This is a genomic window from Brenneria salicis ATCC 15712 = DSM 30166, assembly GCF_003315515.1.
GTDB lineage: Bacteria > Pseudomonadota > Gammaproteobacteria > Enterobacterales > Enterobacteriaceae > Brenneria > Brenneria salicis.
The window spans coordinates 1-57,671 of record NZ_QNRY01000006.1 but is presented as its reverse complement, the minus strand read 5'-3'; the positions used below and the strand labels follow the sequence as shown (position 1 = coordinate 57,671).

Here is a 57,671-nt window from a genome sequence, read left to right as displayed (position 1 = left end):
GGCGAACGTATTGACCGTTTTACGGTGATCGAATTGGATCGGGATCTGGCGGCCCGGCTGGAAACGCATCCGACGCTGCAAAATAAGCTGACCATTATTCAGCAGGACGCGATGACGATCGATTTTTCAGATCTGGCAGAGCAAGCCGGACAACCGCTGCGCGTATTCGGCAATTTACCGTATAATATTTCGACGCCATTGATGTTCCATCTGTTCCGCTATACTCAGTCTATCCGCGACATGCATTTTATGTTGCAGAAAGAAGTGGTTAACCGTCTGGTTGCCGGACCGAACAACAAGGCTTATGGTCGTCTGAGCGTGATGGCGCAGTATTACTGTCAGATCATCCCGGTGCTGGAAGTCCCGCCTACCGCGTTCAAGCCAGCCCCCAAAGTGGATTCCGCCGTGGTGCGTCTGGTGCCTCATGACGAGGTTCCTTATCCGGTAAAAGATATTCGTGTATTAAGCCGGCTCACGACAGAAGCTTTTATCCAGCGCAGAAAAACACTGCGTAACAGTCTGGGTAATCTTTTTACCCCGGAACAGTTGACTGAACTGGGTGTTGATCCGGGCTGTCGGGCAGAAAATGTCACTGTCGAGCAATATTGTCGGTTGGCTAACTGGTTGACCGGGCATCCTGCCACACAGGAATAACTGGAGTCGTTGTGATGATTAATGAGCCCCGTGTTTGTGTACAGGTTCAAAGTTTCTACGTCGAGTCACAGTCACAGCCGGATGAAGAGCGTTTTGTCTTTGCCTATACGATCACTGTCCGCAATCTGGGGCGGCATCCGGTGCGTTTGCTTGGCCGCTACTGGCTCATTACCAATGCCAATGGGCGTCAAACGGAAGTTCAGGGCGAGGGCGTGGTCGGTGAACAACCGCTGATCCCCCCCGGCGAGGAATTTCAATATACCAGCGGCACCGTGCTGGAAACCCCGCTGGGGACAATGGAAGGCCACTACCAGATGATTGATCATCAAGGCGACACATTCCAGGTCGGCATCCCTGTCTTTCGTCTGGCAATCTCTTCACTGATACATTAATTATGTCTACCTATTTAGTTGGCGATGTTCACGGTTGTTTAGCTGAACTTCAGGCGCTATTGGCGCAAGTTTCCTTTCATCCTGAGCAAGATACCTTGTGGCTAACGGGCGATCTGGTGGCGCGCGGTCCCGATTCGCTTGGCGTGCTGCGTTTTGTTCGTTCACTTGGCCCAGCCGTTCGTCTTGTTCTGGGTAATCACGATCTGCATTTACTGGCTGTATATGCCGGGATCAGCCGCAGCAAGCCTAAAGATCGCCTGGCGCCGTTGCTGGCGGCAGCGGATGCGGACGAATTGATTAACTGGCTGCGTAAACAACCGCTGTTGCAGATCGATGACGATTCAAAGTTGGTGATGGCCCATGCAGGCATCACTCCACAGTGGGATCTGGAAACGGCGAAAATGTGCGCTCGCGAAGTGGAATCCATCCTCAGCAGCGATAGCTATCCTCTGTTTCTGGATACCATGTACGGCGATATGCCGAACCACTGGCTGCCTGAACTCAGCGGTCTGCCTCGTCTACGCTTCAGCACCAATGTTTTTACCCGCATGCGCTACTGCTTCTCAGGCGGTCAGTTGGACATGCTGTGCAAAGAACCGCCCAATAAAGCGCCGTCCCTACTGAAACCCTGGTTCGAACTACCCGGTAAAATCGCCGCGGAATATGCCATCGCTTTCGGTCACTGGGCTTCGCTGGAGGGAAAAGGCACGCCGGAGAACATCTACGCGCTGGATACCGGCTGCTGCTGGGGCGGTAAACTGACCATGCTGCGTTGGGAAGACAAGCGCTATTTCACGCAAAAATTCCTGTCATCCCCGCAAGTGGACACCACCGATTAAATTGACCGCTTTGCTGCCCTCTTCCGGTATCCGCACTGGTGTTATTAGCGCTCAATCCAACAAAAACCCGCCATAATAGCGGGTTCACGTAGCGGAGCAGAAAAATCAAAGACTCTATCGGCGCGCTAAAATCTCAAAACAATAGCTGTGTGAATTGCTTTCATCCGCATCATAAAACTCGCTGAAAGTAGAAAGCCACTCATCAGGTTCGTAATCCGGGAAATGCGTATCGCCTTCCACTTCGGCATCAATGTGGGTCAGATACAGACGATGCGCCTTGGGCAACATCTGCTGATAGATACTGCCGCCGCCAATGATCATCACTTCTTCCACCTCACCCGCGGCGGCCAGCGCCTCATCCAGCGAAGCGACCCAGGTCACGCGATCATCATCGCCGGGCCGCCGGCTGACGACAATATTATGTCTGCCCGGCAATGGCTGACCAATAGAGCGAAAAGTATTGCGCCCCATGACGATAGGCTTACCTTGTGTATGGCGCTTAAACCACGCCAAATCAGCCGGTAAATGCCACGGCATGGCATTTTCCATGCCGATCACGCGATCCACCGCCAATGCAGCAATCAAACTAATAACCATGGTGAAACCCTGTAGGTCAGAAAATTGCTGACACTATACGTAAAGCCCTCTCACTCGTCGATACGGATGCTCAACGCAAACGCAATATAAGAACGCTCCGACGCAAACTACACGCCCGGACGTTTGCGATACAGCCATATTCCCGGCAGAGACAATCCGATCGACAGCGCGCCGACAATAAAACTGGCCTTGAGAAAATTGGTCACCATGACGCTCATCAATTCTTCGCTGTAACCAAGATGCGAAATTTCCACCAGGGAAATCATAGCGGTATAGGCCGAGATCCCCGGAAACATGGGAATGACCGCCGCGACAGTAAACACTTTGGGATGCGCCAGTAACCAGCGAGACCAGCGAATGCCGATGACGCCTATGGTGATCGCCGCCAGAAACGAGGCCCATTCAATATTCAAACCGAAGTGCATGGCGATAAACCGCACGCCATGCCCCAACGCCCCCAATGCCGCGCAATAGCGTAGCGCTTTGACCGGGACATTGAAGACCATGGCGAACCCCAACGCCGGCACAGCCGATAAAGCCATATCCTGCAACAGCGCCCACAGCAACGTTAAGCCCATCCGCGTAACCCCCACAGCGCTAGCGCCATCACCACGCCGATACAGGTAGCCAGTGTTAGCAGGCTGGCTACCGTCCAGCGCGCCAGCCCGGTGTTGACATGACCTTTAAACATGTCGGCCACCGCGTTGATCAGTGGAAAACCGGGAACCAACAGCAGGATGCTGGCGGCCATCGCCACGGTTGACGTCTGTTGAAAAACGGAAAGCTTCATCAACAATCCCGACGCTGAGGTCGCCACGAACGCCGTAATACAAAAGTTAATCATCGGGTTCATGTGCCGGGCGGTAAAAACCTGTCTGACATACATCGCCAGACCGCTGGCAATCATCGTAACGACAAAAGCATCCCATCCGCCGCCATTTAAGCGGCTGAAACAACCACAGGAAAGCGCCACAATAGACACCATCAACCAACGTGGATAGCGCAGCGGCTTGATGTGGGAAAAGCGTTTTTCCACCCCCGCCGCATCCAGCAATCTGTGCTCAGCCATAATCACCGCATGTTGCACTTCCGTCACCACATGCATGTTGATGCCGCGATCAACATTCTTTCGCGTGGATGTCAGGCAATGTCCCTGAATGATGGTGCTCAGTACGATGGCATTTGCCGAGATCGACGTCTCAACGCTATCAACGCCCAATGCCATGCCAAGCCGGGAAGACAACTTTTCTACCACCATACTTTCCGCGCCGTGTTGTAACAGCAAAAGCGCGCACTGAATGCACAGCCGGGTAATCTCCCGTTGCTGTGATGTTTCACTGACCATGTTTTTATCCCGATCCTGAACCACGGAAAAAATCCCTAAATAAAGAAAGGAGACTTGTTAACATATTGTCTGGCAATAGCCAATAATGAAGATGCCAATTCGTGATTCTGCCGCTATCATTCTACGCGTTCACGCTCTCTATTTTATCCATCTGGAACAGATCATGTTAGAAACGTCATTATTTGTCGCCACAATTGCCACTTTAGGTATGCTTTCTCCCGGTCCTGATTTTTTTCTGGTGATCAAAAATGCCGCGCGTTATCCACGCATTGCCGCGTTGATGACCGCATTTGGCGTGGTCTGCGGCGTGGCGACGCACATGGCATACTGCGTTGCTGGATTGGCGGTGATGATCACCACCACGCCGTGGCTGTTCAACCTACTGAAATATGCGGGCGCCGCTTATCTGATCTGGGTGGGGATCCTGGCGCTGCTTTCCCGTGGCGAAAGTAAAATGGCGGTATCAAATGTCACGAAACAACACGTCAGCCTGAAAAAAGCCTTTTTACAAGGTTATTTATGCAATCTGCTCAACCCCAAAGCGACACTGTTCTTCCTGGCGGTATTTACTCAGGTGTTGAGCACGGATTCCGGCGTTGGCGAAAAGCTCTGGTACGCCATGATTATTTGGGGATTATCGGTAATCTGGTGGCCGTTGCTGGTGATTATTTTTCAAAGCGGTCCGGTGCGCCGTGGTCTGGAAAAGGCGCAAAAGCTGGTGGATAAATTGCTGGGTACGGTTTTGATTGCACTCGGTATCAAAGTGGCGCTGGGTTAAGCAATTGCAGGACCCGCTGAATGAGCGGGCCTACTGCTAACCGTCAGAGCGTGCCTGTACCGCCATCGGAGCACCATACCTGCCCTGACGCGAAGCTGCATTCCGCCGATGCCAGCGTCACATATAATGGCGCGATCTCAACCGGCTGCCCAGGACGTCCCAATGGCGCGCTAGCAGCAAACTCCATCACTTTATCCATCGGTTGTCCGCCACTCGGTTGCAACGGCGTCCAATAAGGCCCCGGCGCCACCGCATTAACGCGAATGCCTTTTGCCGCCGCCTGCTTTGCCAACGCTTTGGTAAAAGCGACGTTACAGGCTTTGGTTTGGGCATAATCCAGCAGGATCGCGCTGGGATCGAATGCCTGCACGGATGCGGTATTGATGATCACGGAACCTGGTTGCAAATGGGTCATCGCGGCTTTCGTGATCCAGAATGGCGCATACACATTGGTTTTAAACGTGGCATCAAAGGCTTCTGTCGTAAGATCGTCAATCGATTCCACATACTGCTGCCGACCAGCATTGTTCACCAGAATGTCCAGTCCCCCCAGTTTTTCAACCGCCTCATCGACCAGACGCAGACAAAAATCCTCAGTGCGAATATCACCGGGTATCGCCACCGCGATACGCCCTTCAGCCTGAATCAGCGCAATCACTTCCCGCGCATCCGACTCATCCTCCGGCAAATAATTAATCGCAACGTCCGCGCCTTCTCTGGCGTAGGCAATGGCGACGGCACGTCCGATCCCGGAATCGCCCCCGGTGACCAGTGCTTTACGACCATTAAGACGCCCGCTGCCGCGGTAACTTTTTTCGCCATGATCAGGAACCGGTTTCATTTTGCTGGCAAGGCCTGGCGGCTCCTGCGGCTGACTTTCAAAAGGAGGCTTGGGATAAGCCACTGACGGATGTTTGCCCGTCAGTGGCGATAATGTCTGCTGAGTTGCCATGTGGTTCTTTTCGTTAATACTCATACTTACCTCTTATTGTTGAAAATGTTCTTTACAACATAAAAATTCAAACAATGGTAATAAGTATAGTTGATTATTCTGATCATTCAGCGGCAAAGAGAAATAACGCATCGAGCAAAAAAACAGGAGAGAAAAGGGGAAAGGAATATATGTCAGAAAATGAAGCGTTATGGCTGAAAAAAAGCCAGCGTTTATCACCAACGCTGGCTTTTCCTGTCGCGGATTAACGATTAATTAACCCCTAATCAATGCATGCATCTCCTGTACCGAGGTCACTTTCTCGGTCGGATCCGCCGTCAAGGACATTGCCGTCGCAAAGCCGCCGTTCATGGTGGTATCGTAGTGAACCTTATACTGCAACGCGCTGCGGCGAATCAATTTGGAATCCTCTATCGCCTGACGACCAGCCGTGGTGTTGACGATATAGGTATATTCGCCATTTTTGATACGATCCTGAATGTGCGGACGACCTTCATGCACCTTATTCACCAAACGAGGATTGATACCGGCTTCGCCCAGTTCAATCGCCGTACCGTGCGTCGCATCCAGTTCAAAACCATGCTTAAGCAGCTTGACCGCCAAATCCACCACCCGCGCTTTGTCGCCCTCACGCACCGACAGCAACGCACGCCCGGATTTTTTCATGTGCGAATTGCTGCCCAACATGGCTTTGGCGAAAGCTTCCGCAAAGGTGCGGCCTACGCCCATCACCTCACCGGTAGAGCGCATCTCCGGCCCTAGAATCGGGTCAACGCCGGGGAACTTGTTGAACGGCAGCACGACTTCTTTCACTGAATAGTACGGCGGGATAACTTCTTTCGTCACGCCCTGCTGGGCCAGCGTCTGCCCCACCATTACGCGAGCAGCCACTTTCGCCAGCGGTATCCCCGTCGCTTTGGAAACGAAGGGCACGGTACGCGCCGCACGCGGGTTAACCTCAATCAGGTAGACTTCATTGGCCTTCACCGCGAACTGCACGTTCATCAGACCACGCACGCAAAGTTCGAACGCCAGTTTTTCAACCTGCTGACGCATCACGTCCTGAATTTCCTTGCTCAGCGTATAGGCAGGCAGAGAGCAGGCTGAGTCGCCGGAGTGAACGCCCGCCTGCTCGATGTGCTCCATAATGCCGCCAATCAGTACGCGCTCGCCGTCACAGATGGCATCCACATCGACTTCGATCGCATCATCAAGGAAGCGATCCAGCAATACCGGCGCATCATTGGAGACGCTGACGGCGGTCTGGAAGTAACGGCGCAAGTCGATTTCATCGTAGACAATTTCCATTGCGCGGCCGCCCAGCACGTAAGAAGGACGCACCACCAGCGGATAACCGATATCGCGCGCCTTTTCCACCGCCTCTTCAATCGCGGCTACCGTGGCGTTCGCCGGTTGTTTCAGCCCCAGACGGTTTACCGCCTGTTGGAAACGTTCACGATCTTCCGCGCGATCAATGGCGTCCGGGCTGGTGCCAATCACCGGCACGCCGGCGGCTTCCAGCGCGCGCGCCAGTTTCAGCGGCGTCTGCCCGCCATACTGGACGATCACCCCTTTCGGTTTTTCGATACGGACGATTTCCAGTACGTCTTCCAGGGTCACCGGCTCGAAATAGAGGCGATCGGACGTATCGTAGTCGGTAGAAACGGTTTCAGGGTTACAGTTGACAATGATGGTTTCATAACCGTCTTCCCGCAGCGCCAGCGAAGCGTGTACGCAGCAGTAATCGAACTCGATGCCCTGGCCGATACGATTCGGCCCGCCGCCCAGCACGATGATTTTTTCACGATCCTGCGTTGGGTTGGCTTCACACTCATCTTCATAAGTGGAATACATGTAGGCGGTATCGGTCGAGAATTCCGCCGCGCAGGTATCCACGCGCTTGTAAACCGGGTGCAGATTAAACTTGTCGCGTAGTTTGTAGATCTCGCTTTCGGCAACGCCAGTCAGTTGCGCCAGTCGCGCATCGGCAAAGCCTTTACGCTTCAGCAGCCGCAGAAAGTCAGCATCCAGCACAGACATGCCTTTTTCCACCACCTGCTCTTCCAGACGCACCAGTTCTTCTATCTGCACCAGGAACCAGCGATCAATATTGGTGAGGTTAAATACGCCATCGACGGACATGCCGGCCCGAAACGCATCGGCGATATACCAGATACGCTGGGCGCCGGCATCTTTCAACTCACGGCGAATTTTGGTCAATGCTTCAGGATCGTCCAGAGAAACTTGCGGATCGAAGCCGCTGGCCCCCACTTCCAGACCGCGCAACGCTTTCTGCAATGATTCCTGCTGCGTGCGGCCAATCGCCATCACTTCCCCCACCGATTTCATCTGCGTGGTCAGACGATCGTTGGCGCCGGCGAATTTTTCGAAGTTAAAACGCGGGATCTTGGTCACAACATAGTCGATGGACGGTTCAAACGACGCCGGCGTGCGACCGCCGGTGATGTCATTCATCAATTCATCCAGCGTATAACCCACCGCAAGCTTGGCGGCGATTTTTGCAATCGGGAAGCCCGTCGCTTTCGACGCCAGTGCGGAGGAGCGGGAAACACGCGGGTTCATTTCGATGACGATCAGGCGGCCATTCTTCGGGTTAACCGAGAACTGGACATTGGAACCGCCGGTTTCCACGCCAATCTCACGCAGTACCGCCATCGAAGCGTTACGCATGATCTGGTACTCTTTGTCGGTCAGGGTTTGCGCGGGCGCGACCGTGATGGAGTCGCCAGTGTGGATCCCCATAGCGTCAAAGTTCTCAATCGAGCAGACGATGATACAGTTGTCGTTCTTGTCGCGAACCACTTCCATCTCATACTCTTTCCAACCGATCAGCGATTCGTCGATCAGCAGTTCGTTGGTTGGCGATAAATCCAGACCACGCTCGCAAATTTCTTCAAATTCTTCGCGGTTGTAAGCGATGCCGCCGCCGGTGCCGCCCATCGTAAAGGACGGACGGATAATACAAGGGAAGCCCACCTCCGCCGCCACCGCCAGCGCTTCTTCCATATTATGCGCAATGCCGGAACGCGCGGTATCCAGGCCAATTTTCTTCATCGCTTTATCGAAGCGCTGACGATCTTCCGCTTTATCAATCGCATCGGCGGTGGCGCCAATCATGGTGACGCCAAACTCAGCCAGCACCCCCTGACGCTCCAACTCCAGCGCGCAATTCAGCGCCGTCTGGCCGCCCATAGTCGGCAGTACCGCGTCCGGGCGCTCTTTCTCAATGATTTTGCGCACCACTTCCCAATGAATCGGCTCAATGTAGGTCGCATCGGCCATTTCCGGGTCGGTCATAATGGTCGCCGGATTGGAGTTCACCAGAATAACGCGGTATCCCTCTTCGCGCAGCGCTTTACACGCCTGTGCGCCGGAGTAGTCAAATTCACACGCCTGACCGATCACGATCGGACCGGCGCCCAGAATCAGGATGCTTTTAATATCTGTACGTTTTGGCATTTTCTCGCTCCTGATTATTTCGCTGAAGAACAGTAAGTCTGAATCAATTCAATAAAGTGGTCGAAAAAAGGCGCCGCATCGTGTGGGCCGGGGCTGGCTTCCGGGTGTCCCTGAAAGCTGAAAGCCGCTTTATCGGTGCGATGAATTCCCTGAACCGTGTGGTCAAACAACGATTTGTGCGTCACCCGCAGCGTGTCGGGCAGGTTATTTTCATCAACGGCGAAACCGTGGTTCTGGGCGGTAATCATCACGCGGTTATTATCCAGATCTTTTACCGGATGGTTGCCGCCATGATGACCCAACTTCATTTTGATCGTCTTCGCGCCGCTGGCCAGTGCCAGCAACTGATGGCCGAGGCAGATACCAAAGACCGGAATATCCGTTTCCAGGAACGTTTTAATCGCGCGGATAGCATAGTCGCAAGGCTCCGGGTCGCCAGGGCCGTTGGAAAGGAAAATCCCATCCGGGTTAAGTTCCAGCACCTCTTGCGCAGAAGTTTGCGCCGGTACCACGGTCAGGCGGCAACCTCTATCCACCAGCAGACGCAGGATATTGCGTTTCACGCCGTAGTCATACGCCACCACATGGAAAGGCAGTTCGCTTTCCTGTTTAGCGGCGGGTAATTCGCCTTCCAGCGTCCAACTGCCTTGCAACCAACGGTAACTTTCCGCCGTGGTCACTTCTTTCGCCAAATCCATCCCTTTCAGCCCAGGAAACGCTTTGGCTTTTTCCAGCGCCAGCGCCGCATCCGGTGCATCGCCCGCGATAATGCAGCCGTTCTGAGCGCCCTTTTCACGCAGTAAACGCGTCAGCTTGCGGGTATCGATATCAGCGATGGCGACAATGTTGTTGCGCTTGAGGTAATCGGACAGGGTTTCTTCACTGCGGTAGTTACTGGCAATCAGCGGCAGGTCACGAATAACCAGACCCTGAGCATGTATAGCGGGAGATTCTTCATCGGCTTCGTTGGCGCCGACATTACCAATATGAGGATAAGTGAGAGTGACAATCTGGCGAGAATAGGAAGGATCAGTAAGGATTTCTTGATAACCGGTCATCGACGTATTGAAGACCACTTCCCCCACAGCCGATCCTTCTGCCCCAATCGCCCGACCATGGAATTGGGTTCCGTCTTCCAGAACCAATAGCGCTGACTTAATCAAAACACCCTCCAAGGAATAAACAATCATGTTATTTGCATATTAATTCAGATTCGTCGCTCTAAATCAATGCAAAAACCACCTGTAAGGTAAATTTTTGGCAAATTGGGCGCATTTTAATGATGGCCTGCCTACTTGTCTACTCCAACCGTGTTTTTTCTCCCCTTTTTATGCTTTCCGCCGTAAATATCTGCTCACAACCTTAAAAAAGCACATCAACTGAGGCAAGTAAACGGTTGCTAACCAACATTGTTAAAACAAGAGCAATAATCAACCACTATCGTTCATTTGTCGCTTTAGACAGGGTAATCCAAGGATGAATAGCCATAAATAATAGTTAAAAACTTCAACACGACACCATAAATAATCAAAACACAAATTAATAAAAGTAACGATAAAAATCGCTACTTTTATCATTGAGTTATGAATTATAAAAATACAATACTTTATTATAAATCCTTAAGCGATAGCACATCTCTCATATCGAAAAGACCGTTTTTCACCGATTTAACCCAAACTGCCGCCCTTACCGCACCGTTGGCAAAAGTCATCCGGCTGGAAGCCTTATGGGTAATCTCGATGCGCTCGCCGATATCTGCAAACATCGCCGTATGCTCGCCAACGATATCGCCGGCACGGACGGTGGCAAAACCAATACTTTTCGGATCACGTTCGCCGGTATAGCCTTCGCGTGTATAAACCGCATATGTCTTCAGATCGCGTCCCAATGCGCCGGCAATCGCCTCGCCCATCGCCAGCGCCGTGCCTGACGGCGCATCCACTTTATGCCGATGATGTGCTTCAATAATCTCAATATCGGTATAGTCCCCCATCACCTTGGCCGCTTTCTCCAGCAACTTCAGCATAACATTGACCCCTACGCTGAAGTTGGCCGCGAACACGATGCCGATATCCTCAGATGCCTGAACAATGGCCGCTTTACCTTCATCATCAAAGCCGGTTGTTCCAATAATCATGGCCTTACGGTGCTGACGGCAAAACGCCAGATGCGCCAGCGTCCCTTCCGGGCGGGTAAAATCGATCAAAATATCAAAATCATCACGCACAACATCCAGACTATCGTTAACCAATACCCCTGTTTTCCCCATACCGGCCAGTTCCCCGGCGTCAATTCCCACCAGGGATGAACCCGCACGCTCCAGCGCTGCGCCTAAGACGGCCCCTTCAGTTTGCTCAACAGCCTGAATCAGTTGACGCCCCATACGGCCACCAGAGCCCGCAATCGCGATACGGATGGATGAACCCTTCATAATGTCTCTCTCTGTAATACGCCCAACGAATGATGTCAGGTTAACGGGCGGGACGCGCTATCGCCAGCGGATTTATGGTCGGATTAGAAAATTATGTCGGAAGGGTAATAAAATCAGTAAAACTGTCAGTGAAAACAGGAACAACGGCAGAGATATTCAGGGCCGTCGGTATCCAGCTTAAAAAGCCGCCGAGATGAAAACGCATAAACATGCATTTTTATCACATCGTTATTGGCGGCGAATTGGCGGATATAGAGGTATAAAAGGAGACGTAAAGGAAAAGAGCGGCGATGCCAACCGCACCACCGCCTGAATAACTCAATCGATTTGCTTCACTTCCACACGCAACTCTTTCGGCACTTCAAAAACGATGTTCTCTTCGCGCCCTTGCATTTCGACGGCAACTTCGCCGCCTAACGCCCGCAAACGTTTGATGACCTGCTGAACCAGAATATCCGGTGCCGATGCCCCAGCAGTGACGCCGACATGGGACACGCCGGTCAACCAGATTTCCTGGATGTCTTCAGCCGAATCAATAAGATACGCGGATTTTCCCGCACGCTGAGCCAATTCAGCCAGACGATTGGAGTTGGACGAGTTCCTGGAACCCACCACCAACACCACATCCGCTTCCGCCGCCAGATTACGTACCGCTTCCTGACGGTTCGTGGTGGCGTAACAGATATCATCCTTGCGCGGCCCGACAATTTTCGGGAAGCGTGCGCGCAGCGCGTCAATCACCGCCGACGTATCATCAACCGACAACGTCGTCTGCGTCATAAAGCAAAGATTGGTTTCATCCTTCACCTGCAACTGCCAGACATCCTCCGGCGACTCCACCAGATACATTCCGCCTGCGACGTTATTGTACTGGCCCATGGTGCCTTCAACTTCTGGATGGCCCGCATGTCCAATCAGAATCGCCTCTGTGCCTTTACGACTGGCCCGCGCCACTTCCATATGCACTTTGGTCACCAGAGGACAGGTTGCGTCGAAGACCGTCAGATCGCGACTCTTCGCTTCGGCACGCACCGCCTGTGAAACGCCATGCGCGGAGAAAATCAGAATCGAGCCATCCGGCACTTCATTAATCTGCTCAATGAAGATCGCCCCACGTTCACGTAATCCGTTAACCACATAGCGATTATGAACCACTTCGTGACGGACGTAGATCGGCGTACCGTATATCTCCAGCGCGCGTTCAACGATGCTGATGGCCCGATCGACGCCAGCACAAAAACCGCGTGGGTTAGCCAGCAAGATTTGCATGGGGAACCTCCTGCCGAGAGGGATCGATCGCCAATACTTCCAGATCGAACGTCATTGCCTGACCCGCCAGCGGATGATTGAAATCCACCGTAATGGACTCTTCCGCCACTTCGCGAATTACGCCGGGCATATCATTACCGCCCATGCCGCTGAACAACATGATCGTACCCACATCCGGCACGCCGGTCTGGGCAAAATCACGACGCAGAAAGAACTGAATCAGATCGGGATTGACCGGCCCAAACGCAGACTCTGGCGGCAACGTAAACTTACGTCTGTCGCCGCGTTTGAGCCCCAGCAGATTCTGTTCCAATTCATTGGACAAACTGCCGTCACCCAGACGAAACAACGCGGGCTTCCCGCTTTCACGAGTCGACTCCGCCGCAGAGCCGTCCGCCAACGTCAGAATAAAGTGCACCAGCACTTCGCTGTTGCTCTGTACAGTTTCAGACATCAGAGACCCTTTTGTTCGACGGTATCATCATGCTTATTAAAAAAGCCTTCCAGTATGATGAGCGCCGCGCCAATGCAGATTGCCGTATCCGCCAGATTGAAGGTGGCGAAGTGCCAGTCCCCCACATAGAAGTCGATCATATCCACGACAAATCCATGCCAGGTGCGGTCAAACAGATTGCCTGACGCCCCGCCGATAATCAGCGCGTAGGCAGTGTTATTCAACTTTTGCTGCGCACTGCCGCGATACATCATCACCAGCAAGGCGACCACAATCGCCACCGCGACCCCGGCAAAAAACCAACGTTGCCAGCCGCCTTTATCCGCCAGAAAACTGAATGCCGCGCCATAATTGCGCGCATAGTGCAGATTCAGGGAAGGAAACAGCGGCAGCGTCTCTCCCAGAGCAAATTGAGAGAGCACCCACTGTTTGCTGCCCAGATCGATAATAAAAACCAGCAGCGCCAGCCAAAGCCAGCGCAATCCGCTCGAACAGATAGATTTATTCATCAGACAAATTTACGCTCTTCGCCATTGCCGCCGATATTCGTTGCGCAGCGACCACAAATGTCAGGATGATCGGTATTTGTCCCGATATCCGACTCATAGTGCCAGCAGCGCGGACACTTATGTCCTTCCGCCTTGCTTAAGGCAATTTTCAGCCCGGAGAGTTCCGTATCTTGCGCATCGGCAGGCGCGTCTTCATAACGCTCAACCAAGGCTTTCGAGGTCAACAGCGCAAAATGCAGTTCCTGATGTAATCGGTGCAATTTACCCGCAAGACTGGCATCGGCATAGAGCGTGACCGATGCTTCCAGCGACCCGCCGATACGTTTGTCATTGCGCGCCTGCTCAATCACTTTGTTCACTTCGCTACGCACTTTCAGCATATCCGTCCAGAAGACGTCATTCATGGTTTCAGCCGCGTCCAGACCGAACAATCCGTCATACCACTCTTCGGTGAAGACATACTGCGCACGTTCGCCCGGCAGAAAGTTCCAGACTTCGTCTGCGGTGAACGACAGAATCGGCGCCATCCAGCGCACCAACGCTTCGGAAATATGATACAGCGCCGTCTGGCAACTACGGCGGGCAATGCTGTCGCCTTTCGCGGTATACTGACGGTCCTTGATGATATCAAGGTAGAACGACCCCATTTCAATGGAGCAGAACTGCATCAGACGTTGCACCACGCGGTGGAAGTCGTAGCTCTCATAGGCTTCGAAAATCTCTTCCTGCGCCGCTTTCGCGCATCCGACCGCCCAGCGATCCAGCACCACCATCTCTTCGGGCTTCACACTATCCCGCTGTGGCTCAAATCCGTTCAGGTTAGCCAACAGAAAACGCGCGGTGTTGCGAATGCGACGATAAGCGTCGGCGGAACGTTTCAGGATCTCTTCGGAAACGGCGATCTCCCCCGAATAATCGGTTGAACCGATCCACAGGCGCAGAATATCGGCGCCCAATTTATCCATTACATCCTGCGGGCTGACGGTATTACCGATAGACTTCGACATCTTGCGGCCCTGACCATCCACGGTGAAACCGTGCGTCAGAACCTGACGATAAGGGGCTTTGCCTTTAATCGCCGTCGAAATCATCAGCGAAGACATAAACCAGCCGCGATGCTGATCGGAACCTTCCAGATACATATCCGCCGAATGACCGCCAAATTCAGGACGGACGTCAACCACGGAAGCATGCGTTGACCCGGAGTCGAACCAGACGTCCAGCGTATCGGGAACTTTGACGTAATCCGCCGCTTCCGCACCCAGCACATCGGCCGGATCAAGATCCCACCATGCCTGAATGCCATCCTGTTCAACGCGTTTGGCAACGGCTTCAATCAGTTCATTGGTACGCGGATGTAGTTCTTCCGTGTCTTTGTGCACGAACAGCGACATCGGCACGCCCCAGGTACGCTGACGGGAAATACACCAGTCAGGACGATTAGCGACCATAGCTTCAATACGCGCCTGACCCCAGTCAGGGATCCACTGCACGCCTTTGATTTCAGCCAGCGACTGTTTGCGCAACCCTTTCTGATCCATGCTGATAAACCACTGCGGGGTGGCGCGGAAGATGATCGGCGTTTTATGGCGCCAACAGCACGGATAACTGTGCAGCAGCTTTTCTATATGCAGCAACGCGCCTTTTTCACGCAGAATGTCGACCACGGTATCATTGGCCTTAAAGACAAACTTACCATCCAGTTCAGGATAGGTCCCGGTCAGGTAACAACCATTCGGCCCTACCGGATTGGCGACTTCCAACCCATATTGCTGGCCGATGACATAGTCATCCGGGCCATGCCCCGGCGCGGTATGCACGGCGCCAGTACCCGCATCCAGCGTGACGTGATCGCCCAGGATCGCCGGCACTTCAAAGCCCATGAACGGATGCCGGAAACGCAGCAACTCCAGATCGCTGCCTTGGCATTCGCCCAGCACCTGCCAATGGTCGATACCGATACGCTTCATCACGCTTTCAACCAGATCGGCAGCCAGAATCAGCGCCTGTCCTTCGATCTGCACCAGTTGATAGGTAAATGTCGCATTCAGAGCGATCGCACGGTTAGCCGGCAGTGTCCACGGCGTGGTAGTCCAAATCACCAGTGAAAGCGGACCTGCAACCTGGCTGACGCCAAATTTCGCACAAACCGCAGCGCCGTCGACCGCATTGAACGCAACATCAATAGCCGGGGAAGTCTTGTCGTAGTATTCCACTTCCGCTTCGGCCAGCGCAGAACCACAGTCGGCGCACCAGTGAACCGGCTTGGCCCCTTTATGCAGATGACCATTTTCAATAATGTGGCCTAATGCGCGAATGATGTTGGCTTCGGTCATGAAATCCATCGTCAGGTACGGATGATCCCAATCGCCCAGCACGCCAAGACGAATAAAGTCCTTCTTCTGACCGGCTACCTGTTCGGCGGCGTATTTACGGCACTCGGCACGGAACTCCGCCGCACGCACCTTCTCGCCTGGCTTGCCGATCAGTTGTTCGACCTTGAGCTCGATAGGCAGACCATGACAGTCCCAGCCCGGCACATAAGGGGAGTCGTAGCCAGAAAGACCTTTGGACTTAACGATAATATCTTTAAGAATCTTGTTAACCGAGTGACCAATATGGATATTGCCATTCGCGTACGGAGGGCCATCATGCAGAATGAAGGTTTTTTTACCTTTTTTGGCATTACGAATAATCCCGTACAGATCCTGCTCATACCAACGTTTCAGCATGTCAGGTTCGCGCCTGGCCAGATCGCCACGCATCGGGAACCCTGTTTCCGGCAAATTCAGGGTAGTCTTATAGTCACTCATTAGATTCTCGATTTCGTTTTCGGCTAGAAAAATTAAACCGGTGTCTTTAACCCAAAAAATATCCGGGCCGTCACCACATCATTAGCGATTTGCTGCTTTAGCGCATCAAGCGAGGCAAAACGCTGTTCATTACGTATCTTTTTACGCAGCACCACTTCAATGTGACGACCATACAGATCCATTGTCACATCCAGCAAGTGCACTTCAAGCTGCTGGCGTTTGTCTCCCGTTACCGTGGGACGCGTGCCAATATTGGCAACCCCCGGCAACGGCGCATCGCCCAGACCATATACACTGACGGCATAAACGCCGCTGACCGGCGACACCTGTCGTTTTAACGGTAAATTGGCGGTGGGAAAACCGATTGTCCGCCCCAACGCATTGCCATGCACCACCCGCCCGGAGATACTGTAGGGATGACCCAACAAGCTTTCCGCCCGCGTTAAATCATCCTGGCTGAGCGCTTCGCGAACAGCCGTACTGCTCACCCGTTTTCCGCCATTACAGAATGAGTCGGTACTGATGACCTCAAATCCTGCTTCAACCCCGGCATGTTGTAATAACAGGAAATCACCTTGCCGACCAGCGCCGAAACGAAAGTCATCGCCGACCACCAGAAACCGAACGCCCAGTTTTTCCACCAACAGTTCGGATATAAACGTTTGAGCATGGTTGGCGGCGAAGTGCGCATCAAACTTCACGCATAACAGGTAATCCACTCCCGCCTTTGCCAGATAATTCACTTTATCACGTAGGCTAGTCAAACGAGCGGGCGCGCCAGAAGCGGAAAACAACTCCTGCGGCTGTGGTTCGAAAATCATCACCATAACGGGCAAACCGCGCGCCAGGCCTTCCTGCTTCAGGCGATCCAGCAACATTTGATGTCCGCGGTGCACGCCGTCAAAATTACCAATAGTGAGCACACAACCAAAATGGCGTGCCCGAAGATTGTGTATACCGCGAATTAGCTGCATGGCTGGCTCAGAACATATTGGTTAATATAATGGAAATCGGCGGATTATACCTTGTACAGCGAGTAAGGTTAACCCGCGATTCAGCCTTTTGCTGCCGCGATTTCAGCTACTAGTGAATTTATGAAGTGAAAAGCTGTATTCCATCGCGTGAAGCTGTTAAAATCCTGCGCCATCACAACGTAACAAGCGTCGACGTACAAACGGCGCTTATTTGCACAAATCCATTGACAAACGAAGGCGAAAAGGGCATATTCCTCGGCCTTTGAATTGTCCTCGATAGAATATATTTGGGAGTTGGACCTTGGCTAATATCAAATCAGCTAAGAAACGCGCCGTACAGTCTGAAAAGCGCCGTAAGCATAACGCAAGCCGTCGCTCCATGATGCGTACTTTTATCAAGAAAGTTTACGCGGCGATCGCTACTGGCGATAAAGAAGCGGCACAGAAAGCATTTAAGGATATGCAACCGATCGTGGATCGTCAGGCTGGTAAAGGCCTGATCCACAAAAACAAAGCTGCACGTCATAAATCCAATCTGGTTGCGCGCATCAACGCCATGCAATAATCGCGTTTCGCGGATTGTATTGTTGTTAAAAAAACCGGCTCAGGCCGGTTTTTTTACGTCTTAAGACCGCTTAACGCTGGAGCTCGGAATCCAGTGCGCGGTGTAATTTAGGTAACGTGCGGTGCAACACGATATACCCCAAAAACGCCGCCAACCCTGATGCCAGCAAAATCCCCAATTTCGCATAAGTAATAAATGCCGCATCGCTATTGGTAAACGCCAGTAACGTGATAAAAATCGACATGGTAAAGCCAATACCGCACAGCACCGACACCGCCATAAGTTGACCGAAGCTCACCCCGGCAGGCAATCGGGCATAGCCTGATTTGATGATCAACCAACTGCACAACGTGATGCCCAATGGTTTACCAATCAGCAACCCTGCCGCGATACCAAAAATCAGCGGTGAGAAAAGCTTCCCTGACTCAATACCTTGCAGCACGATCCCGGCGTTGGCAAAAGCAAAAAGTGGAATAATCAGGAAAGAAACCCAAACGTGCAGGCCATGCTCCAACGTTGTGGCTGGCGAATGCTGACCACCAGGCGCTCGCAAAGGAATAAAAAATCCGACAATCACGCCCGCCAACGTCGCATGTACGCCACATTTCAGAATGCAAACCCACAAAACGATCCCGACCAGCAGGTAAGCGGACGTTTTCATCACATTCTGCTTATTCATGTACCCCAATACGGCAACCGCCAATAATGCGCCCGCCAACGCAGGCCAGTATATCTGCTGGGTATAGAATAGCGCGATAATCAGGATGGCACCCAGATCATCGATAATGGCCAGCGCAAGTAAAAATACCTTTAATCCTGGGGGAACGCGCTTGCCTAATAAAATCAGGATACCCACGGCAAACGCGATATCGGTTGCCGTAGGGATCGCCCAGCCGGAACGGGTAACCGCATCGCTAAAATTAAACAGTAAGAAGATCAACGCAGGAAACAGCATACCGCCAATAGCCGCCGCCAGCGGCAACAAAGCCTGACTCCGGCTTGCCAGCGTGCCTTCCATCAACTCACGCTTCACCTCCAGGCCAATCATCAAAAAGAAAACCGCCATCAGCGCGTCATTAATCCACAGCAGCAGATTCTTTTTGATTTCCAACGCGCCGAATCGGATTTCCACCGGCATCGTCAAAAATTGCTGATAGGCATCGGCACTGAAAGAAAAGTTAGCCAGTGTCATCGCCAGCGCTGTCGCGCCAATCAGCATCAAGCCTGCTGCGGCATCAAAGCCGGTAAAACGGCGCAGAATATTTATCATGTCATTCATTCTCAATTTAAAGGAACAGAGCAATACCGCGCCTTTCTCTCATCGTAAGCAGTAGGTTACCCGACTTCATCATTGGCTAAAAGTCGTTAAAGTTTCCAACAATCCTGATAAAAACGAGCAATTAAAAATTATTAATATCGGCTGAAAAGCGTAAAAAAACCGGCTGGCAGCAACCAACCGGTTTTCTTGTTTTGTTCACAGCCAGACAGCCGTTCGCAACTTAAATCAGATCGTCAAAAAACTTCTTCACGCCGTCGAAAAAGCTTTTGGATCGCGGGCTGTTTCTTTCCCCTGACGGGCCGCCAAAACTTTCCTCAAGCTCTTGCAGCAACTGTTTTTGACGCTCGTTCAGGTTAACCGGCGTTTCCACCACCACCCGACACAGCAAATCGCCCTGGGCGCCGCCGCGAACAGACTTCACGCCTTTACCACGCATACGGAACAGTTTTCCGGTCTGTGTTTCCGCCGGGACTTTCAGCTTCACGCGGCCATCTAACGTCGGCACTTCAATTTCCCCGCCCAACGCAGCCATGGCAAAATTGATCGGCACTTCACAATACAGATTGTTCTCTTCACGCTGGAAGATCGGGTGCGCCTTAACCTGTACCTGAACGTATAAGTCGCCTGCCGGCGCGCCGTGTTCCCCGGCCTCCCCTTCACCAGACAAACGGATGCGGTCACCCGTATCCACCCCGGCAGGGATTTTCACCGATAGCGTTTTGCTCTTCTCTACGCGACCATGACCACGGCATTTAATACACGGATCTTTAATGATCTTGCCGCGACCATGACAGTGAGGACAAGCCTGCTGCACTGTAAAGAAGCCCTGACGCATCTGCACCTGGCCATTACCGTGACAAGTCGGACAGGTAACCGGCGAGCTACCCGGCTTCGAGCCGTTGCCGTGGCACACATCACACTCTTCCAGTGTGGGAATGCGGATCTCTTTGCTGACGCCACGGACGGCCTCTTCCAGCGACAGTTCCATGTTATAACGTAAATCGGAACCACGGCTTGTGCGCTGGCGACGTCCGCCACCAAAGATATCGCCGAAAACGTCGCCGAAAATATCGCCAAAATCGGCACCGCCGCCGCCAAAGCCGCCCCCGCCGCCCATACCCCCTTGCTCGAACGCCGCATGACCATATTGGTCATAGGCCGCACGTTTCTGAGGGTCGGTAAGGATTTCGTAGGCTTCTTTAATCTCTTTGAATTTAGCTTCCGCTTCTTTATCACCCGGATTTCTATCCGGGTGATGCTTCATTGCCAGGCGCTTGTACGCCTTCTTTATTTCGCGCTCATCGGCATCTTTAGAGACGCCTAAACTCTCGTAATAGTCTTGCTTCGCCATGCTTTTGTCCTGCCCTCAACATGCGTGCACGGGCGCAGAGTTTCCTCAACGCCCGTGCTGGTTGCCAGCGACAGTTTTTATCCCTTTATTTATCGGGTAGGTCACTGTCACTACGCCCGCTCAAAGGGCGATTACTTTTTATCTTTTACTTCTTCAAACTCAGCATCAACGACATCGTCATCTTTACGAGCGGAAGTATCGCCAGCCGCACCTTCGGCGCCAGCCTGAGCCTCCGGCTGAGACGCTTCCAGCAATTTACCGGAAACCTGAACCAGTGCCTGGATCTTGGCTTCGATATCCGCTTTGTCTTCACCTTTCAGCGAACTTTCTAGTGCTTTCAAGGCGTCATCAATGGCAGTCTTGTCATCAGAAGCCAGTTTATCACCCACTTCTTCCAGTTGTTTACGCGTGCTGTGCAACAGGTGGTCACCCTGGTTACGCGTCTGCACCAGTTCTTCAAACTTACGATCTGATTCCGCGTTCGCTTCAGCATCGCGAACCATTTTCTGAATTTCGTCCTCATTCAGACCGGAAGACGCTTTGATGGTGATTTTCTGCTCACGACCACTGTTTTTGTCTTTCGCGGACACATGCAGGATACCATCGGCATCGATATCAAAAGTCACTTCGACCTGCGGCATACCACGCGGCGCAGGCTGAATGCCATCCAGGTTGAACTGGCCGAGAGACTTGTTGTCCTGCGCGCGTTTACGTTCACCCTGCAACACATGAATAGTCACCGCCGACTGGTTATCTTCCGCCGTCGAGAACACCTGACTGTGTTTGGTCGGGATGGTGGTGTTTTTGGCGATCAGCGCCGTCATGACGCCACCCATGGTTTCGATACCCAGAGACAGCGGGGTAACGTCCAGCAGCAGCACGTCTTTCACATCACCAGACAGCACGCCGCCCTGAACCGCGGCGCCGATGGCGACCGCTTCATCCGGGTTCACGTCTTTACGTGGTTCTTTACCGAAGAAGTCAGCAACTTTCTTCTGCACCAGCGGCATACGCGTCTGTCCGCCCACCAGGATCACGTCCTGAATTTCAGACACAGACAGTCCGGCATCCTGTAGCGCAACTTTCAGCGGCTCCAGAGAACGGTTCACCAGATCTTCGACCAGTGATTCCAGTTTGGCGCGCGTTACTTTAATGTTCAGGTGTTTCGGGCCGGTTGCATCCGCGGTAATGTACGGTAGATTGACGTCCGTCTGCTGTGCGGAAGAGAGTTCAATCTTGGCTTTTTCCGCAGCTTCTTTCAGGCGCTGCATAGCCAACGGATCATTGCGCAGATCAAAGCCCTGTTCTTTCTTGAATTCATCAACCAGATAGTTGATCAGACGGCTATCGAAGTCTTCACCGCCCAAATGGGTATCGCCATTGGTTGCCAACACTTCAAAGGTTTTTTCGCCATCGACTTCATCGATTTCGATGATGGAAATATCGAAAGTACCACCGCCCAGGTCATATACGGCGATGGTGCGGTTACCCACTTCTTTATCCAAACCATACGCCAGCGCAGCAGCCGTCGGTTCGTTAATGATACGTTTTACTTCCAGGCCAGCGATACGGCCCGCATCTTTGGTCGCCTGACGCTGAGCATCATTGAAGTAGGCCGGGACGGTGATCACCGCTTCGGTAACCGTTTCACCCAGATAGTCTTCCGCCGTTTTCTTCATTTTTTTCAGCACTTCGGCCGAAATCTGCGGCGGCGCCATTTTCTGATCTTTCACTTCCAGCCAGGCGTCGCCATTGTCAGCCGCAATGATTTTGTACGGCATAATATTGGTGTCGCGCTGAACTTCTTCGTCCTTAAAACGACGGCCAATCAGACGCTTAATCGCAAACAGGGTATTTTTCGGGTTAGTCACCGCCTGACGTTTAGCCGGTTGGCCCACCAGAGTTTCACCGTCTTGCGTATAAGCAATAATTGAAGGCGTCGTGCGGTCGCCTTCGCTGTTTTCCAGTACTTTAACCTGCGTACCGTCCATAATCGCTACACAAGAGTTGGTTGTACCCAGGTCGATACCAATAATCTTACCCATCTAAACATCTCCACTAAAAAGTCATATTCGGTGTGGTAGTCCAACCTACTATGCGGGCGGTATGTCGTTTTTCAACGTCATAACCTGATTTTTCTTTTGCATCGCCGTCAATTTCAATACGGCCACACAAATTCAATACCCGACATAAACCTTTCCGGTACGGTCAAACTGTTTCGGTTGAAAATAAGATGGGGCCAACAATTCCATCATCAAGGGGGGGAGATGAAAAAAATTGGCTGTTAACCCCTGTAGGATCAAACTATTCTTTCTTCATCATGTTGTGTCCGCTCAGTACGCCCGATATGATGCCGCGCCCGTCGCAAAAAAGGGAAACTCCCGGCGTTACGGCGGACAATAACATCTCAAACAATATCTATTTTTGATTATCTGTTATCGCAGAGGATTTATGCATACGAATACCTTGGCGAATCCCGGTCCGTTAGGACTGATGGGTTTCGGGATGACCACCGTTCTACTCAACTTGCACAACGCAGGCTTTTTCCCGCTTTCTTCTATTATTCTAAGCATGGGCATTTTTTACGGCGGTATTGCCCAGATTCTGGCGGGAGTACTGGAATACAAAAAAGGAAATACCTTCGGCGTGACCGCATTCACCTCTTATGGCGCGTTCTGGCTGACGCTGGTCGCCATTATCATGCTGCCGAAAATGGGTCTGGCGGAAGCCAGCGATGCAAAGTTCCTGGGAGTATTCCTTGGGTTGTGGGGGGTTTTCACGCTGTTTATGTTCTTCGGAACATTGCGCGCCAACCGCGCATTGCAATTTGTGTTTGCCAGCCTGACCGTGCTGTTTGCTTTGCTGGCCGTCGGCAACTTCACCGGTAACCACGCCATCCTGACCTTTGCGGGTTATGAAGGGATTATCTGCGGCGCAAGCGCGATTTATCTCGCAATGGCCGAAGTGCTGAACGAGCAATATGGTCGCACCGTTCTGCCGATTGGCGCTCGCAGCGCGCACTGAGTGAAGCAGTGAAGCAGTGAAGCAGTGAAGCAGTGAAGCCCGGTCAGCATGACCGGGCTTCACTGCTTTAACATACAATTTTAACGAACAATCCTAAATACTGACCGGCGAACGGGGTTCCTCTTCCCCGGCCAACTTGTTGCTCTGCTCGCTATTCAAATCACGATGCAAATAGATCCCCAACAGCAGGCCGACGCATGACAGCGTCAACATATAATATGCCGGAGCCAGCGGCGTTATCTTCATAATCAACGTGACAAAGATCGGCGTTAAGCCGCCGAAAATCGCATAAGAAACGTTATAAGAAAACGAGATGCCCGAAAAACGCACTTCCGCCGGGAACGCGCGCGCCATGACATAAGGCACCGCGCCGACAACACCGACGCTCAAACCGACTATCGCGTAGCTGATAAACAGCAGAGTCGTGTTGCTCGCCGCCATGCTGTAGAAAAACCAACTACATACAGCCAGCGACAAACTGCCCAGAATAAACAGCTTACTGGCGCCGAAGCGATCAACAAGCAGACCGGCGCCAATGCAGCCCGCCATCAGCATAATCGTCGCCAGGCAATTTGCCTGTAATGCGAGCGCCGCAGAAATGCCATGAACTTTTTGCAGATATGTCGGCGCCATTAGGATCACAACCACAATACAAGCGGACAGCATCCAGGTCAGCAACATGGAAACCACCACAGCCTTTCGGTGATTCATCACTACCGATTTCAGCGGCAACTCTTCAGCCAGTTTCTTATGGGCCTGCATTTCCATAAAGATCGGCGTTTCCTGTAACCAGCGGCGTAAATACATCGCCACCAGCCCGAAGATCCCGCCAATAAAAAACGGCAAACGCCAGCCGCCGCCTGACATCTGTTCTGGCGTCAGCACGGTATTGAGCAAGGTGACGACCAGCGATCCCAATAGAATCCCCATGGTTAACCCTGCGGTCAGCGTTCCACAGGCAAAACCGATGCGTGAACGCGGAACATGCTCTGAGACAAACACCCAAGCCCCAGGCACTTCACCGCCAATCGCCGCGCCTTGCAGTACGCGCATCAACAACAGAAGCAGTGGCGCCGCAATGCCGATAACCTCATAGGTCGGCAGCATTCCCATCGCCAACGTGGGCAACGCCATTAACAAGATACTCAGACTGAACATCTTTTTACGCCCGACCAGATCGCCAAAGTGGGCCATGACGATGCCCCCCAGCGGACGAGCGAGATAACCCGCCGCGAAGATGCCAAACGTCTGAACCTGACGTAGCCACTCAGGAATATCCGCCGGGAAGAAAAGATCGCCGATGATGGCCGCGAAAAAAACGAAAATGATGAAGTCATAAAACTCCAGTGCGCCACCCAGCGCAGCCAGAGACAACGTCTTATAATCCTGCCGATTTAAGCGGCGATGCAGTGCATGAGAATGAAAATGTTCGTGAGCCATAAATTACCGTACAAGACAAGAATGAGAACAGTAAAACCGCGCTGCCTTATGTAAAGCTAAGGTTACTATACCGGCAAAATTATGCTACACCAGCAAAGCTGAATCTTATGTTTGAAATCGGCTAACTTCAGTTTTTTATTTCACGTACGGCATTTTTAGGCCGAAAAGCTGCTACCACCGCAGGATCAGTCTCAATATAAGGCCCCTCCAGTAACTGGATACAATAAGGTACACTGGCAAAAATTCCTGCCATCACTACCATGCCGTGCTCATCTTTCAATCCTTCCAGCGTTTCTTTAATCGACTTGGGTTGCCCTGGAAGATTGAGAATCAACGCCTGCTTACGAATGACGCCAACCTGTCTCGATAAAATGGCGGTGGGGACAAATTGCAGACTAATCTGTCGCATTTGCTCTCCAAACCCTGGCATTTCACGATCGGCAATCGCCAGCGTTGCATCAGGCGTGACATCGCGACGGGCAGGTCCCGTGCCTCCCGTGGTTAACACCAGATGGCAGCCGCGTTCATCCACCAACTCACATAGCGTCTGTTCAATCAGTGCCTGTTCATCAGGCACCAGGCGGGTTTCAATTTCAAAAGGCGTGGTCAAGGCGCTGGATAACCATGCTTCCAGGGCAGGTATTCCTTTATCCTGATAAATACCGCTGGATGCCCGATCAGAAATGGATACCAGACCAATACATAATATGTTCATATAGACCTCCCTAAAAACCCATTGTTATCAGAATATTATCTGATTTGCGCACCTAAGCCACCATACTGATAAGAAATTTGCGTCAGTAATAGGGTTTTGCGGCTCCTCTCACCTATTGAAAAAATAATAGTGGATAAGATAGCGCCTCAAAAATGAAATAAGCTGCGGCAACCAATAACTCTCTGAAATAGAAAATAAAACAAATACGATGAATGCCCTTGCCAAAGTTAAACATCAATTCTGATGTTTATGAAATAAAACATCACGTAAGGAAAGGGAAAATAACGAAATAGGCTATGATTAACCATAACCTGAATTTAGATCATATGATAAAATCCGGTCGCCTCTGCCACACCTTGAGTAAGTAGAAGAAGCCATACCAAGGAAGTTTCATGATAAACAAAACTAACTACAAGATATTAAAGATATTTTCCCATCCAACCTCTGCTTTTTTCTTGTTTGGCACACTGGCTTTTTTCGTCACCGTTGCTTTTATGCATGAATCAGATAAAAACACCTGGAGGATTGAAAAAAACAATCTTGATACCGTAATCAGAACCTATGCGTCTTATAACGCAGGGGCGGAAGTTAAAGATAGTGATGTTACCTACAAAACGGGTAACTATGTTTCCGCCCGTATCAGGACGTTTGCCTTTAATACCAGTGATACTCGTCGCGAATGTATTAACCGGCTGTCGGCAACAGAATTAAAATTTAATGATATGTCGATCCTCAGGACGTGTAAGAACAAATTGCCTTCTATCGGTGAATATGCGGGAAAGGATATATTAACCAGCATCATTCCTATTTTGTCGCCGACGGATAAACTGCTGGGCGTCCGTATCAGAACCACTTCGGAAGCGCCGCTGCCCTCTTTATTCGATACGTTTGGATCGTTGACCACCATTATCGGCATGATCAGTATCGTTCTGATTTCTGCTGTTTCAGGCAGTCTGCTTTCCGTATTAGTTAAAAAGTATCTGATCGAATTACCCATCATCGCCCGTTATGACGATTTGACAGGCTACCTGCGGCGAGACGCCTTCTTTATGGCGGCGAATAAGGTCCTGAGTATCTCCAGTTTCAGCAAACGTCCTGCTTGCGTGCTCATCATAGATATTGATCACTTCAAGAATGTGAATGATACCTATGGTCATAGCGCGGGTGATGATGCCTTGAAGTTTGTCGCCGATACGTTAAAAAAATCATTTCGACGTGAAGATATTTTTGGGCGAATTGGCGGCGATGAGTTCGCGATCGTTTTACCCAATATTAGCCTGGACGATGCCTACGTCGTCGTAGAACGGGCCAGAGCGCGGGTTAACGCCAGCAGCTTTGATCCCTCAACAGGGGATAGCATTAAGCTGGCGGTCAGCATCGGGCTGGTTGAATATGATATTGGCGAAGAAGGTTTAACAGAAGTAATGAAACGCGCTGACGAAAATCTTTATATAGCCAAAAAAACCCGAAATATCGTAGCCAAATAACCCTGCTTGTATAATTTAAATATTAGGCGAGCCAACAAAAAATAGCCGCGCAGTACGTCGGCTATTTCAAGTTTCTGGCATGATTAAAGTAAATCAGCAATCATTTTTTCAAGTTTCACCTGATCAACCGCAAACTTACGGATGCCGTCAGCCAACTTATCAACGGCCATCGGATCCTGATTATGCTGCCAGTAGAACTCTGCTTCCGTCATCTTCGCCGGACGTGCTTTCACCTCGCCGGTATAAGAAAGTTTACGAACCACCTCCCCTTCGCTTTCAGACAGTTCTTTCAGCAGCGGAGGAGCGATAGTCAGGCGGTCACAGCCCGCCAGTTCCAGAATTTCACCGACATTACGGAAGCTGGCGCCCATCACGACGGTTTCATAACCGTGTTCTTTGTAATAGCTGTAGATTTCACTAACAGAAACCACGCCCGGATCTTCGCCTGGCGCAAACTCTTTTTTATCGCCGTTGGCTTTATACCAATCCAGAATACGACCAACAAACGGGGAAATCAGGAAAACGCCCGCCTCGGCACATGCCCGCGCCTGAGCGAAAGAGAACAACAACGTCAGGTTACAGTTGATCCCTTCTTTTTCAAGTTGCTCCGCCGCGCGGATCCCCTGCCAGGTCGAAGCCAGTTTGATCAGGATACGATCGTTGCTGATACCGGCATCGTTATACAGTTTGATAAGGTGCTTTGCTTTCGCGACACTGGCTTGCGTATCGTAAGACAGTCGGGCATCGACCTCCGTGGAAATACGGCCAGGGATCAGCTTTAAGATCTCAAGACCAATGTTCACCGCCAGTTTGTCGGTTGCATCCACTACTTGCTGCTCACGGTTGCCGCTCTGCTCACGAGCCCAGGCAATCGCCTCATCAATCAGTTGGCGATATTCAGGAATTTGAGCCGCATTCAGGATCAGGGAAGGGTTAGTCGTCGCGTCTTGCGGTTGATACAATTTCATGGCCGCGATGTCGCCGGTGTCAGCAACCACTGTCGTCAATTGGCGTAGGGAAGTCAGTTTATCCGTCATGTTGGCATTTCTCATTGTTAGTACATGAATGGTTTGTACGTGAATATTTAGAACATGAACTGGTAGCATCATGTTGTAGCCAGAATCTGATAATAACACGCGCATACTTCCGCGCAAGCCAACCCCGGTTACCTCATTCCGATATTCTGATGATTGCCCTTTCCTGTTATAACCATCGCCGCTTTCTTACCGGATATTTGCTACAGTAAAGCAACAAAATCAGACCTACAGGACATGGCGCATGCTGATAACCATTTCACCCGCAAAAACTCTTGATTACACCAGTCCTTTAGCCACGCAACGTTATACCCAGCCGGATCTGCTGGACTATTCCAGTCGATTGATTGCGATTTGTAAAACGCTCACGCCTGCGGAAATCGCCTCGCTAATGGGTATCAGTGATAAACTGGCCGGGTTGAATGCCGCGCGCTTCAATGACTGGCGCCCTGACTTTACCCCCGATAATGCGCGTCAGGCTTTATTGGCGTTTAAAGGGGATGTCTATACCGGTCTGGCGGCAGAGGCGTTCAGCGAGGACGATTTTGATTTTGCCCAGCAGCACTTACGCATGCTGTCCGGTTTATACGGCGTTCTGCGACCGCTGGATCTGATGCAGCCTTATCGGTTAGAAATGGGCACCAAACTCGCCAATAAAGCGGGGAAAGATCTTTATCATTTCTGGGGTGATATCATCACCGAAAAACTGAATCAGGCGCTGAGCGAACAAGGCGACGACATTCTGATTAATCTGGCATCTGACGAATATTTCAAAGCGGTTCAGCCGAAGAAGCTGCAAGCCACGCTGATCAAACCGATATTTTTAGATCAGAAGAATGGCAAATTTAAAGTCATCAGCTTCTACGCCAAGAAAGCGCGTGGATTGATGAGCCGCTTTATTATTCAGAATCGCCTGACGCAACCAGAGCAATTAAAAGACTTTGATCTGGAAGGTTACTTTTTCGCACCGGCGGAATCATCGGCTGACGAACTGGTATTTAAACGCCACGAACAATAAAGCGCATCAATAAGCAGGGCGGTAAACGCCGCCCTTGAAGAGAGACTATTTCGGCAACGTCATCAGGAACTGACGCAACGTGGCGAAATCATCCGGGAAGTTATGCGACAACAAATCCAGAGCGGCGCGCTCCGCCAATGCGTCAGGCAGCGCCAGCGCTTTACCCAGAATGGCTTCCACGCTTTCTTTGAATTTCGCCGGATGCGCGGTTCCCAGGAATAAACCGAATTCGCCAGGCTGGAGTTGATCGCGCAATAGGCGATAAGCAATCGCCGCGTGTGGCTCCGACGTATACCCCTGCGCCTCAAGTTCATGCATGGTTTCTTTGGTGGTTTCATCGCTCACCGCGCCAAAGCCCAGCGCTTTCAATGGCCAGTTTTTACGGCGGAATAACTCTTCCACACGCGGCCAGTTATTCGGCTGGCTCACATCCATGGCGTTGGAAAGCGTGGCGACCGTTTTCTTCGGCTCCCACGCGCCGCCGCTCAGGAAACGCGGAACCGTATCGTTCTCATTGGTTGCCGCGATAAAACGTTTGATCGGCAACCCCAGTGACTTAGCCAGCAACCCGGCAGTCAGGTCGCCAAAATTGCCGCTCGGCACGGAAACAACCAGTTGATTACGCGCCTCCTGCGGCAACTGCGCCACCGCTTCAAAGTAATAGCAAATTTGCGCCAGCAGTCGGCTGATGTTAATGGAGTTGGCGGAGTTCAGACCGATGGTCTTTTTCAGTTCTTCATCATCGAAAGCCTGCTTGACCAACGCCTGACACGCGTCAAAATCACTGTCGATCGCGATGGTGTGAATGTTGCCGCCCAGCGTACAGAACAATTTCTCCTGTAAGGGGCTGATTTTTCCACGCGGATAAAGGATCACCACTCGGATATTTTCCAAACCGTAAAATGCATGCGCAACGGCCGCGCCAGTGTCGCCGGAGGTCGCGGTCAGGATCGTAATCTTGTCGTTGCCGGAAATTTCCGTCAGCATCTGCGCCATAAAACGGCCGCCAAAATCTTTAAAGGCCAGCGTCGGCCCGTGGAACAACTCCAGCGCGGCGATATCCTCCGCCACCTCTGCCACCGGCGCTGGGAAGGCGAAAGCGGCTTTCACCCGCTGAAATACCGTCTGCGCCGGGATTTCTTCACCGATATAGGCTGACAAAATACGGCTGCTGCGCGTAACAAAATCCAGCTTCAGCAATTCATCGATTTCAGTACGATCAAACGCCGGCAACTCCAGAGGAAAAAACAGCCCTTGCTGGCTTCCCAGACCTTGTTTGATAGCCTGAGCAAAGTTCACCTGCTCGTTATGATCTTTAAGGTTGTACAGTTTCATGCATTATCCCAGTTGTCGTGCGCCTGTCGTATCCAGACGGCAAATATGAACAAAACCTTCATCGTTCTGCAAATAGTTATCCCGCAGCCAGTTGGCCAAGCGTTGTGCGCTGCCCGTATCGTTACAGACGGAAAATAAAGTCGGGCCGGAGCCGGAAATACCGCACGCCAGCGCCCCGATATCTTCGGCGGCTTTACGTGCTTCGGCAAAACCGGGCAGCAGTTTGGTGCGATAAGGTTCAGCGATGACATCTTTCATCAATTTGGCCGCCAGCGACGCTTGACCAGTATGACAAGCGTGGATGAAACCCGCCAGATAACGGCCATGACTGATGCAATCCTGACGGCGATATTGCGCGGGTAAAATCGCCCGCGCCTCGGCGGTTGACACCTTGATGCCCGGATACGCCATCACCCATAGCCAGTCATCAAAAGCCGGTACGGACTGGCTGATGATACCCTCTTCTTCCAGCATCAGTTGAATGCCGCCGAGAAAGCAAGGCGCCACATTATCATAATGCACGCTACCGGAAATACGGCCTTCCAGTTCGCCCATCAACGTCAATAGCCGGGTATCGTCCAGCGGCTTGCCGCAGAACTCATTCATCCCCATCAGCCCGGCGACCACGGAACAGGCGCTGGAGCCCAGCCCAGACCCGATCGGCATGTTCTTTTCCAGCGTCATGGCAACCGGTACGGTTTTACCAATTTCCTGACAAAAACGTTCCCAGCATTGATAAACAATGTTTTGCTTGGGATCATCCGGCAGTTTGCTGACGAATCGGCCTTCGCTGCGCAGACTGAATTGATCCGCGGCCACAACAGAAACGCAGTCCCCCAGCAGCGAGCCGTCTACCGGAGAAACCGCCGCACCCAGCACATCAAACCCCACGCTGACATTACCAATTGATGCCGGTGCATAAACCTTAACCATAATTAAGCTCCCAACTTCCATGACAGGGTACGCAGCAAATCTGCAAAGACGCCGGCGGCGGTAACATCATTGCCTGCGCCATACCCTCTTAATACCAACGGCAATGGCTGATAGTAGCGACTGTAGAAGGCCAGCGCGTTTTCGCCATCTTTGACTTTAAACAAGGGATCATTCCCGCCAATGGCGCTGATCTGAACTTTACAGCGTCCTTCTTCAATCATGCCGATATAACGCAGCACTTTTCCTTCATCCCGCGCCTGCGCGATACGGCTGGCGAATTCATCATCCACCGACGGCAAACGACGCATAAAGCTCTCCACATCGCCTGACGCATCAAAACCGGCAGGCAAAACCGACTCGACGTCAATATCTTCCAGTTCCAGTTTGTAACCAGCTTCACGCGCCAGAATCAGCAGCTTACGCGCGACATCCATACCGGACAAATCATCACGGGGATCGGGCTCGGTATAACCTTTCTCTTTGGCCTGCGCCGTCGCTTCAGACAAGGACATCCCTTCGTCCAGCTTACCGAAAATGAATGACAGCGATCCCGACAGAATACCAGTGAAGCGGATCAGTTCATCGCCGGCGTTCAGCAGGTTCTGGAGGTTCTCAATCACCGGCAGACCCGCGCCGACGTTAGTATCGTACAGGAAGCGGCGGCGTGATTTCGCCCCCGCGCTGCGCAGTAGCTGGTAGTAGCTCATGGAACCGGTATTGGCTTTCTTGTTCGGCGTCACCACATGGAAACCATCGGCCAGAAAATCCGCATATTGATCGGCGACCGCCTGACTTGACGTACAGTCGACAATCACCGGATTCAACAAATGATATTCTTTGACCAGGCGGATCAGGCGCCCCAGATTGAAAGGCTCACGGGCATTTGCCAGTTCATCGCGCCAGGTGTCCATCGCGATGCCGTTGACATTTGTCAACAATGCTTTGGAATTGGCAATCCCGATAACCCGCAGGTCGATATGCTTCTGTTTAAGCCACGGCTGCTGACGGTGGATCTGCTCCAATAGCGCGCCGCCCACGCCCCCGACGCCGATGACGAAGACATCGATCACCTGATCGGTATTAAACAGCATCTGGTGCGCAACCCGCACCCCGGTTGTCGCCACGTCATTATTCACCACAACCGAAATAGACCGTTCAGATGAACCTTGCGCGATAGCCACGATATTGATATTGGCGCTGGCCAGCGCGGAGAATAAACGCGCAGAAAGGCCACGCAATGTGCGCATGCCGTCGCCAACCACGGAGATAATGGCCAGACGCTGCATCACGTCCAGCGGATCCAGCACGCCCTCTTTCAGTTCCAGATAAAATTCATCTTCCAGCGTCTTGGTGGCGCGCACTAATTCGTTCTGCGATACGCAGAAGCTGATGCTGTACTCGGAAGATGACTGGGTTATCAGCACCACCGAAATACCGGCGCGGGACATGGCCGCAAATACGCGCGCCGCCATACCGATCATTCCTTTCATGCCGGGACCGGAAACGTTGATCATCGCCATGTTATTCAAATTAGTGATGCCTTTGACCGGGTAGTGCGTATCGGTGCTTTCCATCCCGATTAACGTGCCGGGAGCCTGTGGATTTTCGGTGTTTTTGATAAGACAGGGGATTTGGAATTGGGCGATGGGAGCGATGGTTCTGGGGTGGAGGACTTTGGCGCCGAAGTAGGATAGTTCCATCGCCTCGTGATAGGACATCGACTTCAACAATCTGGCGTCCGGCACTTGACGCGGATCGCAAGTATAAACACCGTCAACGTCCGTCCAGATTTCACAACAGTCTGCACGCAGACAAGCGGCCAAAACCGCGGCTGAATAATCGGAACCGTTACGGCCCAGCACCACCAGTTCACCTTTATCGTTACCGGCAGTGAAACCCGCCATCAGGATCACATGATCATTCGGAATGGCGCTTTCCGCGATACGGCGGGTAGATTCGGTAATATCGACCGTGGACTCAAGATAATGTCCCTGAGCCAGTAGTTTTTCCACCGGATTGATGACGGAAACCGCATAACCGCGCGCTTGAAATACCGCCTCCATGATGGCAACCGACAGCTTTTCGCCACGGCAGATGATCGACGCATTCACGCTGTCAGGGCATTGACCCAGCAATGCAATGCCATGCAAAACCTGTTTCAACTGGGCGAATTCCTGATCCGCCAGCGCCTTAAGGCGAGGCAGATCGAAACCGGGTTGCGACTCGGCAAGGCCTTGCAGCAAAGAAGAAAAGATAGCTTCCGCGTCGTTAAGGTTAGGCAGTAAATCCTGTCCGGCGACCGTTTTATCAATCATCGCAACCAGGTGGTTGGTAATTTTGGCCGGTGCAGACAGTACAATGGCAACCTGTCCCTGACGCGCATTGTTTTCGATAATGTCGGCAACGCGCATAAAACGTTCCGCATTTGCCACTGAAGTCCCGCCAAATTTCAACACTCGCATTTTTATCTTTTCTCCTGAATTTCTGCTGACAAAAACGCGTTAAGCGTTTTTTGTTATTTTTTTAACAATGCCACGCATTGGCACATCGTAAAAAAAAAAGCCCGCACTGTTCGGTGCGGGCTTTTTCGGATTCGTTGTATGCGTCAGCCCGCACCGTTACTGGTTGTACCGGTGATGGTAATAATCGTGGTGATCAGGCTGATAATTCGCATGCTAAAAACGTGTCTCGGTAAATTTGAAAAAATTCTGCTCTATTAGTTAGGGCAATCGCCCCGTGAAGTCAATGGATTTCTTTTTTTTCATCCAACGAGTCCACAAATGAAAAACGTTAAATCAACTATAAGAAAAAGGACTGACAAGATAATCATTCACTAAAAAGCATAAATCAACATCTTTTGCTGTGAAAAAATCACTTATCGCTATCTTCTCTGGATACCATTTTCTCGACGTCATGCAGCAAAGTATGCAGCATTGCCGTATCGCGCTGCTCTAAACGTCCCAGCCGCTGATGAAGCCAGTCGCGTAGTTTCTCATCCTCGCTGACGCCAAGCGTCATAAGCAACTGGTCCAGGCGCTGTCGCAACGCTGACAACGCGCCAGCTTGCGGCGCAATAGTCTCATCAGGCTGGATCTGCATTAATGCCGCCAGTTGATAGCAGTACACCATCACCGCCTGTCCCAGATTAAGCGAGGGGTAGTCAGCCTTCATCGGCACGCCGGTCAATACATCCGCCAGTTCAAGCTCTTCATTGGTCAGCCCGGCATCTTCACGCCCAAAAACCAACGCGGCGGAATCCACCCACCGCGCCTTTTCCTGCATAATGCTCAGCAGTTCCACTGGTGTGCAATAGTAACGGAATCGGGCACGACTGCGCGCCGTAGTCGCAATGGTGAAGTCCACATCTGCCAGCGCTTCCCGCAGGCTGGAAAACGTCGTGGCTGCGGCAAGAATATCGCCCGAACCGTGCGCAACCCAGCCTGCGGCGGGTTGCTGATGCGCGCTACTGTTCACAATACGCAAACTGCTGAACCCCATGGTTTTCATCGCCCGCGCGGCCGCGCCAACGTTCTCGCCGCGCGCGGGCTCAACCAAAATAATATGAAACGGCATAAATATCCTCAGTTGCGCGAAAAGCATACTGGTGAAAACGTTTCCAACAGGATAATACCAACATTAGCCGCATGAGGAATTAACAACAACACAACACCATGCCGGTATCATTCCGCCACAGATTAAGGAAACGGGGATTAAACGAAGAAGCGTTGCCGTAATTTAATTATTTTCGATAAAAATTAGATGATTAATTTTAGTAAAAATCAATCAATCCATGCATTTTCAGTCAAATGCGCTAACGCCCGTCATCATCATTTGCTATGCTGAATCGTTCACAAAAGATGCTAAATTGTGACTTAAACTAGCAATCCTGTAGTCTTTTTCACAAAATAGTTAACGTGCTACAATGAAATTTGATATATGTCAACGGAACCGTCGATTTGTCGGCACGCAAAATCAGTGATTACTGTTATGTCGCTGTTAATAAGGTTAAACTGTGCACCACTTTTTGAGCGCTGTTAATCAGCCCCCACTGTCACCCACTCCTCTGGCGGGTGAATGTGCACCGAGAACATATTTATGTACTTTAGTCCAATGTTGAGTGAGATGGTAACTTTTACCTCACATAGCGCCAATGACAACAGCGACTTCTGTACTTCCGATTTCTATAATTTAAGTTGGCAATTTAGGTAGCAAACATGCAGACGCCGCACATTCTTATTGTTGAAGACGAGTTGGTAACTCGTAATACCCTCAAAAGTATTTTTGAGGCGGAAGGATACATTGTTTACGAAGCCACAGACGGTGCAGAAATGCACCATATCCTGTCGGAAAATGACATCAATCTGGTCATCATGGATATCAACCTGCCGGGCAAGAATGGTTTGTTGTTAGCCCGTGAACTGCGTGAGCAAGCCAGTGTTGCATTGATGTTCCTCACTGGTCGTGATAACGAAGTCGATAAAATCCTCGGTTTGGAAATTGGCGCGGATGACTACATCACCAAGCCATTCAATCCACGCGAGTTGACGATCCGCGCACGTAATCTACTGTCCCGTACCATGAATCTGGGCGCTGTGACGGAAGAGCGTCGTCTGGTTGAAAGCTATCGCTTCAATGGCTGGGAACTGGATATCAATAGCCGTTCGCTGATAAGCCCCGCCGGTGAGCAGTACAAACTGCCGCGCAGCGAGTTCCGCGCCATGCTGCATTTCTGTGAGAATCCGGGAAAAATCCAGTCTCGTGCGGAATTGCTAAAGAAAATGACCGGCCGCGAACTGAAGCCCCACGATCGTACCGTTGACGTGACGATCCGCCGTATCCGTAAACACTTCGAATCAACGGCTGATACGCCGGAAATCATCGCCACCATCCATGGCGAAGGCTACCGTTTCTGCGGTGATCTGGAAGATTGATTCCTTTCAGCCGAAGCCCTTCGCTGCTTCGGCTGACTTGCACTTCCGGTCGCAATCACCTCATTCGTTCATTTATTCTGCTTTAGCGGCGTTTCCCCACGGCATTACCGGCACCGCGCTTAATGCATTCTTTGGCGAACCATCGACCAGCCGATCCGAGTAAGCCAGATAGATCAGCGCATTACGTTTGGGATCGTAAAACCGCACAACCTGTAATTTTTTGAAAACCAGCGATGTCCGTGTCTGGAAAACCACCGCTCCCCGATCGCCAATGTTCTTCACTTTCTCTGTCAGTACAATCTGCCCGACCTGCTGGCAGGAAATCGCCGCATCAGAAGTATCCTCCGCCAATCCCAACCCGCCTTTAATGCCGCCGGTTTTTGCCCGACTGATATAACAAGTGACATTATCCACGTCCGGATCATCAAACGCTTCCACCACAATTTTATGATCCGGCCCCAGAAACTTAAACACCGTATCAACCGAACCTACCTGCTCTGCCCGCGCCAGCCCCGCCGCTGCTAGCATCAACAAGCCAATACTTACCACTACCTTTTTGTTCATATTTTAGATTCTCTGATTATCTTTTGTACTATTCGTCACAGTATAAACCGGAAAGCGCCGTCTCAGAAAAACATCGTCGCCAGTTATGTTGTCCAAATTACCAGTTGAATATCTTCAAAAATCTTAAGCGGTGACAATGTCAAAAAGTTGCTATGATGCGGGTTCTCTATACATTCAGTGCTCAGTATGTTTGATGAGGAAGATCTATGGATCAAGCCGGTATTATACGTGATCTGCTTAACTGGCTGGAAAGCCATCTCGACCAGCCTTTATCACTCGATAATGTCGCGGCGAAAGCGGGCTATTCAAAATGGCATCTACAAAGAATGTTCAAAGACGTCACTGGTCACGCGATTGGTTCCTATATTCGCGCACGGCGGCTGACTAAAGCCGCGGTCGCGCTTTGCCTGACCAGCAGACCGATTCTGGACATTGCTTTACAATATCGATTTGATTCTCAACAAACGTTCACCCGAGCATTCAAAAAACAGTTCGCCCAGACACCCGCATCCTATCGCCGCGCCGATAACTGGAATACCTTCGGCATTCATCCGCCGATCCGGTTAGGTGAATTCAAGCTGCCACAACCGACATTTGTTGAATTGCCGGAAACGCCGTTGCTTGGGTTGACGCAAACCTATAACTGCCGTCTGGAACAGATTTGTAATTTCAGGACTGAAATCCGTATCCATTACTGGCGTCAGTTTCTTGGCGAAACCAAAATGGTTCCGCCAGTGCTGTACGGGCTGCACCACTCGCGCCCCAGTAAGGAAAAAGACGACGAGCATGAGGTGCTTTATACCACCGCGCTGGAGCAGCGGCATCTGCCTGATGACATACATTCCGGCGAGCCGATAACCTTACCCGGCGGTGATTACGCCCTATTTGTGTATGAGGGGCCAACAGACGGTCTACAGGATTTTATTATCACGCTGTATGACACCTGTCTGCCGACCTTCCAACTCATCCGCCGCAAAGGGTTTGATGCGGAGCGTTTCTATCCCAATCGTGAGGAGAAAACGGAACCCGATAACATTCCCAAAACCATTCGCTGTGAATACCTGATTCCCATCCAGCATCCTGAACGTCAATCAGCGCTGTAGCTCATCCAATGCCGGAATATCCAGATGCGAAATATCCCCGGCGGTTTCAACAACCCACCCGGAAGCCAGCCACGGGCTTTGCTGATAATCAATGCGCGACAAGGAGCAGTTGCGCAAGCGCAGGCGGCGCTCTGCCGATGCGGGCAACCCCAGAATCGTACTAAGCAAACATCCCAGCGCCATGCCATGACTGACCAGCAATGGCCGGCTTCCTTTTGGCAGATCCAAACAGCGGGCCAGCACACGGTGCATACGCGCCGCCAATTCCTCCATCGATTCCCCTTCGGGAATGCGTCCGCCGGAGGTGCCATCCACCAATTGTTTACGCCATGATTCTTCTTCCAGACTTAACGAATCAATATCACGCGCTTCCAAAATCCCCATACTCAATTCCCGCAATCCGGGTTCCAACACGATAGGGCAACCATGACAGACTTTGGCGATAATGTCCGTCGTCTGCTGCGTCCTTCCCAGGTCGCTGGTAAAGATATGCGTAATCCCCAGCGTCCTGATGCGTTCGGCAACCTGATAAGCCTGTAGTTCACCGCGCGGCGTCAGCGCGCTATCAGATTGACCTTGAATACGTCGCGCCACATTCCATTCTGTTTCACCGTGGCGAACAAGATATACCTGTAACATGGTTATTTTCCGTTATACTGCGTCAAATTAACTAAAGAGTTCGAAATCGTTATGTATCATGTTGTCGCTGCAACAACCAACCCGGCAAAAATTAAAGCTATTACTTTAGCATTCATCGATGTTTTTGGCGCGGACCATTGCCGTATCGAAGGCGTTGACGTCGATAGCGGCGTCCCACGTCAGCCTCTCGGTTCCTTAGAAACCCGCACCGGCGCCAGAAACCGCGTGATGATGGCACGTCAGGTTCGCCCTGAGGCTGATTTTTGGGTCGGCGTTGAAGCAGGGATCGAAGAATGCATGACCTTTGCGTGGATGGTGGTGGAAAACACCCACCTGCGCGGCGAATCTCGCTCGGCAAGCCTGGTTCTGCCTGAAAGTATATTACATGGCATTCGTGAAGGGCGGGAGTTGGGCGATGAAATGGAGCGCCTGACAGGTATACAGAATATCAAACACAAAGGCGGGGCAATTGGTGTTTTCACCGATGGCAAACTGTCGCGCACCAGTGTTTATCATCAGGCTCTGCTGCTGGCATTGGTGCCGTTCCATAACCCTATCTACCAGACGCCGGTACAAACGGCGAACTAACGCCCCTTTTTCTCTGCGCCGCGTTCCTCGGCAGACAACAACTGCGCCTCCAGCCAGCGTTTCAGCGCGGGAGGCGAAGCTTTCAGGCTGTTGGAGCCACGGGTAATGGTGGCGATCCCCGCCCCCAACTCGTTTTTCAACTCGCGTTGACTCATTTCCCCACGCATCAGTTCCTGAATAATCCTGACCCGCGTTCCCAACGCCATTCGCTCATCCTGCGTCAACAACAACTGCAATAATGGCTGCTGAAGATCAGCCTCCATCGACTGTTGCAGCAATGTCACGAAGCGCAACCAGTTTTCATTGTCTTGTTCAGAAAGCGCAGGATCAGTAGGAAATAACGGATTCATAACAGGCTGCCATACTATTTAACTAGTACGGCAGCATAACATAAATCGTCGAAAATGATCGCGCCAGCAAGCCTCAATAGCGGCGTTGCCATTCCGCATCGGTCAAGAGCGGCGCGGGCTGACGCAGGAAATACCGGTAAAAGACATCGTAGGCCAGCACGTTTTTAACGTAGCCGCGTGTTTCAGAAAAAGGAATACTTTCAATAAACGCGACAGCGTCAATGCGCCCGGAACTATTTCTCAGCCAGGTATTGACGCGGGACGGTCCGGCATTATAGGCCGCAGAAGCCAGAATGCGATTGCGGCCAAACGTCTGATAGACATATTCCAGATAGCTCGTGCCCAACAGAATATTGGTTTGCGGATCAAATAGCTGGCTACTGTTCAGGTAAGTCGTGATATTACTCATCCGCGCCGTCTGCTGTGCGGTGGCGGGCATCAGTTGCATCAGACCGGAGGCGCCGACCGGGGAACGCGCTTTGGGATTCCAGGCGCTTTCCTGGCGAGCAATCGCCATCGCATAGCTCTGGCTGATACCTTTGTCCAGCGTGGCGCGCCGGAACTCATCGTTCCAGGCAAGCGGGAAACGCTCCTCCAGATGATCCCACAACTTGCCGACAATCGTGGCCTGCACGCTCAAATCCGCCCAACGTTGTTCAAACGCGTAGCGAGCCAGCGCTTCCTGCTGTGATTTACTGCTATTGGCAACCAGTCCCACCCACTCACTGCGCGCCAGATTATCCATCTGCCAGAACATCAACTCCCTTACGCGAGTGATTTCGGGCAACTGCGATAACGAACGGTCAGGTTTGGCCGCCGTCAGGATAGTAACGGGGTAACGCTCATTAAGTTTCTGCGCCGCCGCCATCGGGTAAAAACCGCGCTCCTTCATCAGTGCACGCAGCCCCGTCTCGCCTTCCTGACGTTTCCCTTGCTCCAGCATCACCAACGCCCGCCAATACCGCCATTCATCTTTCTGCAACACATCCGTAGGCAAACGCATCATCCATTCAATCAATCCCTGTCGATCGCCAGTCCCCAGCGCCATGCGCACGCGACGCTCAATCAGGGAGGTTGACGTACTGCGTTGCGCCACGCCGTCACGCCAACGAGCCTGCTCTGGCGTGGCATCACTTCCCATCAATCGCCAGGCCACAGTTTCTTCCATTTCCTGACGCTCAGCGGGGCTCATTTTTTGCAAGCGCACAATCACGGGCAACATTGAACGCGCATTCTCGACATCCTGACGCGCTACGCGACTGAATGCCGATAATGTGACTTTACGGGTAAAATCCGTCGGTCCAATGGAACGGGCGAAGCTTTCCAGCGTATTCGGATCGTTCTGCAAGGTTATCAGCGCATCGCTGATGGTTTTGTAATCGTCAGGTAATTGTTTCGCCAGATAATTCACCAACCCGGTGCTGCCTTCGTTCATGGCCAGACGAATGCGCTCCAGCGTCGTTAGCGGGGTTTGCTCACCCGCTGCTTGCCAGGCGGAGAACAGTTTGTCACAGACGGAAGGCAAGGGGCGCCCGGTCAGCCAGATATCACGCGTCGCATCCCACACGCTTTGCCGCTGGCCCGTCGCCCATTGCGCATAATAGAAATTACAGCGCGCGCTGATCGGCTTGGGCGGCTGCGGGCTGAACGCCAATAATCCCGACCAATCCTGACGACGCGCCAGTTCGTTGACAAAGCTGGTATTCAGATTACGCGCCGGAGGCAACGTCGGGTGGGTGGCAATGAATTGCCTGACTTGCGTGGCGCTGACCTGGGTTAGATCCTGCGTTAATGCACGATATTCAAGATAAGGATAGAGCGGATAATTGCGCAGCGTCGGCATAAGTTGAGCGACCGTATCCAACTGATTGCTATCCCATGCCTGTTTAACCTGTTGATAGCGCTGACGTTGCTCATCCAGAGAATCCGCCAGCGCATGCCCCGAAGCCCCTGCCAGACATACTGCTGCAATGGCGTACCACCAATGACCCGCTTTAACCATAACCTGCGTTAACCTCTATCCGTTATCGACCCGCTACCGACATCTTCAATTGTCGATATCATCGTCCCGCCGGTTCATGATTTCCCGGACAGCACCCATTCAGTGTGGCACAACATGCCAGACAGCGATATGTCAATTCCGGCACAATTTCCGGCATGATGGACTGAATCGTTTACCTTTTTCGGCGCGGCATCCGCGTCGCAACGACAAATCGCCGGATGTCTGGGATTGGACACGGAAACCAGTTACACTTCACTATCAGAATGTTCTATCCGCGGAAGGTGACGTTTTCCCACCCTCGGCGGCAATAAGCCCCAATATGGCCGCCACGACGTGGCGCACAGACCATCATCTCAATAACAACGTGTCAACAACAACGTGTTAATAACAACACAGACAGAAAGAGGCTAAGTCGCAACGTGGCTCAATATGTTTATACCATGCATCGCGTCGGCAAAGTCGTTCCGCCGAAGCGTCATATTCTGAAAAATATCTCTCTCAGTTTCTTTCCCGGCGCCAAAATTGGCGTACTGGGTCTGAACGGAGCGGGCAAATCTACGCTGCTGCGCATTATGGCCGGCATTGATAAGGACATTGAAGGCGAAGCGCGTCCGCAACCCGGTATCAAAATCGGCTATCTGCCGCAGGAACCGCAGTTAAATCCCGAGCATACCGTGCGTGAATCGGTTGAAGAAGCGGTGGCCGAAGTGGTTACCGCGCTGAAACGGCTGGATGAAGTGTATGCGCTTTATGCCGAACCGGATGCGGATTTCGACAAGCTGGCCGCTGAACAAGGCAAGCTGGAAGAAATTATTCAGGTGTATGACGGTCATAACCTTAACAACCAACTGGAACGTGCGGCGGATGCCCTGCGTCTTCCCGAGTGGGATGCGAAAATCGCCAATCTTTCCGGCGGCGAACGTCGCCGCGTCGCGTTATGCCGTCTGTTGCTGGAAAAACCGGACATGTTGCTGCTCGACGAACCGACCAACCACCTGGATGCGGAATCCGTGGCCTGGCTGGAGCGCTTCCTGCATGACTTTGAAGGCACCGTGGTCGCCATCACCCATGACCGTTACTTCCTTGATAACGTTGCGGGCTGGATTCTGGAACTGGATCGTGGCGAAGGCATTCCGTGGGAAGGCAACTACTCTTCCTGGCTGGAGCAGAAAGATCAGCGTCTGGCGCAGGAAGCTTCGCAGGAAGCGGCGCGCCGTAAATCCATTGAGAAAGAACTGGAATGGGTGCGTCAGGGCGCCAAGGGCCGTCAGTCGAAGGGCAAGGCGCGTCTGGCCCGCTTTGAAGAACTGAACAGCACGGAATACCAGAAACGCAACGAAACCAACGAACTGTTCATTCCGCCTGGTGCGCGGCTTGGCGATAAAGTGATTGAAGTTACCAACCTGAGCAAATCCTATGGCGAACGTCAGTTGATCGACGGGCTGTCCTTCTCTGTGCCGAAAGGGGCGATCGTCGGCATCATCGGTCCGAACGGCGCGGGTAAATCGACGTTGTTCCGCATGATGTCTGGTCAGGAACAACCGGATAGCGGCACTATCGAGTTAGGCGAAACCGTGAAACTGGCATCGGTCGATCAGTTCCGCGACGCAATGGACAACAGCAAAACCGTGTGGGAAGAAGTGTCCGGCGGTCAGGATATCATGCGCATCGGCAACACCGAGATGCCAAGCCGCGCCTATGTGGGACGCTTTAACTTCAAAGGCGTCGATCAAGGCAAACGCGTCGGCGAGTTGTCCGGGGGCGAGCGTGGCCGTTTGCATCTGGCGAAACTATTGCAGGTTGGCGGCAACGTGCTGCTGCTTGACGAACCAACCAATGACCTGGATATCGAAACGCTGCGCGCGCTGGAAAACGCCCTGCTGGAATTCCCCGGCTGCGCGATGGTTATTTCGCACGACCGTTGGTTTCTGGACCGTATCGCCACCCACATTCTGGATTATCAGGATGAAGGAAAAGTGGAATTCTTCGAAGGTAACTTCACCGAGTATGAAGAGTACAAAAAACGGACGCTTGGCGCGGATGCATTAGAACCACACCGCATCAAATACAAAAAGATGTCCAAATAATATGATGCAAAATGGCCCGCGCAAGCGGGCCATTGTCTAAGATCTGACTGATCAAATGGAAGATCAGTACAGCAGGCGGGCACGGATGGTACCGGGGATCGCTTTCATCAATTGCAATGCTGTCTGTGCGCCATTCGTTTCCACGTCAATAACCACATAACCAATTTCAGGCGTCGTTTGCAGATACTGAGCGGCGATGTTGATGCCCTGCTCGGCAAAAATCTGGTTGATCTTGGTAATAATGCCGGGACGGTTTTCATGAATGTGCAACAACCGGCTGGCGCGTTCGCCATGCACCGGCAGTGAAACTTCTGGGAAGTTCACCGCAGACAACGTAGAGCCGTTATCCGAATATTTCGCCAGTTTCCCGGCCACCTCATCACCAATATTTTCCTGCGCTTCCTGCGTGGAACCCCCGATATGCGGGGTCAGCAGCACATTGTCAAACTCGCACAACGGCGACACGAACGGATCGCTGTTGGTGGCGGGCTCCTGGGGGAATACGTCAATCGCCGCACCGGAAAGATGTTTGTTGCCAAGCGCGTCGCTCAAGGCTGGAATGTCCACCACCGTGCCGCGTGACGCGTTGATAAGAATCGCGCCCGGTTTCATCAGCGCCAGTTCTTCCGCACCCATCATATTCTGGGTGCTATCGGTTTCCGGCACATGCAGACTGACCACATCACTCATGTTCAGCAGATCGGAAAGATAACGAACCTGTTGCGCATTCCCCAACGGCAATTTACTTTCAATATCATAAAAGTAAACATGCATCCCCAGGCCTTCTGCCAGAATACCTAATTGCGTACCGATATGGCCGTAGCCAATGATACCCAGTTTCTTGCCGCGCGCTTCAAAGGAACCAACCGCCAGTTTATGCCAGACGCCGCGGTGCGCTTTCGCATTCGCCGCCGGAATACCGCGCAGCAGCAGCAGCATTTCACCGAGTACCATTTCCGCCACGGAACGGGTATTGGAAAAAGGCGCGTTGAATACCGGAATGCCGCGTTTTGTCGCCGCCGAGAGTTCTACCTGGTTTGTACCGATACAAAAACAACCCACCGCGATCAATTTTTCCGCCGCGGCGAAAATCTCTTCAGTCAGATGGGTACGTGAGCGGATACCAATAAAATGCGCATCACGGATGGATGCTTTCAGGGATTCCGCATCCAGCGCCCCTTTATGATATTCAATATTGGTGTAACCGGCGGCGCGCAAATTTTCCAGCGCGCTCTGGTGCACCCCTTCCACTAACAGAAACTTAATTTTATCTTTTTCCAGTGATACCTTTGCCATTTCCCGACCTTATTTTCAGACTTCAGATGCGACAGTTTGCTAAACAGCCCCTGCCAACATAACAAAAATTACGCCGTCAGCAATACAAACGATTGCTTTGCGGCTACTGCCAACACACGACGCCGAAAAGACGTGTGGCGAAAAATATTGCCAACAATGCGTATCGCCATATTGACGACGAAAAAAATAAGAAAAAGTGATATTAAGTACCAAAAATGAGCCGTTATATAAAATTTTTTATAAAAAATTTCAGGCATGAGGATCCCTCGCGCCTGAAATTATCCGCGGCTTATTTCATCACGGTTTTTACGCCATCGGCAGTCCCCACCAACGCCACATCAGCGCGGCGATTGGCAAACAGCCCGACGGTTACGACGCCCGCAATGCCATTGATATGATTCTCTATCGCGACAGCATCCATGATGTTCAGATTGTGGACATCCAGAATGATGTTGCCGTTATCCGTCACCGCCCCCTGGCGGTATTCCGGCTGTGCGCCCATTTTTGCCAGTTCACGGGCGACATACGCTCTGGCCATCGGGATCACTTCAACCGGCAGCGGGAACTTGCCCAGCACATCCACCTGCTTTGAAGCGTCCACGATACAGACAAACTGACGGGCAATGGCCGCGATGATCTTTTCGCGGGTTAACGCCGCGCCGCCGCCTTTAATCATTTGCATATGCCCGTTGATTTCATCCGCGCCATCCACATACACATCCAGCGAATCCACTTCGTTGCAGTCAAAAACCGGAATACCCAGGCTTTTAAGTTTCGCCGTTGATGCATCGGAACTGGATACCGCGCCTTGAATCTGGTGCTTTATCGAACCCAGCGCGTCAATAAAATGGGCGGCGGTAGAACCCGTCCCCACTCCGACAATCGTATCGGGACGCACATAATCCAGCGCTGCCCATCCCACTGCTTTTTTCAGTTCATCTTGTGTCATAGTTTGTCTGCTTCAGGTACGTAAACACGAAAAAACATGCGCGTATTATAGAACACGTCGGTTGATAAATAGCGCGAATTCGATGCGCGCCCTGCACATTATTTCACGGATGGCAGGTAAATTTCATGAACCCCGAACCGGGAAATAAGATTTCTGCATGGTAAAACAAAATGTGGCATAGTGAAAAAAACAGACTTCATTCAGAGGAATGCTGACTCTATATGAAACGCCCGGACTATCGAACGCTTCAGGCGCTGGATGCCGTAATACGTGAGCGGGGCTTTGAACGCGCCGCTCAGAAATTATGCATTACTCAATCCGCCGTATCGCAGCGTATTAAACAATTGGAAAATTTGTTCGGTCAGCCGTTGCTCGTCAGGACTATTCCCCCCCGGCCCACCGAACAAGGACAGAAATTACTGGCGTTGTTACATCAGGTTGAACTGCTGGAAGAAGAATGGCTGGGCGATGAAAATAGCAGCGACATTCCGTTGCTGTTGTCGCTGGCGGTCAATGCCGACAGTCTTGCCACCTGGCTGCTGCCCGCACTGCAACCGGTATTGGTTGACTCACCTATTCGTCTGAATCTACAGGTGGAAGATGAAACGCGAACGCAGGAAAGATTGCGTCGTGGTGAAGTCGTCGGCGCCGTGAGTATTCAGTCACAGCCGTTACCGAGTTGTTTGGTGGATAAACTGGGTGCGCTGGATTATCTGTTCGTCGCCTCGCCCGCGTTTGCCGCCCGCTATTTTCCGAATGGCGTCACGCGTTCCGCGCTGTTGCGCGCGCCGGCAGTGGCGTTTGATCACCTTGATGACATGCATCAGGCTTTTCTACAGCAAAACTTTGATCTCTCGCCGGGCAGCGTGCCGTGCCATATCGTGAATTCATCCGAAGCGTTTGTGCAATTGGCGCGTCAGGGAACCACCTGCTGCATGATCCCCCATCTACAGATTGAGAAAGAACTGGCCAGTAATGAATTGATTGACCTGACACCTGGACTATTTCAGCGCCGCATGCTCTATTGGCACCGTTTCGCCCCGGAAAGCAGGATGATGAGAAAAGTCACTGATGCCCTGCTCGCGCATGGACATCAGGTGCTCAGACAATCCTAATGCTGGTCGCTAAGCCAGCCTCACATGGCGCTATGGATTGCGCTGTAATTCAAATACCACATCCACCTGATCGTCAAAGTGAATGGTTTGCTGCTCATACGTTTGAGCGGCTTCACTTTGCACGGCGGCATCTGCGGTTTTAAACATTCTGGCGACCGGCATCGGTTGATAGTTGGCGACATGATAGCGAATGCTATAGATCGGCCCTAATTTGGCGTTAAACCCTTGCGCCAGTGATTGCGCCTGCGCCGTTGCCTGTTCTATCGCCTTCTTGCGGGCTTCGTCGCGATAGTTTTCTGGATTCGTGACGCCCAAATCGACGGTGCGAATTTCATTCAGTCCCGCTTTCAACGCGCCATCCAGCAACTCGTTCAGTTTATCCAACTGACGCAACGTAACTTCCACCTGACGTACCGCGCGATACCCTTTCAGAACGGAACCACCGGTTTTCAGATAATCATATTCGGGCTGGGTACGTAAGTTGGCGGCGTTAATATCCTTTTTCTCGATACCATTCTTGCCAAGAAAATCAAAATATTGCGCCACGCGTGCATCAACCTGTTTTTTCGCATCGGCGGCATCTTTCGATGACACGCTCACTTCGATAGCCAGACGCGCCATATCCGGCGTGGCGTCAACACTGGCGGTGCCGGACGTAATAATATGCGGGCCATTCGGCAACTCCGCGGCTTGCGTCGCCAGCGGCAGCGCCCCCAATCCCACTATCGCCGCTAATGCCAGTACTTTTAGCTTCACTAATCTCTCCTTAACTTACGTTGCGCCATTGAGACGGACAAAAAATAGGTTACCGCCGCGCCGCTTTCCGCATCGAAGGTAAATGATCAATGCAGGTAAATTAACGCATTGCTGACACAACAAAATATAGGTGAATTTCTGAAACCTGCTGTAAACATAAGTAATTTATTACCAGCCCTGTCGCGCTAGTTGTAAAGCAATCCCCCACATCACCATGCCCACAAACAGATTGATAACGCGCTGTGAATGGGGCTTATTCAGCCACGGCGCTAACCAGGCGGCCAGCAGCGCCAGCGCCAGAAACCAGACGAACGAGGCGGTGATGGTTCCCATGGCAAACCAGCGGCGGGCATCTTCGCTAAACTGACTGCCCAGACTGCCAAGCACCACGAACGTATCCAGATACACATGTGGATTGAGCCAGGTCACCGCCAACATGGTGGCGATAATGCGCCATCGGCTCTGCTTCATCACCTGCGCGTCGGCGAGCGTCAGATCCTTGCTGAAAGCCGTCTTCATCGCCCCCCAGCCATACCACCGTAAAAACGCGACACCGCCCCAGGTCACCAGCGCCATCAGTAACGAAGACTGGCTAAGCAAGACGCTGCCGCCGAAAATACCGGCGCAGATCAGCACCATATCACTGAACGCACATAGCAGCGCAATCATCACATGATACTGACGGCGAATGCCCTGATTCATCACAAAAGCATTCTGTGGCCCCAGCGGCAAAATCATTGCCGCACCGAGTAAAAGGCCTTGCGCAAAGACAGTTAACATGTTGCTCCCCGTGTAAAAAACGCCGACAGACCGACCACCTCGGTCCGTAGCCCACATCATACGAAGAGAAAATTATTAGGTGAAATGGATAATTTTAATCATCCATTAGAATGACTAATAAAAAATGGCGATGAACAACGTTGATACGTCTTCCAACAGCACCAGCCTAATGCCGCAATCTTTACCGCTAATCCGGCGGTCATCCCTCGGTTCAGCCTGTTACACCACAGGTCAAACCGTTTTTTTGCTCCGGATGTACCCGGAGCAAAATAGGCGTAAAAAAACGAGAATGAATTATTCCGGCTGTCCGGCCGCTGGCTGCATGTTATGCAGATGCACATCCATCTGCGGATAAGGAATGCCGATGCGATGTTCGTCCAGCACCCGCTTGAAGCTTTCCAGCAGATCCCAGTAAACCGCTTGCGCGTCGCCATTGGTGGTCCACACCCACACCACAAAATTCAACGATGATGCCGCCATTTCATTCAGACGGATCGTCACGCCCTTATCGTGCTGAATACGGGTATCCGCGGCAATAATATCGCCCAGCAGCTTTTTCACCTCTTCGATATCCGCATCATAAACGACACCGACAATGATCTCGGTACGGCGATCCGGTTCGCGTGAACTGTTGATGATATTACCGGCAATCACTTTACCGTTCGGCACCACAATGATCTTGCCGTCAGCCGTGCGCAACGTGGTGGAGAAAATCTGCACCTGTGTGACCGAACCGGCGACACCGCCCAGATCGACCCATTCGCCAATACGAAAAGGACGGAACGTCACCAGCAGCACACCTGCCGCAAAGTTCGCCAGCGAGCCTTGCAACGCCAGACCAACGGCCAGACCCGCGGCACCCAGCACCGCGATAACGGAGGCTGTTTGTACTCCGACCCGACTCAACACGGCAATTAGCGTAAAGGCGATAATGCCATAACGCACCAGCGCTGAGAGGAAATCCGCAACTGTTGAGTCAATAGAACGGCTCACCAGCAATTTATTCAATGTTCCCGCAACAAAACGAGCGATAGCCAGCCCGATGATCAAGGTCAGCAAAGCGGCAACAATATTCACCGTATACTGTATTAATATATCCTGATGGCTTACCAGCCAGCTGGTCGCCTGTTCCACACCAACATTCAGTTCTTCCATTTAATGACTCCTGTTTCTTACGCTCTCTGAAAGCGCATCACTTTCACACCAAAAACCGCGATCTACGATGAAATAAAGATAAAATAAGGCCCCCGTAGGAGCCTTAGCGATAAACCTTTAAGAATCTTAACTAAAGAACGTCAACCGCGTTCAGTTCTTTAAAGGCTTTTTCTAAACGTACAACCATCGTGCTTTGCGCAGCACGTAACCAGGCACGGGGATCGTAGTATTTCTTGTTCGGCTTATCGGCGCCTTCCGGGTTACCCAGTTGGGCTTGCAGATAGCCTTCGTTCTTCTGGTAGTAGTGCAAAATACCTTCCCAGGTCGCCCATTGGGTATCGGTGTCGATATTCATTTTCACTACGCCGTAGCCCACTGCTTCTTCGATCTCTTCCGCAGAAGAACCGGAACCGCCGTGGAAGACGAAATCCAGGCTGTTATGCGGCAGGTTGTATTTTTCTGACACATAGTCCTGGGAGTTGCGCAGGATTTTTGGTGTCAGTTGCACGTTACCCGGCTTATAAACACCATGAACGTTGCCGAATGATGCGGCGATAGTGATACGCGGGCTGATAGCACTCAGTTTTTCATAGGCATAAGCTACATCTTCCGGCTGAGTGTACAGCGCGGAGTTGTCCAGATGGCTGTTGTCCACACCATCTTCTTCACCACCGGTGCAACCCAGTTCGATTTCCAGCGTCATGTCCAACTTCGCCATGCGAGTCAGATACTTGCTGCAAATTTCGATATTCTCTTCCAGTGACTCTTCGGACAGGTCAATCATGTGTGAAGAAAACAGCGGTTTACCCGTAGCCGCGTAATGTTTTTCACCCGCATCCAACAGGCCGTCCAGCCACGGCAGCAATTTTTTAGCGCAGTGGTCAGTGTGCAGAATAACCGGCACGCCATAGTATTCCGCCATCTGATGGACGTGGTGAGCGCCGGAGATCGCCCCCAAAATCGCCGCCTGTTGGCCTTCGGCTTTCAGCCCTTTACCGGCGATGAATGCAGCGCCGCCGTTGGAGAACTGAACAATAACCGGCGCGCGCACTTTGGCTGCGGCTTCCAATACAGCATTAATTGAGTCAGTACCGACGCAGTTTACTGCCGGCAGCGCGAATTTGTTTTCTTTAGCAACTGCGAAAACTTTCTGAACATCATCACCAGTGATGACACCAGGTTTTACGAAATCAAAAATTTTAGACATGTTACGTGTCCTGTTTCGTTGGCCGTGGAGGGTTAGAGAAATCGACGTTTAAATCGACAGATTACTCCGGCTTACACGCCAGAGTAACCGTAGCCGAGGCAATATCAATTACGCTCGGCTTAAAAAATATTACTGCTTGGCGCGTTCTTCCAGCATCACTACCGCCGGCAGTTTTTTCCCTTCGACGAACTCCAGGAAAGCACCGCCGCCTGTAGAAATGTAGGAGATTTGGTCAGCAATGCCGAACAGATCGATCGCCGCCAGTGTGTCGCCGCCACCGGCAATAGAGAACGCATCGCTTTCAGCAATTGCTTTGGAGACTATCTCCGTGCCTTTGCGGAAATTAGGGAATTCAAATACGCCGACCGGGCCATTCCACAGAATGGTTTTGGCGCTTTTCAGAATTTCCGCCAAACGCTCGGCGGAAACATCGCCCAGATCCAGAATTTGCTCATCGTCTTTAATCGCGGTGACGGATTTCAGGGTTGCGGCAGCCGTTTCGGAAAACTCGCTCGCCACGCGAACATCACTCGGAACCGGAATATCACAGGTTTCCAGCAATTTTTTCGCTTCAGGGATCAGGTCTGCTTCATACAGCGATTTACCAACGTTATGGCCTTGCGCGGCAACGAAGGTATTGGCGATACCGCCGCCGACAATCAACTGGTCAGCGATTTTAGATAGAGAATCCAGTACGGTCAGTTTGGTTGAAACTTTGGAACCGCCGACAATGGCGACCATTGGACGAGCCGGATTGCCCAGCGCTTTACCCAATGCTTCCAACTCATCAGACAACAACGGGCCGGCACAGGCGATAGGCGCGAATTTACCCACGCCATGCGTAGACGCCTGAGCGCGGTGCGCCGTACCAAATGCATCCATGACATACACGTCGCACAGCGCGGCATATTTCCTGGCCAGAACTTCGTCGTCCTTCTTCTCGCCTTTATTGAAGCGAACGTTTTCCAGAACAACAAGTTCACCCGCCGCGATGTCAACACCGTCCAGATAATCTTTCGCCAAACGTACCGGAGAAGAAAGTTTTTCTTTCAGATAGTTAACCACTGGCAGCAGAGAAAATTCCTCGTTGTATTCTCCTTCGGTCGGACGTCCCAGGTGGGAAGTCACCATCATGCGGGCGCCTTGTTTCAGGGCCAGTTCGATGGTCGGCAGAGAAGCGCGGATACGCGCATCAGACGTCACTTTACCGTCTTTTACCGGTACATTCAGATCGGAACGGATAAGTACACGTTTGCCGGTCAGATCCAGATCGGTCATCTTAATTACAGACATGGTGAATCCTCTTGTTGATTCTCTTTTAAAGTTGCTTGAGCGAGACATTGATCCCTGATCAATACCGTCGTACTAGAAACCGCAGGCTGCCATCGCCCGTGTTGTATCCAACATTCGGTTGGCAAAGCCCCATTCGTTATCGCACCAGACCAATGTTTTAATCAGATGCTGACCACTCACCCGCGTCTGCGTGCCATCGACAATGGCGCTGTGTGGATCATGGTTAAAATCAGCCGAAACCAACGGCAATTCGGTGTAGTCAACTATACCACGAAATGCCTCATGCGCTGATTTTTGAAATAACGTGTTAATTTCATTAACGTTTACTGCTTTTTTCACACTGACGCTCAAATCGATCGCCGTGACGTTAATCGTTGGAACCCGCACCGATATCGCTTCGAAACGATCGAGAAACTGCGGAAAAATCCGGGTTATTCCCGCCGACAGTTTCGTATCCACCGGAATGATGGACTGGCTGGCGGCACGGGTACGCCGCAGGTCGTGATGATACGCATCGATCACTGGTTGATCGTTCATTGATGAATGGATTGTCGTTACCGTCCCATTTTCAATGCCAAATGCATCATCCAGCAGCTTGATTATAGGAATAATGCAATTGGTTGTGCAGGAAGCATTGGAAACGATGTGATGTTCGGCTTTTAATTGCTGATGATTGACGCCAAACACCACCGTCGCATCCAAATCTGTCGTTCCCGGATGCGAGAACAACACTTTCTTCGCGCCCGCCGCCAAATGCGCTTCGCCATCGGCACGGCTGCCATAGACCCCGCTGCAATCCAGTACCACATCAACGCCAAGTTCGCGCCAGGGTAGCTGTTCGATCCCTGCCTGATGCAACAGGCGAATGCAATCATCGCCAACATATAACTGATCGCACTCCTGGCGAATATCCCAGGGAAAACGGCCATGACTCGAATCATATTTAAGCAGGTGAGCGATCCCTTCCGCGCTCGCCAGTTCATTAATGGCGACGACGCGGATTTCCGCCCGGCGGCCCGATTCATACAGCGCACGTAAAACACTGCGACCAATACGGCCAAAACCGTTTATCGCAACACGAATTGTCATGGCATTCCTCGTGGTGTGGTGATCATATCGTCCCCGTAGAATATACCCTTCTCATATGAAGTTGCAGCATTGTTGGCGGCGACCCCCGTTCCTTGGGGTACAATCAATGTGTTGCAAGGAAAACGATGCCATAAATCCCTTGCGGGAATGCAATTAACCCCATAACTGAAACGCTTCAGCTAGCATAAACGAATTAATCTGCAAAAGAAATATTCTCGCTCGGCACACTTCAGAAGAGTGACCTGCGTCATAAAAAACCGCAAGGAGCGAATAATAAAATACCGGGAGCATTTTTAACGCTGCGAGACAACGGCCCGCAGGGTGAGGTTCAGGCATGGGGTTGATAATTAATAGTAAAAAACCGCCAGATTGCTCTGGCGGTTCGCGCGCTAATCAGTTCGTTAGCGTAAATTACTTCAGCAGCGCCCGCGCTTTCGCCGCCACGTTATCCACGGTGAAGCCGAACTCTTCAAACAGCAGTTCGGCGGGGGCGGATTCACCGAAGCTTGTCATCCCCACGATCGCACCATTCAGGCCCACATACTTGTACCAGTAGTCGGCAATAGCCGCTTCAATCGCCACACGAGCAGTGACGGCTTGCGGCAACACCGCTTCCCGGTAGGCCGCATCCTGCTTGTCAAACGCATCGGTAGACGGCATCGAAACCACGCGAACTTTATGCCCTTCCGCCGTCAGCGTGTGATACGCGCCAACCGCCAGTTCGACTTCCGAACCCGTGGCAATCAGAATGACATCCGGCTGGCCGCCACTGTCTTTCAGCACATAGGCGCCTTTCGCCACATCCGCCAGTTGCTGCGCGCTGCGCGGCTGCTGGGCCAGATTCTGACGCGACAGAATCAACGCGGTCGGGCCATCCTGACGTTCAATGGCATACTTCCACGCCACCGCCGTTTCTACCTGATCCGCCGGACGCCAGGTGCTCATGTTCGGCGTCACCCGCAGGCTGGCCAGTTGCTCCACCGGCTGATGCGTCGGCCCGTCTTCGCCCAGACCGATGGAGTCATGGGTGTAGACATAAATACTGCGGATTTTCATCAGCGCCGCCATACGCACCGCGTTCCGGGCGTATTCCACGAACATCAGAAAAGTGGCGGTATACGGCAGGAAACCGCCGTGCAAGGCAATGCCGTTGGCGATAGCGGTCATCCCGAATTCACGCACGCCATAGTGGATGTAGTTACCCGCATGGTCTTTATCCAGCGAGGTGGAGCCAGACCAGATAGTCAGGTTGCTTGGCGCCAGGTCAGCTGAACCGCCGAGGAATTCCGGCAACAATTTGCCGTAAGCTTCCAGTGCGTTCTGCGAGGCTTTACGGCTGGCGATTTTCGCTGGATTGGCCTGTAACTGCTCAATGACTTTCTGAGCATCCGCCTGCCAGTTGGCCGGCAAGTCGCCCGCGGTGCGGCGCTTGAACTCGGCGGCCAGTTCCGGGTAGGCGCTGGCGTAGGCGGCAAACGCCTCATTCCAGGCCGCTTCTTTGCGCTGTCCGGCCGCTTTCGCATCCCATTCGGCGTAAATCTCAGCCGGAATTTCAAACGGCGGATAACGCCAGCCCAGTTGTTCGCGGGAAGCGGCCACTTCCTCATCACCCAACGGCGCGCCGTGAGAATCGTGCGTGCCGGCCTTGTTCGGCGAACCGAAACCAATCACGGTTTTACACATCAGTAACGACGGCTTGTCCGTGACCAGTTGAGCTTCGGCGATAGCTCGCTTGATAGCGTCAGGATCGTGACCGTCCACGCCGCGCACCACATGCCAGCCGTAGGCTTCAAAACGGGCGGCGGTGTCATCGGTAAACCAACCTTCCACATGACCATCAATGGAGATGCCGTTGTCATCATAAAACGCGGTCAATTTGCCGAGCTTCATGGTGCCAGCCAACGAACAGACTTCGTGGGAAATCCCTTCCATCATGCAGCCGTCACCCAGGAATGCATAGGTGTGATGGTTGACAATCTCATGGCCCGGACGGTTGAACTGCGCCGCCAGCGTGCGTTCGGCAATCGCCATCCCGACCGCGTTGGCGATCCCTTGTCCCAGCGGGCCGGTGGTGGTTTCTATGCCCGCGGTATAACCATATTCCGGGTGTCCCGGCGTTTTGGAATGCAACTGGCGGAAGTTTTTCAACTCCTCGATCGGCAGATCATAGCCCGTGAGGTGCAGCAGGCTGTAAATCAGCATGGAGGCGTGGCCGTTGGACAGGACGAAGCGATCACGATTAGCCCAATTCGGGTTGATCGGATTATGGTTCAGATAATCGCGCCACAGCACTTCGGCGATATCAGCCATACCCATCGGCGCGCCCGGATGACCGGATTTGGCTTTTTGTACGCTATCCATACTCAGCGCACGGATAGCATTAGCAAGGTCTTTACGAGAGGACATGCTTTACTCCAGATCGGATTGAACAAATGTCTTGCCAGACATTATGATATATAAATCAGTGGATTAATAAATAAACGCATCAACAATATAAGTACAAATGTACATGAAAACCAGGGTGAATGCACATGGAAGATGTGAGCAAAAAAGAGGATTTACGGTTTCGCAAACGCACCACACTTCTCCGGCACATTCCACACAGAATTCACACCGTATTAACCGTACTCAATGGGGCGGGCAAAGTGATACAAATCAGAATTGTTACTTGTTTATGCACGCGGTTTTCAGTTACGTTTATGCTGCTTTTTTGGCATCCTATGTTGCTTAGCAATGCATCGCTTAACAAGGCGTTGCCAATATAGCGATTAATCATTGTTTATCATCAATCTATCGTAGGGAAATGATGTCATGACAACCCGCGCTTTTATACGCACATCCACACTCGCACTGGGTATCACCGCCTTATTGAGCGGCTGCCAGAATCTGAATACCGACACATTATTGCAATCCGGCGCTCAAGCATTTCAGGCCGCCACACTGAGTGACGACGAAGTGAAAACACTCAGCAACCAATCCTGTGAACAAATGGATAAAGAAGCGCAAATCGCTCCCGCCAGCAGCACCTATACCAAGCGACTGAACAACATTGCCGATGCGTTGGGGCATGATATAAACGGCACACCCGCCAACTATAAGGTGTACCTGACAAAAGACGTAAACGCCTGGGCGATGGCGAACGGCTGTATTCGGGTTTACAGCGGCCTGATGGATATGATGACGGATAACGAAGTCGAAGGTGTGCTGGGGCATGAGATGGGTCACGTCGCGCTGGGCCACACCCGTAAAGCCATGCAGGTCGCCTACGCCACGACTGCGGCGCGTACCGCCATCGCTTCCTCCGGGGGAGTCGCCGCCGCTTTATCGCAATCACAGCTTGCCGATCTGGGTGAAAAACTGGTCAATGCCCAATTCTCACAGACTCAGGAAAGCCAGGCGGATGATTATTCATTTGATTTGCTGAAAAAACGCGGCATCAAACTTGAAGGATTGGCAACCAGCTTTGAGAAATTGGCCAAATTAGATGAAGGACGCCAAAGCAGCATGTTTGATTCTCACCCTTCATCCGTAGAGCGGGCAAATCATATCCGTGAGCGTATTGCTGCGGAAAAGTAATGCGGCGAGATTGAGTCACCATTAGCCAGTACGCTATTACATCATTACTGCGGCACATTGGTATGCGGCGACATTCGACTGTCAATGTGCCTTTTCTCTCATAACCCCATTTTTTCCAGACAAGCGATCAGATTGAAAGGAATGCCATTATTCAGGAACGCGTTTTATTCTGTAAATATTCTTTAATTAGGTTTACCTATTCCCGACGAAAGCGTTTTCTTTTTTCACTACCTCATGTTCTCCATCAACGCGTTTTATGGAAATAAGACGTTATAAAATACAGAGATAACATACTGGCTAAATAACTGATCCTAATATCGCTACATTTTTACCAACCCATGATTCCCACCGGGGAATGGGCTGACAGTATTCATAAAGTGACGCACTTTTTTCAGTAACTGCCACATTGAGCGGCACTGGTGGTTTCGGGTTATCGTTTCGTGCAGCGCCTGCCACAGCCGTTCAACATGATTTACCCAGGGCGAGTAAACCGGCTGATAAATAACACGAAACTTCGGATTCT

Annotated in this window: 50 protein-coding genes, 1 pseudogene and 1 other annotated feature (1 of these 52 running past the window's edge); of the genes and pseudogenes, 14 read left to right on the top strand and 37 right to left on the bottom strand. The window is 51.8% G+C overall.

Going from position 1 to position 57,671, the window contains the following annotated elements:
- The 3 genes in view from rsmA to apaH are tightly spaced (at most 14 nt apart) and all read left to right on the top strand, a layout consistent with a single transcriptional unit that may run on beyond the window.
- On the top strand, positions 1-654 hold the 3' portion of the coding sequence (gene rsmA, locus DES54_RS04755) for a 16S rRNA (adenine(1518)-N(6)/adenine(1519)-N(6))-dimethyltransferase RsmA (protein WP_113865457.1). The gene continues 165 nt to the left of window position 1, outside the view; 654 of the gene's 819 nt are visible here — the last part of the coding sequence; its start codon lies off the left edge, out of view; the stop codon is at positions 652-654.
- A 14-nt stretch (positions 655-668) separates the two neighbouring features.
- Positions 669-1,046, top strand: coding sequence for a Co2+/Mg2+ efflux facilitator ApaG/CorD (gene apaG / locus DES54_RS04750; RefSeq protein WP_113865456.1), 378 nt, complete (start codon positions 669-671; stop codon positions 1,044-1,046).
- Positions 1,047-1,048: 2 nt separating this feature from the next.
- Positions 1,049-1,885, top strand: a complete 837-nt coding sequence (gene apaH, locus DES54_RS04745) for a bis(5'-nucleosyl)-tetraphosphatase (symmetrical) ApaH (RefSeq protein WP_113865455.1) — start codon at positions 1,049-1,051, stop codon at positions 1,883-1,885.
- A gap of 114 nt (positions 1,886-1,999) precedes the next feature.
- Here the strand turns inward: apaH and folA are convergent, their stop codons facing one another.
- The 3 genes from folA to DES54_RS04730 all read right to left on the bottom strand — a co-directional run bounded on the left by folA (position 2,000) and on the right by DES54_RS04730 (position 3,827).
- Positions 2,000-2,482 carry a type 3 dihydrofolate reductase gene (gene folA, locus DES54_RS04740; protein WP_113865454.1) on the bottom strand — a complete coding sequence of 161 codons (483 nt, stop codon included), beginning with the start codon at positions 2,480-2,482 and terminating at the stop codon, positions 2,000-2,002.
- A gap of 107 nt (positions 2,483-2,589) precedes the next feature.
- The gene (locus DES54_RS04735) at positions 2,590-3,060 is read right to left on the bottom strand and encodes a threonine/serine exporter (RefSeq protein ID WP_113865453.1); all 471 of its coding nucleotides are present in this window, start codon (positions 3,058-3,060) and stop codon (positions 2,590-2,592) included.
- Complete coding sequence (locus DES54_RS04730) at positions 3,051-3,827, bottom strand: threonine/serine exporter family protein (protein WP_113865452.1); 777 nt, start codon at positions 3,825-3,827, stop codon at positions 3,051-3,053. Before DES54_RS04730 ends, DES54_RS04735 begins: the two co-directional genes overlap by 10 nt.
- Before the next feature lie 163 nt (positions 3,828-3,990).
- Between DES54_RS04730 and DES54_RS04725 the strand changes: the two genes are divergently transcribed.
- Positions 3,991-4,605: a LysE family transporter gene (locus DES54_RS04725; protein WP_113865517.1), complete on the top strand. Its 615-nt coding sequence runs from the start codon at positions 3,991-3,993 to the stop codon at positions 4,603-4,605.
- Between the two features lie 43 nt (positions 4,606-4,648).
- On the opposite strand, the gene DES54_RS04720 is transcribed toward DES54_RS04725, so the two are convergent.
- The 9 genes from DES54_RS04720 to ribF all read right to left on the bottom strand — a co-directional run bounded on the left by DES54_RS04720 (position 4,649) and on the right by ribF (position 17,487).
- The gene (locus tag DES54_RS04720) at positions 4,649-5,557 is read right to left on the bottom strand and encodes an SDR family oxidoreductase (RefSeq protein WP_240634937.1); all 909 of its coding nucleotides are present in this window, start codon (positions 5,555-5,557) and stop codon (positions 4,649-4,651) included.
- Between the two features lie 255 nt (positions 5,558-5,812).
- Positions 5,813-9,037, bottom strand: coding sequence for a carbamoyl-phosphate synthase large subunit (gene carB / locus DES54_RS04715; protein WP_113865450.1), 3,225 nt, complete (start codon positions 9,035-9,037; stop codon positions 5,813-5,815).
- Between the two features lie 14 nt (positions 9,038-9,051).
- Positions 9,052-10,200 (bottom strand): glutamine-hydrolyzing carbamoyl-phosphate synthase small subunit, encoded by a 1,149-nt coding sequence (gene carA / locus DES54_RS04710; protein WP_113865516.1) that lies wholly within the window; start codon positions 10,198-10,200, stop codon positions 9,052-9,054.
- Between the two features lie 446 nt (positions 10,201-10,646).
- A complete protein-coding gene (dapB, locus tag DES54_RS04705; protein WP_113865449.1) occupies positions 10,647-11,468 on the bottom strand; it encodes a 4-hydroxy-tetrahydrodipicolinate reductase in 822 nt (273 codons plus the stop codon).
- A 318-nt stretch (positions 11,469-11,786) separates the two neighbouring features.
- Positions 11,787-12,737, bottom strand: coding sequence for a 4-hydroxy-3-methylbut-2-enyl diphosphate reductase (gene ispH, locus DES54_RS04700; RefSeq protein WP_113865448.1), 951 nt, complete (start codon positions 12,735-12,737; stop codon positions 11,787-11,789).
- Positions 12,718-13,191, bottom strand: coding sequence for an FKBP-type peptidyl-prolyl cis-trans isomerase (gene fkpB, locus DES54_RS04695; RefSeq protein WP_113865447.1), 474 nt, complete (start codon positions 13,189-13,191; stop codon positions 12,718-12,720). The genes ispH and fkpB overlap by 20 nt, the downstream gene beginning before the upstream one ends.
- Positions 13,191-13,700, bottom strand: coding sequence for a signal peptidase II (gene lspA, locus DES54_RS04690; RefSeq protein ID WP_113865446.1), 510 nt, complete (start codon positions 13,698-13,700; stop codon positions 13,191-13,193). The genes fkpB and lspA overlap by 1 nt, the downstream gene beginning before the upstream one ends.
- The gene (ileS, locus tag DES54_RS04685; RefSeq protein WP_113865445.1) at positions 13,700-16,513 is read right to left on the bottom strand and encodes an isoleucine--tRNA ligase; all 2,814 of its coding nucleotides are present in this window, start codon (positions 16,511-16,513) and stop codon (positions 13,700-13,702) included. The genes lspA and ileS overlap by 1 nt, the downstream gene beginning before the upstream one ends.
- 32 nt (positions 16,514-16,545) lie before the next feature.
- Positions 16,546-17,487 carry a bifunctional riboflavin kinase/FAD synthetase gene (gene ribF / locus DES54_RS04680; protein ID WP_113865444.1) on the bottom strand — a complete coding sequence of 314 codons (942 nt, stop codon included), beginning with the start codon at positions 17,485-17,487 and terminating at the stop codon, positions 16,546-16,548.
- Between the two features lie 301 nt (positions 17,488-17,788).
- On the opposite strand from ribF, the gene rpsT reads away from it, so the two are divergent.
- A complete protein-coding gene (rpsT, locus tag DES54_RS04675; protein ID WP_113865443.1) occupies positions 17,789-18,052 on the top strand; it encodes a 30S ribosomal protein S20 in 264 nt (87 codons plus the stop codon).
- Between the two features lie 70 nt (positions 18,053-18,122).
- On the opposite strand, the gene nhaA is transcribed toward rpsT, so the two are convergent.
- The 3 genes from nhaA to dnaK form a co-directional block, all read right to left on the bottom strand.
- Positions 18,123-19,322 (bottom strand): Na+/H+ antiporter NhaA, encoded by a 1,200-nt coding sequence (gene nhaA / locus DES54_RS04670; RefSeq protein ID WP_113865515.1) that lies wholly within the window; start codon positions 19,320-19,322, stop codon positions 18,123-18,125.
- A gap of 229 nt (positions 19,323-19,551) precedes the next feature.
- Positions 19,552-20,682: a molecular chaperone DnaJ gene (dnaJ, locus tag DES54_RS04665; protein WP_113865442.1), complete on the bottom strand. Its 1,131-nt coding sequence runs from the start codon at positions 20,680-20,682 to the stop codon at positions 19,552-19,554.
- A 131-nt stretch (positions 20,683-20,813) separates the two neighbouring features.
- On the bottom strand, positions 20,814-22,727 hold the full coding sequence (gene dnaK, locus DES54_RS04660) for a molecular chaperone DnaK (RefSeq protein ID WP_113865441.1): 1,914 nt from the start codon (positions 22,725-22,727) through the stop codon (positions 20,814-20,816).
- Positions 22,728-23,133: 406 nt separating this feature from the next.
- Here dnaK and satP point away from each other — a divergent pair, with 406 nt between their 5' ends.
- Complete coding sequence (satP, locus tag DES54_RS04655) at positions 23,134-23,706, top strand: acetate uptake transporter (protein ID WP_113865440.1); 573 nt, start codon at positions 23,134-23,136, stop codon at positions 23,704-23,706.
- 93 nt (positions 23,707-23,799) lie between these two features.
- Here satP and DES54_RS04650 read toward each other — a convergent pair whose 3' ends face one another.
- Entirely contained in the window at positions 23,800-25,146 is a 1,347-nt protein-coding gene (locus DES54_RS04650; protein WP_113865439.1) for an MFS transporter, read from the bottom strand.
- A 127-nt stretch (positions 25,147-25,273) separates the two neighbouring features.
- Positions 25,274-25,861 carry a molybdopterin adenylyltransferase gene (mog, locus tag DES54_RS04645; protein WP_113865438.1) on the bottom strand — a complete coding sequence of 196 codons (588 nt, stop codon included), beginning with the start codon at positions 25,859-25,861 and terminating at the stop codon, positions 25,274-25,276.
- A 392-nt stretch (positions 25,862-26,253) separates the two neighbouring features.
- Between mog and DES54_RS04640 the strand changes: the two genes are divergently transcribed.
- Complete coding sequence (locus DES54_RS04640) at positions 26,254-27,348, top strand: GGDEF domain-containing protein (RefSeq protein WP_211185862.1); 1,095 nt, start codon at positions 26,254-26,256, stop codon at positions 27,346-27,348.
- An 83-nt stretch (positions 27,349-27,431) separates the two neighbouring features.
- Here DES54_RS04640 and tal read toward each other — a convergent pair whose 3' ends face one another.
- Positions 27,432-28,385: a transaldolase gene (gene tal / locus DES54_RS04635; RefSeq protein ID WP_113865437.1), complete on the bottom strand. Its 954-nt coding sequence runs from the start codon at positions 28,383-28,385 to the stop codon at positions 27,432-27,434.
- Between the two features lie 241 nt (positions 28,386-28,626).
- On the opposite strand from tal, the gene yaaA reads away from it, so the two are divergent.
- Positions 28,627-29,400 carry a peroxide stress protein YaaA gene (gene yaaA, locus DES54_RS04630; RefSeq protein WP_113865436.1) on the top strand — a complete coding sequence of 258 codons (774 nt, stop codon included), beginning with the start codon at positions 28,627-28,629 and terminating at the stop codon, positions 29,398-29,400.
- A 45-nt stretch (positions 29,401-29,445) separates the two neighbouring features.
- Here yaaA and thrC read toward each other — a convergent pair whose 3' ends face one another.
- The 5 genes from thrC to DES54_RS04605 form a co-directional block, all read right to left on the bottom strand.
- Positions 29,446-30,735 (bottom strand): threonine synthase, encoded by a 1,290-nt coding sequence (thrC, locus tag DES54_RS04625; RefSeq protein ID WP_113865435.1) that lies wholly within the window; start codon positions 30,733-30,735, stop codon positions 29,446-29,448.
- Positions 30,736-30,738: 3 nt separating this feature from the next.
- Positions 30,739-31,668: a homoserine kinase gene (gene thrB / locus DES54_RS04620; RefSeq protein ID WP_113865434.1), complete on the bottom strand. Its 930-nt coding sequence runs from the start codon at positions 31,666-31,668 to the stop codon at positions 30,739-30,741.
- A 2-nt stretch (positions 31,669-31,670) separates the two neighbouring features.
- Positions 31,671-34,130 carry a bifunctional aspartate kinase/homoserine dehydrogenase I gene (gene thrA / locus DES54_RS04615; protein ID WP_113865433.1) on the bottom strand — a complete coding sequence of 820 codons (2,460 nt, stop codon included), beginning with the start codon at positions 34,128-34,130 and terminating at the stop codon, positions 31,671-31,673.
- 90 nt (positions 34,131-34,220) lie between these two features.
- Positions 34,221-34,335: a sequence feature (Thr leader region), on the bottom strand.
- A complete protein-coding gene (gene thrL, locus DES54_RS19235; protein WP_113865513.1) occupies positions 34,274-34,342 on the bottom strand; it encodes a thr operon leader peptide in 69 nt (22 codons plus the stop codon). Its footprint overlaps the feature before it by 62 nt.
- Before the next feature lie 197 nt (positions 34,343-34,539).
- Complete coding sequence (locus DES54_RS04605) at positions 34,540-35,241, bottom strand: tRNA/rRNA methyltransferase (RefSeq protein WP_113865432.1); 702 nt, start codon at positions 35,239-35,241, stop codon at positions 34,540-34,542.
- A 641-nt stretch (positions 35,242-35,882) separates the two neighbouring features.
- Between DES54_RS04605 and arcA the strand changes: the two genes are divergently transcribed.
- Positions 35,883-36,599 (top strand): two-component system response regulator ArcA, encoded by a 717-nt coding sequence (gene arcA, locus DES54_RS04600; RefSeq protein ID WP_113865431.1) that lies wholly within the window; start codon positions 35,883-35,885, stop codon positions 36,597-36,599.
- A gap of 72 nt (positions 36,600-36,671) precedes the next feature.
- On the opposite strand, the gene creA is transcribed toward arcA, so the two are convergent.
- The gene (gene creA / locus DES54_RS04595; RefSeq protein WP_113865430.1) at positions 36,672-37,163 is read right to left on the bottom strand and encodes a protein CreA; all 492 of its coding nucleotides are present in this window, start codon (positions 37,161-37,163) and stop codon (positions 36,672-36,674) included.
- Between the two features lie 206 nt (positions 37,164-37,369).
- On the opposite strand from creA, the gene robA reads away from it, so the two are divergent.
- Positions 37,370-38,266, top strand: a complete 897-nt coding sequence (gene robA / locus DES54_RS04590) for an MDR efflux pump AcrAB transcriptional activator RobA (protein ID WP_113865429.1) — start codon at positions 37,370-37,372, stop codon at positions 38,264-38,266.
- Here the strand turns inward: robA and gpmB are convergent.
- Positions 38,255-38,905 carry a 2,3-diphosphoglycerate-dependent phosphoglycerate mutase GpmB gene (gpmB, locus tag DES54_RS04585; protein WP_113865428.1) on the bottom strand — a complete coding sequence of 217 codons (651 nt, stop codon included), beginning with the start codon at positions 38,903-38,905 and terminating at the stop codon, positions 38,255-38,257. The two genes, robA and gpmB, sit on opposite strands and share 12 nt — an antisense overlap.
- Positions 38,906-38,956: 51 nt before the next feature.
- Between gpmB and yjjX the strand changes: the two genes are divergently transcribed.
- Positions 38,957-39,493: an inosine/xanthosine triphosphatase gene (gene yjjX, locus DES54_RS04580; RefSeq protein ID WP_113865427.1), complete on the top strand. Its 537-nt coding sequence runs from the start codon at positions 38,957-38,959 to the stop codon at positions 39,491-39,493.
- Here the strand turns inward: yjjX and trpR are convergent.
- Both trpR and sltY read right to left on the bottom strand, forming a co-directional pair.
- A complete protein-coding gene (gene trpR, locus DES54_RS04575) occupies positions 39,490-39,843 on the bottom strand; it encodes a trp operon repressor (protein ID WP_113865426.1) in 354 nt (117 codons plus the stop codon). The genes yjjX and trpR overlap by 4 nt on opposite strands.
- A gap of 73 nt (positions 39,844-39,916) precedes the next feature.
- On the bottom strand, positions 39,917-41,845 hold the full coding sequence (gene sltY, locus DES54_RS04570; RefSeq protein WP_113865425.1) for a murein transglycosylase: 1,929 nt from the start codon (positions 41,843-41,845) through the stop codon (positions 39,917-39,919).
- Between the two features lie 419 nt (positions 41,846-42,264).
- Here sltY and ettA point away from each other — a divergent pair, with 419 nt between their 5' ends.
- Positions 42,265-43,932 (top strand): energy-dependent translational throttle protein EttA, encoded by a 1,668-nt coding sequence (gene ettA, locus DES54_RS04565; protein WP_113865424.1) that lies wholly within the window; start codon positions 42,265-42,267, stop codon positions 43,930-43,932.
- A 63-nt stretch (positions 43,933-43,995) separates the two neighbouring features.
- On the opposite strand, the gene serA is transcribed toward ettA, so the two are convergent.
- A complete protein-coding gene (serA, locus tag DES54_RS04560; protein ID WP_113865423.1) occupies positions 43,996-45,228 on the bottom strand; it encodes a phosphoglycerate dehydrogenase in 1,233 nt (410 codons plus the stop codon).
- A 289-nt stretch (positions 45,229-45,517) separates the two neighbouring features.
- Positions 45,518-46,177: a ribose-5-phosphate isomerase RpiA gene (gene rpiA / locus DES54_RS04550; RefSeq protein WP_113865421.1), complete on the bottom strand. Its 660-nt coding sequence runs from the start codon at positions 46,175-46,177 to the stop codon at positions 45,518-45,520.
- 221 nt (positions 46,178-46,398) lie between these two features.
- Between rpiA and DES54_RS04545 the strand changes: the two genes are divergently transcribed.
- Positions 46,399-47,292, top strand: coding sequence for a LysR family transcriptional regulator ArgP (locus tag DES54_RS04545; protein ID WP_113865420.1), 894 nt, complete (start codon positions 46,399-46,401; stop codon positions 47,290-47,292).
- A gap of 30 nt (positions 47,293-47,322) precedes the next feature.
- Here DES54_RS04545 and DES54_RS04540 read toward each other — a convergent pair whose 3' ends face one another.
- From DES54_RS04540 to tkt, 7 genes are all read right to left on the bottom strand, one after another.
- On the bottom strand, positions 47,323-48,048 hold the full coding sequence (locus DES54_RS04540; RefSeq protein WP_113865419.1) for an oxidative stress defense protein: 726 nt from the start codon (positions 48,046-48,048) through the stop codon (positions 47,323-47,325).
- 168 nt (positions 48,049-48,216) lie between these two features.
- Positions 48,217-48,828 (bottom strand): arginine exporter ArgO, encoded by a 612-nt coding sequence (argO, locus tag DES54_RS04535; RefSeq protein WP_113865418.1) that lies wholly within the window; start codon positions 48,826-48,828, stop codon positions 48,217-48,219.
- Between the two features lie 294 nt (positions 48,829-49,122).
- The gene (gene mscS / locus DES54_RS04530) at positions 49,123-49,983 is read right to left on the bottom strand and encodes a small-conductance mechanosensitive channel MscS (protein ID WP_113865417.1); all 861 of its coding nucleotides are present in this window, start codon (positions 49,981-49,983) and stop codon (positions 49,123-49,125) included.
- A 130-nt stretch (positions 49,984-50,113) separates the two neighbouring features.
- On the bottom strand, positions 50,114-51,190 hold the full coding sequence (fbaA, locus tag DES54_RS04525) for a class II fructose-bisphosphate aldolase (protein ID WP_113865416.1): 1,077 nt from the start codon (positions 51,188-51,190) through the stop codon (positions 50,114-50,116).
- A 129-nt stretch (positions 51,191-51,319) separates the two neighbouring features.
- Positions 51,320-52,483 carry a phosphoglycerate kinase gene (pgk, locus tag DES54_RS04520; RefSeq protein ID WP_113865415.1) on the bottom strand — a complete coding sequence of 388 codons (1,164 nt, stop codon included), beginning with the start codon at positions 52,481-52,483 and terminating at the stop codon, positions 51,320-51,322.
- 72 nt (positions 52,484-52,555) lie between these two features.
- A complete protein-coding gene (gene epd, locus DES54_RS04515) occupies positions 52,556-53,572 on the bottom strand; it encodes an erythrose-4-phosphate dehydrogenase (protein ID WP_113865414.1) in 1,017 nt (338 codons plus the stop codon).
- A 411-nt stretch (positions 53,573-53,983) separates the two neighbouring features.
- Complete coding sequence (gene tkt / locus DES54_RS04510; RefSeq protein WP_113865413.1) at positions 53,984-55,978, bottom strand: transketolase; 1,995 nt, start codon at positions 55,976-55,978, stop codon at positions 53,984-53,986.
- A gap of 405 nt (positions 55,979-56,383) precedes the next feature.
- On the opposite strand from tkt, the gene loiP reads away from it, so the two are divergent.
- Entirely contained in the window at positions 56,384-57,148 is a 765-nt protein-coding gene (loiP, locus tag DES54_RS04505; RefSeq protein ID WP_113865412.1) for a metalloprotease LoiP, read from the top strand.
- A gap of 320 nt (positions 57,149-57,468) precedes the next feature.
- Here loiP and DES54_RS04500 read toward each other — a convergent pair.
- Positions 57,469-57,671 (bottom strand): annotated as a pseudogene (locus tag DES54_RS04500) (IS630 family transposase); the annotation flags it as partial.

Coding starts and splice junctions, on each gene's coding strand:
- apaG (WP_113865456.1), top strand. CDS start 669: ATGATTAATGAGCCCCGTGTTTGTGTACAGGTTCAAAGTTTCTACGTC.
- apaH (WP_113865455.1), top strand. CDS start 1,049: ATGTCTACCTATTTAGTTGGCGATGTTCACGGTTGTTTAGCTGAACTT.
- folA (WP_113865454.1), bottom strand. CDS start 2,482: ATGGTTATTAGTTTGATTGCTGCATTGGCGGTGGATCGCGTGATCGGC.
- DES54_RS04735 (WP_113865453.1), bottom strand. CDS start 3,060: ATGGGCTTAACGTTGCTGTGGGCGCTGTTGCAGGATATGGCTTTATCG.
- DES54_RS04730 (WP_113865452.1), bottom strand. CDS start 3,827: ATGGTCAGTGAAACATCACAGCAACGGGAGATTACCCGGCTGTGCATT.
- DES54_RS04725 (WP_113865517.1), top strand. CDS start 3,991: ATGTTAGAAACGTCATTATTTGTCGCCACAATTGCCACTTTAGGTATG.
- DES54_RS04720 (WP_240634937.1), bottom strand. CDS start 5,557: ATGGCAACTCAGCAGACATTATCGCCACTGACGGGCAAACATCCGTCA.
- carB (WP_113865450.1), bottom strand. CDS start 9,037: ATGCCAAAACGTACAGATATTAAAAGCATCCTGATTCTGGGCGCCGGT.
- dapB (WP_113865449.1), bottom strand. CDS start 11,468: ATGAAGGGTTCATCCATCCGTATCGCGATTGCGGGCTCTGGTGGCCGT.
- ispH (WP_113865448.1), bottom strand. CDS start 12,737: ATGCAAATCTTGCTGGCTAACCCACGCGGTTTTTGTGCTGGCGTCGAT.
- fkpB (WP_113865447.1), bottom strand. CDS start 13,191: ATGTCTGAAACTGTACAGAGCAACAGCGAAGTGCTGGTGCACTTTATT.
- lspA (WP_113865446.1), bottom strand. CDS start 13,700: ATGAATAAATCTATCTGTTCGAGCGGATTGCGCTGGCTTTGGCTGGCG.
- ileS (WP_113865445.1), bottom strand. CDS start 16,513: ATGAGTGACTATAAGACTACCCTGAATTTGCCGGAAACAGGGTTCCCG.
- ribF (WP_113865444.1), bottom strand. CDS start 17,487: ATGCAGCTAATTCGCGGTATACACAATCTTCGGGCACGCCATTTTGGT.
- nhaA (WP_113865515.1), bottom strand. CDS start 19,322: ATGATAAATATTCTGCGCCGTTTTACCGGCTTTGATGCCGCAGCAGGC.
- dnaJ (WP_113865442.1), bottom strand. CDS start 20,682: ATGGCGAAGCAAGACTATTACGAGAGTTTAGGCGTCTCTAAAGATGCC.
- dnaK (WP_113865441.1), bottom strand. CDS start 22,727: ATGGGTAAGATTATTGGTATCGACCTGGGTACAACCAACTCTTGTGTA.
- satP (WP_113865440.1), top strand. CDS start 23,134: ATGCATACGAATACCTTGGCGAATCCCGGTCCGTTAGGACTGATGGGT.
- DES54_RS04650 (WP_113865439.1), bottom strand. CDS start 25,146: ATGGCTCACGAACATTTTCATTCTCATGCACTGCATCGCCGCTTAAAT.
- mog (WP_113865438.1), bottom strand. CDS start 25,861: ATGAACATATTATGTATTGGTCTGGTATCCATTTCTGATCGGGCATCC.
- DES54_RS04640 (WP_211185862.1), top strand. CDS start 26,254: ATGATAAACAAAACTAACTACAAGATATTAAAGATATTTTCCCATCCA.
- tal (WP_113865437.1), bottom strand. CDS start 28,385: ATGACGGATAAACTGACTTCCCTACGCCAATTGACGACAGTGGTTGCT.
- yaaA (WP_113865436.1), top strand. CDS start 28,627: ATGCTGATAACCATTTCACCCGCAAAAACTCTTGATTACACCAGTCCT.
- thrC (WP_113865435.1), bottom strand. CDS start 30,735: ATGAAACTGTACAACCTTAAAGATCATAACGAGCAGGTGAACTTTGCT.
- thrB (WP_113865434.1), bottom strand. CDS start 31,668: ATGGTTAAGGTTTATGCACCGGCATCAATTGGTAATGTCAGCGTGGGG.
- thrA (WP_113865433.1), bottom strand. CDS start 34,130: ATGCGAGTGTTGAAATTTGGCGGGACTTCAGTGGCAAATGCGGAACGT.
- DES54_RS04605 (WP_113865432.1), bottom strand. CDS start 35,241: ATGCCGTTTCATATTATTTTGGTTGAGCCCGCGCGCGGCGAGAACGTT.
- arcA (WP_113865431.1), top strand. CDS start 35,883: ATGCAGACGCCGCACATTCTTATTGTTGAAGACGAGTTGGTAACTCGT.
- creA (WP_113865430.1), bottom strand. CDS start 37,163: ATGAACAAAAAGGTAGTGGTAAGTATTGGCTTGTTGATGCTAGCAGCG.
- robA (WP_113865429.1), top strand. CDS start 37,370: ATGGATCAAGCCGGTATTATACGTGATCTGCTTAACTGGCTGGAAAGC.
- gpmB (WP_113865428.1), bottom strand. CDS start 38,905: ATGTTACAGGTATATCTTGTTCGCCACGGTGAAACAGAATGGAATGTG.
- yjjX (WP_113865427.1), top strand. CDS start 38,957: ATGTATCATGTTGTCGCTGCAACAACCAACCCGGCAAAAATTAAAGCT.
- trpR (WP_113865426.1), bottom strand. CDS start 39,843: ATGAATCCGTTATTTCCTACTGATCCTGCGCTTTCTGAACAAGACAAT.
- sltY (WP_113865425.1), bottom strand. CDS start 41,845: ATGGTTAAAGCGGGTCATTGGTGGTACGCCATTGCAGCAGTATGTCTG.
- serA (WP_113865423.1), bottom strand. CDS start 45,228: ATGGCAAAGGTATCACTGGAAAAAGATAAAATTAAGTTTCTGTTAGTG.
- rpiA (WP_113865421.1), bottom strand. CDS start 46,177: ATGACACAAGATGAACTGAAAAAAGCAGTGGGATGGGCAGCGCTGGAT.
- DES54_RS04545 (WP_113865420.1), top strand. CDS start 46,399: ATGAAACGCCCGGACTATCGAACGCTTCAGGCGCTGGATGCCGTAATA.
- argO (WP_113865418.1), bottom strand. CDS start 48,828: ATGTTAACTGTCTTTGCGCAAGGCCTTTTACTCGGTGCGGCAATGATT.
- mscS (WP_113865417.1), bottom strand. CDS start 49,983: ATGGAAGAACTGAATGTTGGTGTGGAACAGGCGACCAGCTGGCTGGTA.
- fbaA (WP_113865416.1), bottom strand. CDS start 51,190: ATGTCTAAAATTTTTGATTTCGTAAAACCTGGTGTCATCACTGGTGAT.
- pgk (WP_113865415.1), bottom strand. CDS start 52,483: ATGTCTGTAATTAAGATGACCGATCTGGATCTGACCGGCAAACGTGTA.
- epd (WP_113865414.1), bottom strand. CDS start 53,572: ATGACAATTCGTGTTGCGATAAACGGTTTTGGCCGTATTGGTCGCAGT.
- tkt (WP_113865413.1), bottom strand. CDS start 55,978: ATGTCCTCTCGTAAAGACCTTGCTAATGCTATCCGTGCGCTGAGTATG.
- loiP (WP_113865412.1), top strand. CDS start 56,384: ATGACAACCCGCGCTTTTATACGCACATCCACACTCGCACTGGGTATC.